Here is a 57,671-nt window from a genome sequence, read left to right as displayed (position 1 = left end):
CGTCGAGGTGGTGCCGACACTCATCTGGTACCCGCTGCTGGGAGCGAACTGGGCGGTGACGGTGAACCGGTCCCCGCGCACCAGGGTGCGCCGGTGCTCGACGGGGGTGCCGCCGGCGCAGCCGAGCCGCTGGATGGAGAAGGCCGAGGACCCGGCGGGCACGGCCAGCAGCGAGGCCTCGGCGGGGGTCACGACCACCGCCTGCAGCTGCTCTCGGCCGCCGCGGACGTGGATCCCGCACCGCTCGGCGAGCTCGCGGTACAGGGCGGTGTGGGTGAGGTCGGCGCCCAGCAGGCCCGAGGCCGCGTGGGCGGGCATCCAGACCTCGTCCAGCGCCAGCGGCTGCCCGTCGGCCAGCCGCACCCGGGACAGGTGCACCAGGTCGGCATCGACGGCCAGGCCCAGCACCGTCGCGGCGGCGGAGTCGCGCACCAGCCCGAGGTGGCGCACGAGGCTGCGCTGCTCCATCCCGGCGGCCTCGACGGAGGCGAACAGGCTGTACAGCGCCCCGAGGGGTTGCTCCAGACCGGGGGCGGTGACCTGTGGCTGGCGCCCCCGGGCGGCGCTGACGACGCCGGTCTCGCGCAGCGACCGCAGCGCCATCCGCACCGTCTGCCGGCTCACGCCGTACTGCGCGGTCAGGTCGTGCTCGCCGGGGAAGGACTGCCCGAAGGCACCGGCGTCCACCCGCCGCGTCAGGTCCTCGCGGACCTGCTGCCACAGCGGCCGCGCCAGGGCACGGTCCACCGGGTGCGGCTGCTGGTCGGGCAGGGCGGGGCCATGCTGCGCGCTCATCTGCCCACCTTCTCCGATGCCCGGGACCCCTGCGGGTGCTCTTGCCGTCACCCACAGGATGTACGTACATTGCTGACCAGTGCAAGGGCATGTCCTCGCAGCACCCGTCGAGCTCGCCGGAGGCAGTCATGACCACCACAGCCGTCCACCACCACGTCCTGGTCGTCGGGGGAGGCAGCGCCGGCATCAGCGTCGCGGCCCGGCTGCGCCGCAGGGGCGTAGCCGACGTCGGCCTGCTCGAGCCCAGCGAGGCGCACTACTACCAGCCGCTGTGGACCCTGGCCGGTGGCGGCCGCGCGCCGGTCGCGCAGTCGCGCCGCACCCAGGCCTCGGTGATGCCGCAGGGCGTGGCCTGGACCAAGGACCGCGCCGAGCACATCGACCCCGACGCCAAGGTCGTCTCCACCGCCGGTGGGACGAAGGTCAGTTACGACTACCTCGTGGTCTGCCCGGGCCTGCAGCTGGACTGGGGCACGGTGCCCGGGATGGCCGAGGCGATCCGCAGCCCGCACGCCTCGACGAACTACCTGTACGACCTGGCGCCCAAGACGTGGGAGCAGATCCGGGCGCTGCGCAAGGGCACCGCGATCTTCACGATGCCCTCGGGGCCGATCAAGTGCGCCGGCGCGCCGCAGAAGATCGCCTACCTGGCCGCGGACTACTGGCGCGAGCAGGGCGTCCTGGACGACATCCGGGTGGTGATGGTGCTGCCGACCCCGGGCATGTTCGGGGTCAAGGTCTTCTCCGACGAGCTCGAGCGGGTAGCCCGCAAGTTCGGCATCGAGGTCCGCTTCAACAGCGAGCTCGTCGAGGTCGACCCCGCCGGCCGCCAGGCCGTCATCGCCGACAACAAGGCCGGCACCAAGGAGTCGCTGACCTACGACCTGATGCACACCGTCCCGCCGCAGTCGGCCCCGGACTGGCTCAAGGCCACCGACCTGGCCGACCCGGCCAACCCCGCCGGGTACGTCCAGGTCGACAAGCACACCCTGCAGCACACCCGCTACGGCGAGGTGTTCGCCCTCGGTGACGCCGGGTCCACGCCCAACTCCAAGACCGGCGCGGCGATCCGCAAGCAGGCGCCCGTCGTGGTCGACAACCTCATGTCCGCCATGGCCGGGGAGCCGCTGGACGCCCGCTACGGCGGGTACGCCTCCTGCCCGCTGACGACCTCACGGCACACCATGCTGCTGGCGGAGTTCGACTACTCCATGACCCCCGCGCCCACGTTCCCGCTGATCGACGCCACCAAGGAGCGCCGGGACATGTGGTACCTCAAGCGCTACGGCCTGCCCGCGATGTACTGGAACCTCATGCTCAAGGGTCTGGCGTGAACCCGACCGCCACGGACCAGCCGCAACCTCTGTGGACCGAGGCCTGGCCGACCACCGCTGTGCGCCCCGACCTGCTCGCCGAGGACGACCCGGACCCGTCGCCGGCAGCCGCGCTGGGGCGCAGTCACCGGCTGGTGTGGCAGGTCGCCACCCCTGGCGCCCCGGTGCTGCGCAACCTGGACAACCTGCTCACCGACCTGGGCCACGACCACGACGTGAGGGTGGAGGTCGTCGCCCACGGCGAAGGCCTCGGCCTGGTCGGCGACGGCGTCATCGCCCCCCAGCAGGCGGCGGCCCTGCGTCGGGCCGGCGTGCGCTTGGTCGCCTGCGCGACTTCGATGCGCCGCTGGGGCCTGCACCCGCACCAGCTCGCACCCGGGACCCGCATCGTGTCCTCCGGCGTCGGGCACCTGCTGCGCCGCCAGCACCAGGGCTGGGCCTACCTGCGCGCCTGAAGCCTCCAGACGACCAGCTCCCAGACGACCAGCGCCCGTGCCACCGAGGAGAGGAGCACCCGATGAGAGCCGGCGACGCGACGGCGTGGGACGAGCGCTACCGGAAGGCTGCCGACGGCGGCACCAGCGTGTGGTCCTGGCGACCGACGACTGTGGTGGCAGACCTGCTCGAGGCCGTGCCCGCCGGCACAGGGGTGGACCTGGGAGCAGGGGAGGGCCGCAACGCCCTGTGGCTGGCCGAGCGGGGCTGGCAGGTCACCGCTGTGGACTTCTCCGACGTGGGTCTCGACGTCGGCCGCGGCGAAGCCGGCCGCCGCGGCCTGCAGGTGGCCTTCGTGACCGCCGACGCCACCACCTGGGCGGCGCCGGCGCAGGTTGACCTGGTGCTCGTGGCCTACCTGCACCTTCCCCACCGCGCCCTGGCCCCGACCCTCGCCCGGGCCGCGACCTGGGTCGCTCCCGGCGGGAACCTGCTCGTCGTCGGCCACGACCGCGACAACCCCGAGCACGGCCACGGCGGACCCCAGGACCCCGACGTGCTCTACGACACCGACCTACTCACCAAGACCACCGCGACCAGTGGCCTGCACACCGCGCGCTGCGAGCAGCTCGAGCGCCTCGTGCCCACCCCCGAGGGCACCGCCACCGCCATCGACACCCTGCTGTGGGCCAGCCGCCCCCGGTAACCCCCGCTCCGACCACCGCCCGATCCCGCGCCAGCCATGGTCTCTGCAACCGACCAAGAGGCACCGCAGACCGCCCACGCCCCCGGGACCGCGGCCGGCACGGTCACCACGCCGGACCGCAACGTGCTGGACCGGATGTACGGCAAGGCCGACCTGGCCGGGGCGCCCACCGGCAAGGACGACGGCCTGACGGAGCGATCGCCCCACTGATGCCGGCGGTGCCCCATCGCAGCGGCAGAGGGAATGACCGTACATTCAGTGGCGTTCCTGTCGAGACCGCAGGTCGAGCCGTAGAAGGAGAGCGCCATGATCGACGTGATCACGCTGGAGACCAGCAGCCTGGGCGACCGCAGCTACCTGGCCACCGACGGGCAGGTCGCCGTGGTCGTGGACCCCCAGCGCGACATCGACCGGGTCCTGGACCTGGTTGCGCGCCTGGGGGTGCGCGTGGCCCACGTGCTGGAGACCCACGTGCACAACGACTACGTCAGCGGCGGCCTCGAGCTGGCCCAGCGCACCGGCGCGACGTACGTCCTGCCCGCGGGCAGCGACGCCGACTTCGCGCACACCGCCGTCGGCGACGGCGAGGAGCTCACCGCCGGGGACATGGCGCTGCGGGCGCTGCTGACGCCCGGGCACACCCACCACCACACCAGCTACACCCTGGCCCGCGGCGGTCAGGTCGAGGCCGTCTTCACCGGCGGGTCGATGCTCTACGGCTCCACCGGGCGCACCGACCTCGTCGGCCCCGAGCACACCCTGGGCCTGACCCACGACCAGCACCGCTCCGTACGGCGCCTGGCCGCCGAGCTGCCGGCCTCGGCCGCGGTCTACCCCACGCACGGGTTCGGCAGCTTCTGCTCGGCGACCCCGACCAGCGGGGACGCCTCCACGGTCGGTGAGCAGGCCGCCACCAACCCCGCGCTGACCCAGGACGAGCAGGAGTTCGTCACCGCCCTGATCGCCGGCCTGGACGCCTACCCCGCCTACTACGCCCACATGGGCGTGGCCAACCGCCGGGGACCGGCGCCGGTGGACCTGTCGATGCCTGCCCAGGCCGACGGCGGCGAGCTGCGCCGCCGCATCGACGCGGGAGAGTGGGTCGTGGACCTGCGCGCCCGCCGCGCGTTCGCCGCCGGGCACCTGGCCGGCTCCCTGGGCTTCGAGCTCTCCGGCAGCTTCGTGACCTACCTGGGGTGGCTGCACGCCTGGGGCACCCCCCTGACCCTGCTCGGGGAGTCCGAGCAGCAGGTCCTGGACGCCCGCCGCGAGCTGGTGCGGATCGGCGTCGACGAGGTCGGTGCCTCCGTCGGAGACGTCGAGGCCCTCGCCGGCGGCCAGGACCTGCGGACCTACCCCGTCACCGACGCCGACGGTCTCGCCGGCGCCGTGCGCGCCGCCGAGGCCGGCGACACCACCGCCACCAGCGGGCAGCCGCTGGTCGTCCTGGACACGCGCCTGGGCTCCGAGCGCGCCAAGGGCGGGGTCCGCGGCTCGGTGCACGTGCCCCTGCACGAGCTGGCCGAGCGCGCCGGCGACCTGCCCGACGGGCAGCTGTGGATCCACTGCGGGTCCGGGTACCGCGCCTCGATCGCCGCGTCCCTGCTCCAGCGCGCCGGCCGCGACGTCGTCCTGGTCGACGACGCCTACGACCACATCGCCGCGACCGGCCTGACCGACGCCCAGACGGGGCAGACCCAGGACACCTGACCGGCCGCCGTCCTGTCGCCCCCGCCAGCCGTCGCCGTCTCGATCCTCGCCTTCTCGACCACCGCCCTCAGGCGTCGGTCCGCGGCGCCGTGCGCGCCCGGGACCGACGCCACCCTCTTGGAGACACCTGTGACCATCACCGCGCCCACCCAGACCCGCCCGGCCACCTCCGGTGCCCGCCGCGTCGCCGTCGCCGACGTCGCCGCCCGCCTCGAGGGCCCCACCACGCCGGCCCTGGTCGACGTCCGTACCCCGGCCGAGTTCGAGAGCGCCCACGTGCGCGGCTCCTACAACGTCCCGCTGCAGCTGCTCGGCGAGCACGCTGACGAGCTCGCCCGTCGCCTGGACGGCGCGGTCGTCCTGATGTGCCAGTCCGGGGTTAGGGCCGACCAGGCCCGCCAGCGGCTGGCCGCCGCCGGCCTGGCAGGCCAGGACCTGCAGGTCCTGGACGGCGGCGTCGACGCCCTGGAGCGCGCCGGCGCCCAGGTCGTGCGCGGCCGCCAGCGCTGGGCGATGGACCGCCAGGTCCGCCTCGCCGCCGGGTCCCTCGTTCTGGCCAGCATCCTGGCCAGCCTCACGGCACCCGCCGCCCGCTTCGTCGCCGGTGGGATCGGCCTGGGCCTGACCGCCTCGGCCCTGACCGGCACCTGCCCCATGGCCGGCGGCCTGTCCCGGCTGCCCTACAACCGCGGCGGCGCCACCCGCAGCGCACGCCAGGTGATGGAAGAGCTGCCCGCCCCGCGCTCCTGACCTGCCGCGGCGCGGGGCCGTGGGGGCGTCGTCCCCGCCGCCCCCACCCCCGACGCGACGTACCGCTGCGCGACTCACCAGCCGGGCAGTGGCGGCAGCGACGCCAGCGCCTGGGCCAGCCACGGGGCGACCACGAACGCGGTGGGTAGCACGAGCACGGCCACCGCCAGGGCCAGGACGGACGCGCGCAGAGAGCCCTCGGCCGTGGCCGGTCGCTGCAGCCGCCCGACCCGGCGCCGGCGGTCGTCCTGGGGGGTGCGGTCGTGGCGGCGGGCCGCCCGCCCGGCAGGGCCCAGGTCGTGGGTGCTCAGGTTGTGAGTGCTCAGGTCACCGTCGGTGCTCATCGCGCACAGTGCCGAGGCCAGCGGCGCCGGGCCGCAGCGGGCCCGGGCGGCGTCGTCGGCCACCATCTCCAGCAGCAGGGACACTGACTCCAGCGGGACGCGGCTGCGCAGCGGCCTCGGGACGGCCTGGTACACAGCCGTGAAGGACTCCAGCACGAGGTCGTGGCGCGCCCGCAGGTGCGCCTGCTCGTGGGTCAGCACCGCCTGGACCTGCTCGGCCGTCAGCGCCTGCAGCGCCGCGCCGCTGAGGACGACGCGCGGTGCCCGCCCGGGCAGGCAGTAGGCCAGCGGCAGGGGCCCGTCCAGGACCCGCAATGGCGCGCCGCCCGGGTGCTGCAGGGCACCCGTCTCGGCGCGGCCCAGCAGGTCCACCAGGTCCGCGTGCCGCGCCCGCCGCCGCTGGGAGCGCAGCAGCACCCCGGCGGTGGACCACACCAGCCGGGCGACGATGAGGCCGGCGACCGCCAGGGCGCCCACGAGCACCCACGCCTCGACGTCGGGCCCGGTGTCCAGGGCCCGCACGAGCTCTTCGGGGGCCACGAGCACGACCCCGACCGCCGAGAGCACCGACGCCAGGGTCACGGCCTGCCACAGCACGACGGACGGCCCGGGCGCCCGGGCCGTCCACCGGGCGCGGGCGAGCACCTCGGGGACGAGCAGGGACAGGCCCAGCCCGAGGCCACCGAGCAGCAGCGTCGTCATGGGGTGGCGGGGGAGAGGGCGACGGGCGGGGCGGCCGGCCGGCTCAGGACCGGGAGCCCGCGCGCTCCAGCGCCGCCCTCAGGGCGGCCGCGCCCTCGGGGCCGACCCGGCCGACGAAGTGCACGAGGGCCGCGTCGCGGGCGGGCCCCTCAGGGGTGGCGCCCAGCGCGTCGAGCATGAGTGCGGCCGTCATCTCCTCGCGGGTCTGCACCGGCGCGTAGCGGTAGGCACGGTCGGCGCGCTCCTGACGCACGACGCCCTTCTTGGCCAGGCGGTCCAGGACCGTCATCACGGTCGTGTAGGCCAGCGACCGCGCGCCGGACAGGTGCTCGTGCACCTGTCGGACCGTCAGGGGGACGCCGGCGTCCCACAGGTGCGCCATGACCTCGCGCTCGAGGTCGCCCAGTCCGCTGCTCGCCACGCCGCCAGCGTAACCGTCTCAGCACCTTCCTACGACGCCGCGCGTACGCCCACACCCGTACGACGGACCACGTACGACGCGGCGTAGTATTCAGGGACGGGCACCGGACCGGGGTCCGACGGGCACGGCGGAAGGGCGGGTGGACGTGGACCTCGACGTCCTGGACATCACGCGGCTGCAGTTCGCGGTCGTGACGATCTACCACTACTTCTTCGTCCCGCTGTCGATCGCGCTGGCCGCGGCCACGGCCGGCCTGCACACCACGTGGCACCGCACGGGCCGCGACCGCTACCGCCGGCTGACGCTGCTGGTCGGCAAGCTGCTGCTGGTGACCTTCGCCGTGGGTGTGGTCACCGGCCTGGTGCAGGAGCTGCAGTTCGGCCTGGGGTGGAGCTCCTTCGCCCGCGCCTACGGCGACGTCTTCGGGCCCGTCCTGGCCCTGGAGGGCATGCTCGCGTTCTTCCTCGAGGCGACGTTCCTGGGCCTGTGGTACTTCGGCTGGGGCCGGCTGCCCCGGCGGTTGCACCTGGCGACGATCTGGGTGGTCGCCGTGGGGACGCTGATCTCGGCCTTCGTCATCCTCGCCGCGAACGCGTTCATGCAGAACCCGGTCGCCTACCGCTGGGACGAGCAGCTGGGACGCGCCCGCCTGACGAGCTTCACCGAGCTCATGCTCAACCCGGTCAACCTGGCCGCCTTCCCGCACACGATCGCCGGGGCGGTGATGCTCGGCGGGGCGCTGCTGATGGCCGTGGGTGCCTGGCGCCGCTGGGTGCACGTGCCGACGGCCTCCGGGCTGGGGGAGCCGGGGGAGCCCGAGAGCCGCGACGACCACGAGCAGCGGCTGGCCTTCGGGACGCTGGCGCGCGTCGGGGCCTGGTCGACGCTCGTGGGCGGGGTGCTCGTGGCCCTGACCGGGGACGTGCTGGGCAAGGTCATGACCCAGGTCCAGCCGATGAAGATGGCCGCCGCGGAAGCCCTGTACACGACGACGGCCGGGGCGCCGTTCTCGATCTTCGCCATCGGGAGCCCCGGGGAAGGGGAGCCCTTCTTCAGCCTGGACGTGCCCTACCTGCTCTCGGTGCTGGCGGTCGGAGACCCCACCGCCACGGTGGCCGGCATCGACGACCTGCAGGCGCAGTACGCCGAGCAGTTCGGCCCGGGCAGCTACGTGCCCGTGGTGTGGATGGCGTACTGGTCCTTCCGGGCGATGATCGGCATCGGGATGCTCGCGACCGCCGTGGCTGCGGCCTACCTGTGGGCCACCCGCCGCGGCCGTGAGCTGCCGATCGGGCGCCCCGATGTGCGGCGGGCGCTGCGGCTGCTGCCGCTGCTTCCTGCCCTGCCCGCCGCGGCCGGCACCTTCGGCTGGGTCTTCACCGAGACCGCCCGCCAGCCCTGGCTGGCGTTCGGCCTGACCCGCACCGAGGACGGCCTGTCCGCGGGCCTGACCGCCGGGGAGGCGCTGGCGGCCCTGGGGGCCTTCGCCCTGGCCTACGGCGTCATCGCCGTCGTGTGGACCCGCCTGGTCCTGCACATCGTCCGCCAGGACCTGGACGCCGAGGCCCTGGCCGCCGGCGAGCGGGACGAGGAGGACCCCACCGGCCGGCCCGACGAGCGCACCGGTGGCCGCACCCCGCAGGACGCCGACCTGGTCACCACCTACTGACCCGCACCCACCACCTCAGGGGCCGCCGCCCCTGAACCATCTCCGGGGAGTCCGCCATGGACCTGATCACCATCTGGTTCGCCCTCGTCGTGCTGTGCTGGGTGCTGTTCTTCGTCCTGGAGGGCTTCGACTTCGGCGTCGGCGCGCTCTCGCCGCTGCTGGGGCGCGACGACCACGAGCGCTCCGCCGCGCTGCGCACCATCGGGCCCTTCTGGGACGGCAACGAGGTCTGGTTCGTCGCAGCCATCGGGGTCACCTTCGCCGCTTTCCCCGACTGGTACGCGGCCCTGCTGTCGGGCTTATTCCTGCCCTTCGTGGCCGTGCTGGTGCTGCTCGCGGGCCGCGGCGTCGCGCTGGAGTTCCGCGGCAAGCACTCCGGGGCGGCCTGGCGGCGCCGGTGCGACGTGTGGCTGGCAGCGACGTCCCTCGGTGTGGTCGCCCTGCTCGGGGCGCTGCTGACCGTCTTCGTCCGCGGGCTCGCCCTGGGCGCCGACGGCGAGGTGCACGCCGGCCCGGGCGTGGGCGCCGGGCTCCTGCGCACCCTGGAGCCGCTGGCGACCTGGCAGGCGCTGGCCGGTGCTGTGGCCGCGGTGAGCCTGGCGGTGCTGTTGGGCTCGACGTTCCTGGGCCTGCGCACCACCGGGCCGCTGCGACGTCGAGCGCGGCGCGTGGCCGTCGCCACGGCCTCCGCGGGCGCCGTCGCCCTCGCCGTGGCCGCCGGCATCAGCGGCCTCACCGGTCAGGGACCGGCCCCGCTGTGGGGTGGCGGTGCCCTCGTCCTGCTCCTGGTCGTCGCCGCGGCCGCGGCCCGCCGCGAGGCGCTGGCCTTCGTCGCCGGGGCCGTGGTCGTCGCCGCGGCGGTGGTCGCCGCCCTGACCGCCGGGGGCGAGGTGGTCCTGGCCAGCACCCTGGACCCGGCCTGGTCGCTGACCCGCGGGTCCGCCGCCGCCTCCAGCACGGCGCTGGAGGTCATCAGCTGGGCCGGCGTCGTGGTCCTGCCCGGCGTCGTGGCCTACCAGGCCTTCTCCTACTGGGTGCTGCGCCAGCGGGTGACCAGCGAACGGGTGCCCACGTGAGCGCCAAGGCCCGCCGTGGCCCGCTGGACCCCCGTCTGCTGCGCCGCGCGCCCTCCACCCGCCCCTGGGTCGCCGCCGTCGTGCTGGTCACCGGCGCCCAGGCGCTGGTCACCGTCCTGGTCGCCGGCGTTCTGGCCGCCCTGGTGACCGCCCTGGTCGCCCTCGAGGACCCCGCCCGTGCGGGGACGCTCCCGCTGCCCGCCGCCGGCGTCGGGACCTGGCTCGGGCTGCTCGCGGGCGCCCTGGGACTGCGGGCTGCCCTGGCCTGGGGCGAGCGGGTGCTGACCACCCGTGCGGGGTCCGCCGCCGTCGACGACGTGCGCCGCGCCGCACTGGCCGCCGCGCTGCGGCGGGGGCCCGCGTGGGTCGCCGCCCACGGGCCCGCCCGGCTCGGTGCCCTGCTCAGCAGCGGCCTCGACGCGCTGCGGCCTTGGTTCGAGGGGTACCTGCCCGCCCTCGTCGTCGCCGGCGTGATCCCGCCCCTGGTCGTGGCCACGATGCTCCTGGTCGACCCCGCCTCGGGCGTCATCGTCCTGCTCACCCTGCCGCTGGTACCGGTCTTCGCCGCGCTCGTCGGCTGGGCCACCGCCGAACGCGCCCGCCAGCGATGGCTCGCCACCCGGCGCCTGACCGGCCACTTCCTCGACGTCGTCGCAGGCCTGCCCACGCTGCGCCTGCACGGGCGGGCCCAGCGCCAGGTCGACGTCGTCGCGCAGATGACCCGGGCCCAGGCCACCGAGACCGCCCGCGTGCTGCGGCTGGCGTTCCTGTCCTCGACCGCGCTGGACCTGGTGGGCACCCTGTCGGTCGGCCTCGTCGCCGTCGAGGCCGGCCTGCGCGTGGCCGCCGGCACCCTGGACCTGCTGCCCGCGCTGCTGCTCATCCTGCTCGCCCCCGAGGCCTACCGGCCCCTGCGCGAGGTCGGTGCCCGCTTCCACGCCGCCGCCGACGCCACCGCCGTGGTCGAGGAGGTCGAAGACCTCCTCGACGTCCCCGACGCCCACGACACCGAGAAGCCCCAGCCCATCGCCCCCGCGTCGGGCCCCCCGAGGGCAAGCGCCCTAGGAGTGCGGGTCCGTCACCCCGGTACCCAGGTCGACGCCCTGCACCTGCCGCACCTGTCCGTCACCGCCGGAGAGCTCCTCGCCCTGCGGGGACCCTCCGGCGCGGGCAAGACCACGGCGCTGCGCGTCCTCGCCGGCACCCAACCGGCCGCCACCGGCGCGTTGGAGGTGGTCGGCGGAGGACCCGCCGGCAGTCGTGACGGCCTCATCTACGTGCCCCAGCGCCCGACGCTGCCGCACGCCCGCACCATCGCCGACGCACTGGACGTGCTCGCGGGCGACGACGAGCGCTGGGCCGCCCTGGCCGACGTCGGGCTCGCCGACGAGATCGCCGCCCTGCCGCTGGCCCTGGCGACCCCGCTCGGCGAAGGAGGCGCCGGGCTCTCCTCGGGCCAGCGCCAACGACTGGCGCTGACCCGCGCCCTGGCCATGGCGGCCCACCACCCTCGCCTGCTGCTCCTGGACGAGCCCACCGCCCACCTCGACGCCGCCGCCGAACAGCTCGTCATAGCCCGCCTGCGCCAGGTGGCCGCACGCGGCAGCGCTGTCCTGGTCGTCTCCCACCGGCGGGCCCTGCTCGCCGCAGCCGACCGCACCCTCGAGGTCCACCAGCCCCAGCCCGCCAAGTCCGCACCCGCTGGCCCCGCACCCGCTAGCCCCGCACCCGTCTGCCCCGGTCCGGCCGCAGCAGGCGGATCTGCCGCACCAGCCGGTCAGGGCGTGCGCTTGGCATCCGAGCAAGGCGGAGCCCACGCCCTCCCACCGGCGCAGGCGGCCTGGTCGCGACAGCTGCTGCGGCGGGCCTCCCGGTCGGCACCAGTCGCTGTGGCCCTGGGTGCCACCTCCTGGCTGGCCGGGCTGCTGCTGACCGCGGCGGCCACCTGGCTGCTCGTGCGCGCATCAGCGATCCCACCGGTGCTGACCCTCTCGACCGCCGTCGTGCTGGTCCGCGGGTCCGCCGTGGCCCGTCCCCTGCTGCGCTACCTCGAGCGGCTGGTCTCCCACGAGGTCGCCTTCGACAAGCTGGGGCGCTGGCGCTCCCAGGTGTACGCCGCGCTCGTGCCCCGCGTGCCCGGACCCGGCCCGTTGCGCCGCGGGACCCTGCTGACCCGGGTGGTCGACGACGTCGACGCCCGCGTCGACGGGCTCCTGCGGGGGCAGCTGCCCGCACTGTCCGCACTCCTCGCGCTGCTCGTGGCGACGGGCGCAGCCACAGCCGCGCTACCCCTCGCCGGCGCGGCAGTCGCCGCGGGACTGCTCGTCGCAGGAGTGCTGGCACCCCTCATCGGCGCACGCGAGGCCGCCCACCGCGAGGCCGTCGTCGCCGGCGCCCGCGCCCAGGTCCTCGACGCCCTCACCGAGACGCTCGACGGCGCCGAGGAGCTCGCCGCCCGCGGCGTCCAGGACGCCCTACGCCTGCCCGACCGCCGCAGCGCCGCCCTCGCCGCCGCCGAGGCCCGCAGTGCGTGGTGGTCCGGCGCCGCCACCGCGCTCGGCCACCTCGGCGTCGCCGTCGCCGTCCTCGGGGCCGCCGCCGCAGCCACCTCCCCCGGGGCACTGGTCCCCGAGGTGGCAGCCGTCCTCGTCCTCGTCGCCCTGGCGCTCACCGAGCCCGCGCAAGCCCTCGTCGACGCCGCCGTCGCCCGTCAGCGCGCGGCCGCAGCGCAGACCCGCCTTCACGAGCTCGCGACCGCCCCGGTCGTCGCCGTCGAGCCCGCGGCGCCACGCCCCCTGCCGGCCTCCTCCGCCCTGACGGTCCGCGGGCTGGTCGCCGGATGGGACCCCACCCGACCGCCCGCGCTCCGCGGCCTCGACCTGGACGTCGGCGAGGGGGAGAAGGTCGCCCTCCTCGGACCCTCCGGCTCAGGCAAATCCACCCTCGTGGCCGTCATCGCGCGCCTGCTCGACCCCGCCGGTGGCCACGTGCTGCTCGGCGGCGCCGACATCCGCGACCTCGCCGGCGACGACGTCCGACGCCGCGTCGCCGTCGTCGGCGACCACGGCGACCACCTGTTCAACTCCACCCTCCGGGAGAACCTCCGCCTGGCCGCCCCGGACACCGACGACGCCCACCTCGTCACCGTCCTCCAACGGGTGCGCCTCGGACCATGGCTGGCCGCCCTGCCCAACGGTCTGTCCACACAGCTCGGAGACGGCACCATCTCCGGCGGCGAACGACGCCGCCTCGCCGCCGCCCGCGCCCTGCTAGTCAACCCCACGCTGCTCGTCCTCGACGAACCCACCGAAGGCCTCGACGAGCCCACCGCCGAAGCCCTCGTCGCCGACCTGCTCGACGCGGCCTCCCACCTCGGCGTCCTCCTGCTCACCCACCGCAGCGAAGGCCTCGACAAGGTCCACGTCGTGCACCAACTTCCCACCGCCCACACCCGGACCCCACCAGGCCATCCGCTGCCTGCACGCGCGTCCCTCTAGATCGACCGACGCGGAAACGACCACCAGCGCCGATGACAGCGCCCACTGCCTCCGCAGCGTCCCGGATGAGGATCCCCAGTGACACAAGATCACGCCGGGCGGCCCGGGCCGTGCCGCGGGCGCCGCAGTGCCCCAGCAGGCGGTCGGCTACTGGGACGCGGTTCGGGGGCGACGGCTCGATGGGGAGCCCCCGTGTCCGGCGGCGCCGTCGGGGATGGGAGGTAGTGGCCGACCCGGACCGCGGGCCCCTAGGGTCCAAGTCATGACGCCGTCCCGCCCGCTGCTCTGCTGGTGGTCCCGCTCCTAGAGCGGTCGCGTCCTCACCCAGAGAACCGGCCCCGCCGGTCCTGGGCATCTGCTCGTGCGCCCGGCGTGGTCCACGACAGGAGCCTCGATGTCCCAGTTCAAGGTCTACGGCCAACGCCAGGTCCTCACCCCGCTGCGCACGGAGATGTCCGACGTCCTGCACGCCGCCGCTGTCGAGGTCCTCGGTCTACCCGCGGACAAGCGCTTCCACCGGTTCTTCCCCATGGACCCCGAGGACTTCCCCACCCCAGCCGGCCGCAGCGACCGGTACACCGTGATCGAGGTCCTCATGTTCGAAGGCCGCACCACCGCGACCAAGAAGGCGCTCTACCAGCGCCTGTACCGCGACTTCGCCGCCCACCTCAGCATCGAGCCGGTCGACCTGGAACTGACCCTCCTCGAGACGCCGCGCCACGACTGGGCGATCCGGGGCCAGGCCGGGGACGACCTCACCCTCACCTACATGGTCGAGCAGTGACCGTGGACGGTCGTCGACTGGTCTCGTCCGGAGCCGTGTGGGAGCCCGTGGTCGGGTACTCGCGGGCCGTTCGCGTCGGCGGGTGGGTCAGCGTCGCAGGGACTACGGCGGCCCTGCCGGACGGCGGGGCCGTCGGCGGCGACGACGCGGGCGAGCAGACCCGTGAGGTGATCCGGCGTATCGCGGCAGCGCTCGAGCAGGTCGGTGCGGGGCTGGAGCACGTGGTGCGCACCCGCATGTTCGTCACCGACATCAGCCGGTGGGAGAACGTCGGGCGGGCCCACGGGGAGTTCTTCGCCGACATCCGTCCCGCCAGCTCGATGGTCGAGGTCAGCGCCCTGATCGACCCGGCCCTGCTGGTCGAAGTCGAGGTCGACGCCGTCGTCTCCTAGCGCGATGGGCAGCGGGACTACGGGTGGTGGCCCCCCGGGGGGAGGAAGACGGCCGCGCCGAATGCCGGACTCGAACCGGCTCGCCCCGTGAGGGTTACTCCACCGCGATGGGTTTGAGCGCCTGCGTTCCCATAGGCCCTTGACGACGCGGCCGTCGACCCAAGGTTCGCCTGCTCCCCGTCGTCGAGCAAGGCCCTTCCGGTCTGGCCGTCCCAGTCGCCGATCGTCAGCGGCGCGGCTGATCGGCGCCTCGGTCACGCTCAGGGCCGAGGCGGCGCCGCCGATGCTGACTGAGGAGAGGTGGTGCTGCGATGCGTCGAACGGCGTTCTTCCTGCTTCTGGGCAGCGCTGTGCTGCTGCCGATCAGCTTGGCCCTGCTGGTCCTCCCGGGTCCGGGCTTCGTCGTGCTGCCGCTGGCTCTGGTGCCGGCGGCCGTCGGGGGCACGCTCCTTGTGGTGGACGCCAGCCTGCGTCGGTAGGCGATCGGATGAGGGACGGCCGCGGGGGAGCGGCGGCCAGGCGCTCCGGCTGCCGTCGGATCAAGCCTTCATCGCTTCCCGCAACCCGCCATGCTGCCACCGTGATCACGGCGCGCTGGGTCAAGCGGCACCCGCTCCTCCTCTGGCACGCCAGCGTCACGACTGCCAGCACCCTGCTGATTGGCGTGGCATGGCTCGTACGCGACCAGAGCGGGGAGGTCGACGTCACTGTGATCTTCGCCGGCATCCCGCTGCTGCTCATGGCGTTCCCGTGGTCGATCGCCTTCCTCGTCGGAGCGCCCTTCATGTCGATGGTCGCCCTTGCGTGGGCCAACGTGGGCGTTCACTACTTGCTGGCCAGGCTGCTGGATCGGCGCCTGCCCGGCTGACGATCCGATGCGGGACGGCCGCGGGGGAGTGGCGACGAGCTGCTCGAGCGGCCGTCGGCTCGCCGGCAGGCGGTCATGATCTGAGACGGGGTGCTCGACACCGTCAGCGCCTTCGGCCACGATCGGTGGGTGCCGGATCCCGCGAGGCCTGTGGCGCTGCGCTCAGTTGCGCCGGTGTTCTCGACCAGGGACGTGGGCCTGTGGTTGCAGCACTACCGCACGCTCGGTTTCACGGTCGAGGCCCATGGTGATGAGTACGGCTTCGCCCAGATGGGCAGCGTCGTGCTGCACGTCTCCCGTAATGCCGGTCACGACCCCTTGACGACCGCCGGGTGCGCCTACGTGGACGTCGAGGACGCGGCTGCTGTGTGGCGGGTCTGGTCGGCCGTTCCGGGTGGTCGTGACGTCGAGCCGGTCGAGACGGACTACGGGCTCAGCGAGGGCGCGCACGTCGACCCCGACGGCAACCTGCTGAGGTACGGCTCTCGTCGCTGACCTTCCCGACCCGGTGGGCCGGCCACTTCCTGCCGGGGGCCGGGGCTGCCGGCGAGGACTGGTCGTGCACCGGTGACCGGGTCGGGGTGAGGACAGGGTCCAGGCGTCGTCTGCGCAGGCGCTGGCCCTGGTGTGGTGGCTACAGGTCCAGGGTCTCCAGGGCGGTGAGGTAGCCCTCGGTGTAGGTGGGGAACTGGGCTACCTGGTCCAGCAGGGTCTCCAGGGGGATGCCGGCCCGGATGGCCAGGGAGGCCTGGTGGATCCACTCGCTGGCCTGGGGTGCGACGGCCCAGGCGCCGATCAGGACGCGGCGGTCGGTGTCGGCGAGTAGGCCCAGGTGGCCGCGGGGGTCGCGCTCGAAGGTCCATGGCCGGGCGATCGAGGTGGCGAGGTCGACCTCGACGGCCTTGGTGGACAGTCCTCGGGCCTCGGCCTGGGCGAGGGTGAGGCCGGCGGCGGCGATGTCGGGGTCGGCGAAGACGACCCGTGGGATGCCGTCGTAGCGGGCGGGACGGGCCCGGCCGAGGATGGCGTCGGCGGCGATGCGTCCTTGGTACTTGGCCACGTGGGTGAAGGGCATGACGGCGGTGACATCGCCGATGGCCCAGATGCCCTCGGCGGCCTGGCAGTGCTCGTCGACCAGGACCTCGCCGTGCTTCCCCAGGTTCACCCCGGCCTCTCCCAGGCCGAGGCCGTGGCTGCGTGGTGCCCGACCGGTGGCCATGACCACGACGTCGGCGCGCACCGCCGTGCCGTCGTCGAGCTCGATGACCTGGTCATCGCCGTCGCGTCGTGCCCGCGCCGGGGTAGCGCCGACGTGGACCTGCACGCCCGCTGCTTCCAGCGCGGCCCGGGTGAGGTCACCGACCTGGGGCTCTTCGCGGGCGAGCAGCCGCGGTCCGCGCTGGAGGAGGGTCACGGCGGTACCGAAGCGGGCCAGGAACAGTGCCGTCTCGACGCCGACGGCGCTGCCGCCGATGACCACCGCCCGGGCCGGCAGGTCAGGGGTGGTGTAGGTCTGCCGGTTGGTCCACACCTGGACGTCCTGGAGACCGTCGATGGCCGGGACCACGGCCGTCGAGCCGGTGGCGATGACGACGGCGTCGGCGTGCAGCTCGCGTCCGTCGACCTCGACCACGCCGGGGGCGACCAGCCGGGCGGCGCCCTTGAGGACCAGGGCGCCCTGGTCGGCGTACCCGTCGACCTGGGCGGAGTCGTCGAGGTGACGGGCCATGTCGTCGCGGTAGGCGCGGGTGGCGGGCCAGTCGAGCTCGGCTCCGCTGACCCCGGCAGCCCGCTGCACCTCGCCACCGGCCTCGGGGGGACGCAGCACCGTCTTGGACGGGATGCACGCCCAGTAGGCGCACTCCCCGCCGATCAGCTCGCGCTCGACGACGGCCACGGACCTGCCCGCGGCCAGCAGCCGGCTCGCGGTGACCTCACCGCCGGGGCCCATGCCGATCACGACGCCGTCGACGTGCTCACTCATCTGCTGCTCCTGTCCATGCAAGGGGGGTGTCGGTCACGCCAAGGGAGGGGTCTCTTAGGCGCAGCAGGACGTCGGCATCTGGTCGCGGAAGAGCCCAGCGGCGATGCGCAGGCTCTCGGCGATGGTCAGGTACGGCGCCCAGGTGTCGGCGAGGTCTCCGACGCTCATGCCGGCCTTGATGGCGTACGTGGCGGCGAGCATCAGCTCGCCAGCGCCGTCGGCCAGGACGTGCACGCCCAGGACCCTGCCGGTGACGGCATCGGCCACGACCTTGACCGCGCCTGTGGTCTGGTGCTGGACCAGGGCCCGGGGGACGTCGGACAGGTCCAGGACCCGGCACGCGCAGGCGTAGCCACGGGCGAGGGCTTGGGCCTCGCTCAGGCCCGCGCGGGCCAGCTGGGGGCGGGTGAACACCACGGCCGGCAGGCCGGTGTAGTCCACCCGTGCGGGCCGGGCACCGGGGTCGGCCAGGGCGTTCAGCGCGGCGACCCGCCCGCCGGCGGCGGCGACGTAGACGTACTGCGGGGCCCCCGTCACATCACCAGCGGCGTGCACGCGCGGGTTGGTGGTGCGCTGGGTGTCGTCGACGACCACGAAACCCCGCTGATCGACCTCCACCCCGGCCGCGGCCAGGCCCAGGCCGTCGGTGCGCGCGGTGCGTCCGGTGGCGACCAGCAACCGGGCACCGCGGACCTGGGCGCCCGAGGCGGTGGCGACCACGACCTCCTGCCCCAAGGACCCGGCAGCGATGACCGCGGTCGCATGCTCCTCGACGACGGTGATGCCGTCCTCAGCGAAGACCTCTCGCAGCCGACCGGCGAGCTCGGGCTCGGCGTCGGGGGCCAGCCGCCCGACCACCGAGACCCGGACGCCGAGGTGGGCGAACAGCTGGGCCTGCTCCAAACCGACGTAGCCGGCACCGACGACGACCAACGACTGCGGCAGCTCGGTCAGCTCCATCGCCGTGGTCGAGGTCAGCCAGTCCACCTCTCCCAGGCCCGTCACGTCCGGGACGACCGGGGCAGCGCCGGTGGCGACCAGGTAGGCCCGTGCCGGTAGCACCTGACCGTCGACGGCCAAGGTCTGCTCGTCCACGAACGTGGCCTGGCCCGGGCGGACCTCGAAGCCGTAGGCGGCGGCCACATCGGCGTACTTCGCCCCCCGCAACCGCTCCACGAGGGCGTCCTTCTGACCCACCAGGGCCCCCAGGTCCACCGGACCTGCTGATGTCGGCGCCCCACCGAAGGGGTTGGTCAGCGCGGCGTGGCGCGCCCCGGCGGCCGCCAGCAGCGTCTTGGACGGCACGCAGCCCACGTTCACGCACGTCCCCCCCAGGACGCCCCGCTCGACCAGCACGACACTGCGACCGGCCTGGCTGGCAGCGATCGCCGCGGACATGGCCGCGCCCCCGGACCCGATCACCGCCAGATCGACGACGTTGTCCTCACCCAAGCCCATGCCCTATTCCCACCCTCGCGTCGCCGCTGCTGCCTCGAGCAGACTGGACGTTCCAGTGCAGGGGAAGGTCAAGCCACGACCAGGCGCGCCACTCTCGACCAAGGAGGACCCGATGCGGATCGGGGAGCTCGCCGCCGCCAGCGGCACCACCACCAAGACCCTGCGCTTCTACGAGCACGCCGGGCTGCTGCCCCCGCCCAAGCGCACCAGTAGCGGCTACCGGGACTACACCACCGCGGCCGTGGCGCGCCTGGACTTCATCCGCCGCAGCCGCACCGCCGGGCTCACCCTCGCCCAGATCCGTGAGGTCCTCGACATCCGCGACGCCGGACGAGAGCCCTGCCAGCACGTGCACGACCTGCTCCAGACCCACCTGCACGACCTGGACCGCCAGATCGCCGACCTGCAAGAGCTGCGCCACACCGTCGCCCACCTGCACGACCGTGCCGCCACCCCCGACCCCACCGACTGCGACGCCACGACCGTCTGCCGCTACCTGTGACCCCCCACGGCCACGTTGACAGTCACCCGCACCCCGAAGCCCGACGCCAGTTCCCCACTCACGATCGACTGGCGGGACGTGTGTCGGGCGGTCAGGGATGGTGGCGCTGTCGCTGCATGACGCACTCGGAGGAGCAGTGCGCGTCGGAGTCGGGGCAGGCGGCGAGGTCGGTCTGTGCGGCGCCGAGGCGGGCGCTGAGGGCCTCGAGGTGGGTGCGCTTGGCCTCGAGCCGGTGGACCTGCTCGGCCAGCAGCGGGGCGAGGTGCTCGCGGACGTCGGTGCACGAGCGGGTCCGCAGCACAGCCAGGTGCTCACCGATCTGCTCCAGGGACAGGCCGAGCTCCTTGCTCGCCTCGATCAGGTCCAGGCGCATCAGGTCGGCCTCGTCGTAGTCGCGGTAGCCGTTGGCCAGCCGCGCCGCGGGCAGCAGTCCGGCGTCCTCGTAGAAGCGCAGGGTGCTGGCCGCGACGCCGCTGCGGCGGCTGACCTCGGAGATGCGCACCACAGCGACGGTAGCCACCCCCGCCGCCTTGACCTTCCAGCGGATCGAATCTTTACGGTCCCGACCGTGCCCACGACCACGCCACCGGCGCTGCCCCTGCCCCCGTCCCTGCCGACCCCGCAGGAGCGGGCGTGATGGCCGGCACCACCGACACCGCCGAGGACGGAGCCGGGCAGGGGCTGGTGGCCTGGGCCGACCGCCACCAGATCGCCCTGTACGTGCTGGCCATCGCCGCCGGCGTGGCCATCGGCCTCGGCGTGCCCGGCTCGCCCGGCCTCGAGGTCGCCATCAACCCGGTGCTGGCGACCCTGCTGTACGCGACCTTCCTCGGCATCCCCTTCGCCGCCCTCGGCCGCGCCGCCCGCGACGGGCGCTTCATGGCCGCCGTCCTGGTCCTGAACTTCGTCCTGGTGCCCGGGGTCGCCTACGGCCTGTCCCGGTTCGTGGCCGACGACCCCGCACTGCTGTTCGGGGTGCTGCTGGTGCTGCTGACCCCGTGCATCGACTACGTCATCGTCTTCAGCGGCCTCGCCGGCGCCGCCTCGGAGCGGCTGCTGGCCGCCTCCCCGCTGCTGATGCTGGCCCAGTTCCTGCTGCTGCCGGTCTACCTGTTCTTGTTCATCGGCCCCGAAGGGCTCGGGGTGGTCGAGCCGGCCCCGTTCGTCGAGGCCTTCCTGGTCCTGATCGTGGCGCCGCTGACCGCAGCCGCCGCCACCCAAGCCCTGGCCCGCCGACACCGGGCCGGCGCCCGCCTGCAGGAGCTGATGCACGCGCTGATGGTCCCGCTGATGATGGCCACCCTGGCCGTGGTCGTGGCCTCCCAGGCCCAGCTGGCCAGCGGCGCTGCCGGTCAGCTCGCGCGGGTGGTGCCGGTCTTCGCCGGCTTCCTGCTCGTCATGGCCCTCGTCGGGTCCCTCACCGGGCGCGTCTTCGGTCTCGACGTCCCGACCCGGCGGGCCCTGGTCTTCAGCGGCGCCACCCGTAACGGCCTGGTGATCCTGCCGCTGGCCCTGGCCGTGCCCGCCTCGCTGTCCCTGGCCCCGGCCATCGCCATCACCCAGACCCTCGTCGAGCTCATCGGCATGATCGTCTACGTCCGCCTAGTCCCTGCCCTCGTCCCGCACCCGCGGCCCACGCGCACGCCCCCCTCGTGACAAAGGCGGGGAGACCTCGAGACGGGGAAACCTCGAGACGGGGGCCACCGCGCGGGTGTCGCTGCCGCGCTTTTCCGATCGGCGATCCTGTACCGGCACCTGCCGTCCCGGCTGCGTCACCGGCGCGTCGGTCGGCGGTGAGGTCCGTCCGGTGGTCCGCACGTTCTCCTCGGCGGCTGAGGGCCGCCGACCGACCGTAGGCCTCGAGGGCACCGGTGCTCTGGGCTTGGGGCCGGTCCTCGCGGCTCTCAGAAGACTGCCAGGTCTGGTGTGGAAGGTTGGCGCCGTGGGAGCAGAGGCTGTTCGGAGCAGTCGCGGGCGCGTGAGCCTCGCAGCCGGGCAGCTGTCGTGACTGCTGCCCTTGCCGCCGTAGTTGGGGTGGCCCGGCGCGTCAGGACTGCCGTGCAGGCCACGGACGCGGCCGAGGGGCGCCGGGTCTGGACATCGAAGAGCAATCCGGCATCGGGTATCTCTCGCTGCTCGACCAGCCTGACAGGTATCCCACTGTTCGTGGTTGGCGGGCTGCTCGTGACCGGCGTGTGGGCGCAGTGGCCGGGCGCCGTGGGTGCTCGTTCCGCGGACTGGGCGCTGCGGTGAGCGCTCCTGTCCTGCCGGGGCGTGGGCGGCCCCCGGTGCAGCCGCGCCTCGGCACGGTCGGCACCGCTCGGTTCGTGTGGCGCCAACTCACGAGCATGCGGACGGCGCTGTTTTTGCTCGTGCTCCTGGCCGTCGGTGCGGTGCCCGGCTCGGTGGTCCCGCAGCTGGACGTCGACGCCGCCGCTGTCGTGACCTACCGTGAAGAGCACCCGGTTCTGGCGCCGTGGCTGGAGCGACTCGGCTTCTTCGACGTCTACGCCTCGCCGTGGTTCTCGGCGATCTATCTGCTGCTGTTCGTCTCCCTCGTCGGTTGCGTGCTGCCGCGCAGCCGACAGCAGTGGACGGCCTGGCGTTCGCGACCGCCGCGCACCCCGTCGCGCCTCGAGCGTCTGCCCGAGCACCGGGTGGTGGTGGCCGCGGGCGCGGACCCGCTGGGGCGCGCGGCCGCGGTCCTGCGCCGCCGGCGCTACCGGGTGGACCTGCGCCGGGAGGCCACCGAGGGAGCGGGAGGGTCGGACGGGGCGGCGACCCGCGGGTCGGTTGCCGCCGAGCGCGGTCACCTGCGGGAGACGGGCAACCTCGTCTTCCACCTCTCGCTGGTGGGTCTGCTGCTCGCGTTGGCGGCCTCCGGCCTGCTCAGCTACCGGGCCCAGGTCATCGTGCCCGTCGGCCAGGGGTTCTCCAACACGGTGGCCCGCTACGACAGGTTCGACCCCGGGGCGTGGGTGTCCGCCGCCGACCTGCTGCCGTTCGCGGTGACCCTGGACTCGTTGGCGGTGGAGTTCGAGGAGGTCGTCGGCGGCCAGCTGGGCGAACCCCGCGATTTCGAGGCGCGGGTGCGGGTGGATGAGCCGGGCGGACGAGCGCGCGAGGATGTCATCCGCGTCAACGAACCGTTGTCTGCGGGCGGCACGGAGGTGTACCTCGCGGGCAACGGGTACGCGCCGGTGGTTACGGTGACCGACGCCCAGGGCGTCGTCGTCTACTCCGAGCCCACGCCCTTCCTCGCCCAGGACTCGGCGTACACCTCTACCGGCGTGGTCAAGGTGCTGGGCGCGGGGCCGGGCCAGCAGCTGGGGTTCACCGGTGGTCTGCTCCCGACCGCCGTCATCGACGAGGAGGGACCGCGTTCCATCTTTCCCGACAAGCGCGACCCGCTGCTGCTGCTGACCGGTTTCCGAGGTGACCTCGGGGCCGTCAACGACGGGCTGCCGGTCAACGTCTACGAGCTCGACACGACGTCGATGGAGCAGCTCACGACGGGCGAGGGCGAGCCCTGGTCGGTGGCGCTGCGTCCGGGCGACGCCGTGGACCTGCCCGACGGCCTCGGGACGCTGCGCTTCGGGTACCCGCCGGATGTGGTCGCTGCGTCGGCGGCGGCCGGTGCGCCGGCGTCGGAGACCGAGCCGCTGCCTCGCTTCGCCGGGCTGACGGTGCAGCACGACCCGGGTCGCATTCCCGCGCTGGTCTTCTCCGTGCTGGCGATGGCCGGTCTCGTGGCGTCGTTGTTCACGCCCCGGCGGCGAGTCTTCGTGCGCGTGCTGTCCACTGAGGGCGGCGGCGCGCGGGTGGAGGTCGCCGGCCTGGCGCGTGGGGAGGACGCGGGCCTGGCGCAGGAGGTCGACGCCCTCGCCCGCGCTCTCGGCGCGGGGGTCCTCGCCGGAAGCGCTTCCGGACGCGCGGGCGCGCCCCGGGGAGGAGCTCCACCGGGTGGGCACCGGTCGCGCGGGGTCGCCGAGCGGCCGCAGCGAGGCCGCGGAGACCTCGACGCGCAGCATGAGCACCCGCACCGGCGTCGAGACCTGAACCAGGAGTTGAGGACATGAACATGAGCGAGTCACTCGCCGCGACGAGCAACGTGCTCGTCTACTCGTCGATGACGGTCTACGTCGTCGCGTTCGCCGCCTTCGCCCTTGACCTGTCGGGCCGTGGCCGCACGGTCCCCGCGGTGCGGCGGCGTGCCGAGCCGAAGGCCCTCGTCGGAGCGGGGGCGCCCAGCAGGGCCCGTGGTGGCACGTCGGAGGTGCAGGACGACGAGGCCCTCGTGCGCCGGCGCGCTGCGGCGGTCGGCGTCACGACGACGTGGCTGGCGTTGCTGCTGCACGGCGCGGCCGTCGTCACGCGCGGGGTCTCCGCGGGGCGGGTGCCGTTCGGCAACATGTACGAGTTCACGCTGATGGGGGCGGCGGTCGTGACGGCTGTCTACTGCACGGTCCTGCTCCGGCGGGACCTGCGCTACCTCGGCGTCTTCGTCGTCGGGCCCGTGCTGTTGACCCTGGGCATCGCGCTGTCGGTCCTGTACACCGAGTCCGCCCAGCTCGTGCCGGCGCTGCAGAGCTACTGGCTCGTCATCCACGTGTCCGTGGCGACCGTCAGCTCGGCGCTGTTCGTCATCGCCTTCTCGGCCAACGTGCTGCAGCTCGTGCAGGAGCGCCGGGAGCGCCTGGTGGCGGCCGGCAGGCCCCCGCGGCGCGGCCGCTTCATGGAGCGCCTGCCCGGCTCGGTGGAGCTCGAGCGGGCCGCGTACCGGCTCATCGCGGTGTCCTTCCCGCTGTGGTCCTTCACGCTCGTCGCGGGTGCGATCTGGGCCGAGCGGGCCTGGGGCCGGTACTGGGGCTGGGACCCCAAGGAGGTCTGGACTTTCGTCATTTGGGTCGTGTACGCGGCCTACCTGCACGCGCGGGCGACGCGCGGCTGGGACGGGCGCCGCTCGGCGTACCTGGCCATCGCCGGGTTCGCCTGCGTCCTGGTGAATTGGGGCATCGTGAACATCTTCTTCCCCGGCAATCACTCCTACGCCGGCATCGGCTGAGCACCCGTCCCCGAGCACCCGTCCCCGAGCACCCGTCCCCGAGCACCCAGCCTTGAGCACCCAGCCCCGCGCCCGACGTGGTCCGCTGGCTGGCGCCTGCCCGTAGCCGGACCCAACGGTGGGTCCGCGAGACCCCGCATGCGCTCTGGGCGCTAGCATCGAGCAATGACGATGATCGCGAGAGATGTCGATGCCAGTGGGCGGGCTCGGTTGGCGCCCGCTGGCGCGTTGTTCCGAGGGCTGGCCGACCCGACGCGCCTTGCGCTGGTCCGCCGCCTGGCAAGCGGTGAAGCGCGGGTGGTCGACCTGTGCACCGAGCTGGGTCTGGGCCAGTCCACCGTGTCCTCGCACCTGGCCTGTCTGCGGGAGTGCGGGCTGGTGGACTACCGCGCCCAGGGGCGCGCCTCGGTCTACCACCTGACCCGCCCCGAGCTGATGGACCTGCTCGCTGCGGCCGAGGACCTGCTGACGGCGACCGGGTACGCCGTGACCCTGTGCCCCGCGTACGCGACGACCGCCGCTGCTGACCCCACCACGACGCAGGAGAGCGCCCGATGAGCGACGCCTGCGGCTGCGGCGACGACGAGACCACCCCGGCGGGCAAGGACGTCGAGGACCATGAGGCCGAACGACTGTGGCAGGTCAGCGAGCTCCGCTTCGCGGCCGTCGCCGGCGTGCTGCTTCTCGCGTCGTTGGTCGCGGGGTCGATGGACAGGTCAGCGACCGCGACGGTGCTGAGCTGGGTGGCGCTGCTGGTCGGGGCGTGGACGTTCGTCCCGAGCACGCTGCGGCGACTGGCCGGGGGCAAGATCGGCGTCGGGACGCTGATGACGATCGCCGCGATCGGCGCGGTGCTGCTGGGCGAGGTCGCCGAGGCCGCCGCCCTGGCGTTCTTGTTCTCCGTCAGCGAGGGCCTGGAGGAGTACTCCCTGGCCCGCACCCGCCGCGGCCTGCGGGCGCTGCTCGACCTCGTCCCCGCCACGGCGACGGTTCTTCGCGGTGGTGTGGAGACGACGGTGGCTCCTGAGGAGGTGCGGCTCGGGGACCTGATGATCGTCAAGCCGGGAGAACGGGTCGCCACCGACGGGGTCATCCGCGCCGGCCGCACCGCACTGGACGTCTCGGCCATCACCGGTGAGTCGGTGCCCGTGGAGGCTGGTCCCGAGCACAGCGTCTACGCGGGCTCGATCAACGGCTCGGGCGTCCTGGAGGTCGAGGTGACCGCCACGGCCGAGGACAACTCCTTGGCGCGGATCGTGCGGATCGTGGAGGCCGAGCAGTCCCGCAAGGGCGAGGCGCAGCGCCTGGCGGACCGGATCGCCAAGCCGATGGTCCCTGGCGTGATGATCGCCGCGACCCTCATCGCGGTCGCCGGCAGCCTGCTGGGGGACCCGGGCACATGGGTCGAGCGGGCGCTGGTCGTGCTGGTCGCTGCCTCCCCGTGCGCCCTGGCCATCTCCGTCCCGGTGTCCGTGGTCGCCGCCGTCGGTGCTGCGTCCAAGCAGGGCGTGCTCATCAAGGGCGGCGCAGCGGTGGAGGCCCTCGGCGCGATCCGCGGGGTCGCCCTGGACAAGACCGGGACCCTGACCCGGAACTCCCCCGCCGTGGTGGCCGTCGTCCCCGTCCCCGGGCGCACCGAGGAGGACGTCCTGCGCGTGGCCGCCGCTCTGGAGGCCCGCAGCGAGCACCCCTTGGCCAGGGCGATCCTGGCTGCGGCGCCCGCAGCCCCCTCGGCGCAGGACGTGGAAGCCGTGCCGGGCGCCGGGCTCACCGGAACCCTCGAAGGTCGGCTCGTACGGCTGGGCCGGCCCGGCTGGGTCCAGACCGGGTCACTGGCGGGGGAGGTGGAGCGGATGCAGCAGGCCGGCGCCACCGCGGTCCTGATCGAGCAGGACGGCGCGCTGCTGGGAGCGGTCGCGGTGCGCGATGAGCTGCGGGCCGAGGCCGCCGACGTCGTCGCACAGCTGCGCCGCGAGGGGTACCACGTCGCCCTGCTCACCGGTGACAACACCCTGACCGCCACCGCCTTGGCCCGCGAGGTCGGCATCGAGGACGTGCACGCCGACCTACGTCCGCAGGACAAGGCCGCCCTGGTCGCCCGGCTGCGGAACCGGCGCCGCACCGCCATGGTCGGCGACGGCGTCAACGACGCGCCCGCCTTGGCGACTGCGGACGTGGGCATCGCGATGGGCGCGATGGGCACCGACGTCGCGATCGAGACGGCCGACGTCGCGCTCATGGGCGAAGACCTGCGTCACCTGCCCCAGGCGTTCACCCACGCCCGCAGGGCCCGACGCATCATGCTGCAGAACGTCGGACTGTCACTGGCGATCGTCGTCGTGCTCATGCCTTTGGCCCTGCTCGGTGTCCTGGGCCTGGCCGCGGTCGTCCTCGTGCACGAGGTCGCCGAGGTCCTCGTGATCGCCAACGGCGTCCGCGCCGGCCAGGCCCGCCCCCTCCTGACGGCCGAGGACCCAGCCGTGACCCCGGCGCTGGAACGCGCAGCGATGGCCGACCGGTGATCTCCACGTCCGCACCACGGCGCAGGCCCACGCCGGTGTCCCCGGCACGGCGACGCCTGGCAGCAGGCGTGGGCGTCGTCCTGGTCACGGCCACCGACCTCGGCGCCAAGGCGTGGGCCGTTGACGTGCTGCAGGACACGGTGATCGGTCTGGGCGTGGTGGACCTGCGGTTGGCGTACAACTCCGGGGTCGCCTTCTCGGTGGGCGCCGGTGCACCGGCGTGGCTGGTGCTGGCCGTGACGGCGACCGTCACCGCTGTGGTGAGCGTGCTGGTCTGGCGCACCGCCGTCACCGGCTCCGGCGTGAGGCTGGCTGCCCTGACCCTGGTCCTTGGTGGTGCTCTTGCGAACCTCGTCGACCGTGCGGCTGACGGCGTCGTCACCGACTACCTGCACAGCGGGTGGTTCCCGACGTTCAACCTCGCCGACGCCGCGATCGTCACCGGCGCCGCCCTGCTGGTGCTCACCGAGCTGCGCCAGCCGCGCCGCCCGACGGGGGAGGGGGCCAGGACGGGAGACGGCTGAGGCCAGCGGGCAGGTCCGGCTCGCTGGGAACGCACTGCCCGGCTCAGACCCTGCCCGGCTCAGACCTTGCCCGGCTCAGACCTTGCCCGGCTCAGACCTTGCCCGGCTCAGGCCCTGCCCGGCTCAGGCCTGGGCAGCCGCGCTGTGGGACGGTCTGAGTCGTGCCGCATCCCGCTCCTGCGTCGAGGGTGGCGCCGGAGCTTCCGCGCCAGTCGCTGGTGGGGATGCTCGGTCCGGCGTTCGTGGCTGCGGTCGCTTACGTCGATCCGGGCAACGTCGCGGCCAACCTCACCGCGGGCGCCCGGTACGGCTACCTGCTGCTGTGGGTGCTGGTCCTGGCCAACGCCATGGCCGTGCTGGTGCAGTTCCTGTCGGCCAAGCTCGGTGTCGTCACGGGGCGGACGCTGCCTGAGCTGCTCGGGCAGCGGCTGGGCCGGCGTGCGCGGTACGCCTACTGGGCGCAGGCCGAGCTTGTCGCCGCGGCGACCGACCTCGCCGAGGTGATCGGGGGCGCTGTCGCGCTCCAGCTGCTCTTCGGCACGCCGTTGCTGGTCGGTGCGCTCATCACCGGTGCTGCGTCGTTGCTGCTGCTGGCCCTGCACAGCCGGCGCGGGATCCGCCGGTTCGAGGCGGCGGTGATCTTCCTGCTCGTGGTCATCGCAGCCGGCTTCCTGTCCGGCTTGGTCGTGGCCCCACCCGACCCGGCCGCTGCGGCCGCCGGCCTCGTTCCTCGCTTCGCCGGAGCCGAGACGGTGCTGCTGGCCGCCTCGATGCTCGGGGCGACGGTGATGCCGCATGCGATCTACCTGCACTCGGCCCTGGCGCGCGATCACCACGGCGTCGTGGACCCGAGCCGCCGCCATGCCGTCCTGGCAGCGACCCGCCTGGACGTGGTCACAGCGCTCGTGCTGGCCGGTGTGGTCAACATCGCGATGCTGCTGCTGGCCGCCTCGTCCCTGCGCGGCGCCGCGGGTACCGACACGCTCGCGGGGGCGCACGCCGCGGTCGTGAGCGAGCTGGGGCTAGGGGTCGGGCTGCTGTTCGCCGTCGGGCTGCTGGCCTCTGGTCTGGCCTCGACGTCGGTCGGCGCCTACGCGGGTGCTGCGATCATGGCCGGGCTGCTGCACGTACGGGTGCCGATGCTGCTGCGCCGGCTCCTGACCCTGGTCCCCGCGCTCGTCGTGGTGGGCGCCGGGGTCGACCCGACCTGGGCGCTGGTCCTGAGCCAGGTGGTGCTGAGCTTCGGGATCCCTTTCGCGCTGGTACCGCTCGTGCGCCTGACCGGGGACCGGTCGCTGATGGGTGAGCACACCAGCGGGCCGGTGACCCGGTGGACCGCCCGGCTCGCTGTCGCCCTCGTCATCGCCCTCAACGTGGTGCTGGTGGTGCTGGTGGTGACCGGGGCGGCCTGAGCCTGAGCCGTGCCGCCGGGGCCCGGCAGGCAGCACGGCGGGTGGGCCGCCGCCCCGGTGGGTGTGCCCGCCCTCAGGTGTCGAGGTAGACGGAGATGAGCGCGAACAGGGCGAACCCGGCGGTCAGGGCGATGGGGCCCAGGCGGCTGGTCTGTCCCTGGTGGGCTTCTTCGATCATCTCTTCGACGACCACGCTGGTCAGTGCGCCACCGGTGAGGGCGAGCACGGACAGGGTGAGGACCTCCGGTGCCTGGCGTAGTGCGAAGTAGCCGAGGGCGGCGCCGAGGAGCACGGGGGCGGTGAAGCTGAGCGCCATCAGGACCCGGGTGCGGCGGGCGATGCCGGCGCGGCGCAGGGTCGCGATGGCGGCGAAGCCTTCGGGGATGTCGGCGGGGACTTGTCCCAGCGCGAGCAGCAGACCCAGGGAAGGGTTGAGCAGGGTCGCGGTGCCGATCATGACGCCGTCGCTGAACAGGTCCAGGGAGACCCCGGTGAAGATCGCGAGGGGGCCGGTGGCTCCCTGTCCGCCGCCCATGCGGTTCTTGACGTAGTCGAGAAGGCGTTCGACGCCCAGGAAGAAGGCTCCGCCGCCGACGAACGCGAGGATCGGCACCCATGGCGGGGTGGCTTGCAGCGCCTGGGGCATCAGCTCCAGGCCGACGACGGCCAGGACGATGCCGGCGGCCAGATGCAGGGCCAGGCTCAGGACGCGTTCGGAGACCTCGGTGACCTCCGAGGCCAGGGCGCCGAGGAAGTTGCCGGCCGCCGGTAGCGCTGCCAGGGCCAGGACGAGGGTGAAGCCCTCCATCACGCCTGCTCGCCGCTGGGTCGGGTAGGACCGGCCACCTCGGCCGGGGCCCGCAGGCCGACCCAGCGCGGGGTCGCGTCGCGGTACCGGACGTAGGGCCGCCCGAAGTGCCGGGCGAGGTGGGCCTCTTCGGCCGGCACCCACGCCGCGTAGACGACGGCGAGCCCACCGACCAGGGCCAGGGCAGTAGGGGAGCGGCGGGTGATGGCTGCGCCGGCCAGCGCGGCGAGCAGGCCGGTGTACTGGGGGTTGCGGCTGCAGCGGTAGGCCCCGCCGGTGACCAGGGTCCCGGCCGCGGTACCGCTCAGCTGCGCCGGCCCGGCGAAGCGCCGGGCGCCGGCCAGGACCAGCAGGCTCCCGGCGCCGGTCAACGCCACGGCCGCCGCGCGCACCGGCAGCGGCAAGGGCGCGCCGAAAGGTCGGGTGGTCAGGGTGATGGCGACCAGGGCGGTGTAGGCGCCGTAGTCGGCCCACATCCACGCGGCGGTGCCGGTGCGCAGGCGCCCCTCGCGCTGGAGGTCCCGGCGCATCCGGGACAGCAGGACCGGGACGCTGGCCAGCACGGGAGCTGCGCCCAGGGCCACGGGGGTGACCGGCCGGGGACGGGACCGGGAGCCCCTCGCCGGCTCAGAGCCGAGAGGGGAAGGCGAACTCAAGGAGTGGTGGTGGAGCGCCGAGGAGGTCCTCGAGGTCCGTCCCGTCCTGAGGAGCACGCGCATGCGTCGAGCCACCACGATCCTTGCCCTGTCGGCGTTAAGCTCGACGCTCCTGGTGCTGCCGATGGTAGGCGCCGACGCTGCGACTGCGCAGCCGCAGCCGGTCACGCCCAGCGTGCGGGCCCTGCCGCTGACCGGGGTCGACACGGCCGCCCTCGCGCAGTCCTCGGCACCGGCGCTGGAGGAGATGGCGGCACCGGGCGGTGGGCGGGTGACGGCGACCGCGGCCCTGCGCCCGGTGGCGGCGACCGGCCGGCTCAGCACGTCCCCGTTCTCCGCGGTGGGGGTGACGTGGGCGCCCGACCCGGCCCTCGAGACCGTCGCGGTGCAGGTGCGCACCCGCAGCGGCGGCCGCTGGGGCGGGTGGGCCGAGGTCGAGGTCCAGGCGAACTCCTCCCCCGACGGCGACGCGACCGGCAGCGGCGCCCGGCGCGCCGGGTCTGACCCGCTGTACGTGGGACCCAGCGACGGGGTGCAGGTACGGGTCGACGCGACCAGCGCGCGGCCCCGGCAGCTGAAGGTCGAGCTCATCGACCCGGGGACCTCACCGGCGGACGCCTCGAGCGCCGGGCGGGCGTCGACCGGCACGGTGCGCACGGCCGCAGCTGCTGCGCCGATCGCGGCGGCGCCCGCGTACGTCACGCGGGCCGGGTGGGGCGCCGACGAGCGGCTGCGCTCGTGCACGCCCACCGTCGCCTCGACGATCAAGGGCGGCATCCTGCACACCACCGCCACCGGCAACAGCTACACCGCAGCGCAGAGCCCGGCGATCATGCGCTCGATGTACGCCTACCACACCCAGTCCCTGGGGTGGTGCGACCTCGGCTACAACTTCGTCGTCGACAAGTACGGGACCCTGTTCGAGGGCCGTTTCGGCGGCGTCGACAAGGCCGTCGTCGGCGCGCACACCGGCGGGTTCAACACCGCCACCTTCGGTGTCTCCATGATGGGCAACCAGGACCTGGTCGCCCCGACCGCGGCGATGCTCACCACCGTGGAGAAGGTCTTCGCGTGGAAGCTCAGCCTCTACGGCCTCAGCCCCCGTGCCAGCACGACGTACACCTCGGCCGGCGGGTCGGCGACCACCTACCCCCGCGGTGCCCTCGTGACCAAGTCGGTGATCTCCGGGCACCGCGACTACTCGACCAAGAGCTGCCCAGGCAACTACGCCTACCCGCTGCTGCCCACGCTGCGCGAGGCGGTCGCGGCGCGGATGGCCGCTGCCACCACCCCGCCCCCGGCGCCGGTGGTCAAGACCGCGACGACGCTCACGCTGGCCGCCAGCCCGTCCACCCTGTCCTACGGCGCGGCGACCACCCTCAGCGGCAAGCTCACCACCGCCACGGGCGCGCCCGTGGCCGGCAAGCCGGTGCAGGTCTACGTGCGCAAGCGCGGCGCCAGCACCTACGCCCTGCTCAGCACCCGCACCACCGCCGCCGACGGCACCTACTCCGGCACCCACACCCCAACCACGAGCGTCGACTACGCCGTGCGCTTCCGCGAGGACGGGACGCACACCGCCTCGGGGCGTGAGGCCCGGGTGGACGTGGCGCCCACGGTGACGGCCGCCTTCTCGGGCGCCAGCGTCCGCCTCGGCGGCAGCGTCACCCTCACCGGCGCGGTCACCCCCGCCCACCCCGGCCAGCAGGTCACGCGCCAGCAGCTGGTCAACGGTACGTGGACGCCGCTGGCGACCACCACCCTCAGCTCCCGCGGCGGCTACACCTTCACCGTCAAGCCCACCTCCCGCGGCACCAAGACCTACCGCGTGGTCAGCTCCGCCGACAGCGACCACCTCACCGCCACCAGCCCCACCAGGACCGTGGTCGCCCGCTGAGCACCTCCTCGCAGGTACAGCAGTCCCAGCCCTCCCAGCACCTGCTCCCCACCGTCACCGAGACCGGGCCGGCCGGTGCGGCCGAACGTGGGGGCGCCGGGTCTTCGGCGGGCGACGTCAGCAGCCGGCTGGCCGCGAAGCAGCCGCAACAGACCCACCATCGTTAGAGTGTCTTGGTGACCAATGATCCGGATAGGTGTGACCTGTTGAGCCTGGACCTGCCGCACGCGGAGGCCGTGCGCGCGGTGCTGCCGGGTGCGCAGGACCTGACGGCCGCGGCGGCGGTCGCCAAGGCGCTGGGGGACCCGACCCGGCTGCGGGTGGCGGCGGCCCTGTCGGGCGGCGGGGCGATGTGCGGGTGCGACCTGGCCTGGATCACCCAGCTGGCGCCCAACCTGGTCTCCCACCACCTGCGCCAGCTGCGCACCGCTGGCCTGGCGACCTCCACGCGGCGCGGCAAGCTGGTGATGTACGACCTCACCGACCACGCCCATGCGCTGCTCGAGGCCGTCGTCGGCCTTCACCGCCCAGCCGCCCAGACGTCGCTGGAGGCCCGGGCCGGTCGCGCCGACGCGGCGGTCTCCGACGACGCGGCGGTGGCCTACCAGGTGCCGGCGCCCTACGAGGTGTCCTCGGGTGAGGGGATGTCGGTGACGGGCACGACGGCGGGCCAGGCGCGGTGAGCGCGGGGCACTCCCACGGCGCGGGTCTTGGGCACGGCGCCGACGCGGGAGGCGACCAGCGGCGGCGTCTGCTGATGGTGCTGGCCCTGACGGCCACCGTGATGGTCGTCGAGGTCGTCGGCGGGATCGTCACCGGCAGCCTGGCGCTGCTGGCGGACGCCGCGCACATGCTCACCGACGTCGTCGGGCTGACGATCGCGCTGGCGGCCGCGACGCTGGCGCTGCGCCCCCCGACGCCCCGGCGCAGCTGGGGCTACCGGCGCGCGGAGGTCCTGGGCGCCAGCCTGCAGGCCGGGCTGCTGCTGGCGGTGGGAGTCCTGATCGCCGTGGAGGGGGTGCGGCGCCTGGCCGCGCCGCCCGAGATCACTCCCGGCCTGGTGCTGGTCTTCGGGGCCGTCGGCCTGGCCGCCAACGTGGTCGGTCTGGTGCTGCTCTCGCGCGGACGCGCCCACAGCATCAACACCCGCGCAGCGTTCCTGGAGGTCGCCGCCGACGGGCTGGGGTCGGTGGCCGTGCTGGTCTCGGCGCTGGTGGTCCTGCTGACCGGGTGGCAACGCGCCGACGTGGTGGCCTCCTTCGTCGTCGTCGCGCTGATCGTCCCGCGGACGCTGAGCATCCTGGCCGAGGTCACCCGGGTGCTGCTGGAGGCAGCCCCCCGTGACCTGGACCTGGACCAGGTCCGCGCGCACCTGCTCGAGCAGGCACACGTGCGCGCCGTGCACGACCTGCACGTGACCGAGATCGTCGCCGGCCTGCCCGTGCTGACCGCCCACGTGGTCGTGGAGGACTCCTGCTTCCGCGACGGGCACGCCCCTCAGGTCCTGGACGCCCTGCAGGCCTGCGCCGCCGAGCACTTCCCGGTCGGGATCGAGCACTCCACCTTCCAGCTCGAGCCCGCCTCCCACCACCAGCACGAGAGCCCTGCCCACCCCTGAGAGAATCACCGCCCCTGGAGACCACCGCCCCTGAGGTCACCTCCTGTGAGGGTCACCACCACGCCGGGCCCACAGGTGCGGTCCTCGAGGGGGTGCGGGCTTACAGCAGTGCCCAGTCGGCGAAGCGGGCGCCCAGGGCGCTGGTCCACTGCCCCCACACCCCGGTGACCAGCAGCAGGCCCACCAGGACCAGCAGCCCTCCTCCTGCCCGGGCCAGGGCCAGGCGATGGCGGCGCAGCAGCTCCAGGCCGCGGGCACCGCGCGCGGCGGCCAGGGCCACCAGCACGAAGGGGACGCCGAGGCCGGCGGAGTAGGCCACGGCCAGGGCGATCGCGCGGGTACCGGACTCGGAGACGAAGGCCAGGGACATGATCGCCGCCAGGGTCGGGCCCATGCACGGGGTCCATCCCAGCCCGAAGGTCACCCCGAGCAGCGGGGCGCCGGCCAGACCGGGGCGGGGGCGCCGCTGCATCGCCGCAGCGCCTCGCAGGCCCGGCAGCCCGCGCAGGACACCGGCGAAGGACAGCCCCAGCACGATGACCAGGAACCCCAGGACGCGGGCGATCTCGGCGGCCCACCGCGCCAGCAGGGTGCCGGCCACCCCGACGCTGAAGCCGATGACGACGAAGACGGCGCTGAAGCCCAGCACGAACAGCACCGCCCCGGTCAGCAGCTTGCCGCGCCCGCGGATCTCGAGCCCGGTGCTGCTCAGCCCGGTCACGTAGCCCAGGTAGCCGGGCACCAGCGGCAGTACGCACGGGGAGACGAAGGAGACCAGCCCGGCCAGCGCCGCCACCGGCAGCGCCACCAGCATCGGCCCACCGAAGGTGATCGCCCCCAGGGTGTCCGGTGCGCTCAGCAGCGCCGGGCTCACACCGGCTCTCCGAGCACCTGGGCGATGACCTCGCGCAGAAGGCCCGGGTCGATCTGGCCCAGGAACCGGGCACTGACCCGGCCCTGGCGGTCCAGGACCAGGGTGGTCGGGGTGGCCGTCGGCGGCAGTGCGCCGCGCAGCCCCAGGACGGCCTGCCCGTCGCGGTCCATCACCGAGGGGTAGGGCACCTCGTACTGCTCCTCGAAGGCGATGGCCTGCGCCGTGCCGTCGCGGGTGTTGATCCCCAGGAACTGGACCCCCTCGGGTGCGGTCTCGGCCGAGATCGCTGCCAGGTCCGGCGCTTCCTGCCGGCAGGGCCCGCAGGCGGCGAACCAGGTGTTCAGCACGACCACCTCACCACGCCAGTCGGTGACGTCGACCGCCTGCCCGGTCAGCAGCTGCCCGGCCAACTCCACCGGCTGCCCCCGGTCGGCGGGCGCCAGCTGCACCAGGCTGCCGTCGCCGGCGACGTAGCCCTGGTCGACCTCCTGGGTGCCCTCGGTCGCGGTGGTGGACGTGGCGCACCCGCCGCCGGCAACCAGCGCAGCGACCACCATCACCACCGCTGCCGCGGCCCACCGGCCCGCGGCCATCAACGCCTCGCCCGACCAGTGACGGCCTTAGTCCACCCGTCCTCACCCATGGGGACACCCTAAAGACCGTTGCACCGAGAGTCCGGGCCCTAGGGGCCGCCCCCCGGAAGACGGGGCACGCTCTCACCACGATTAGTGTGAGGGGGTCCTGCCCGTGTCGGTCCGTGTTGTGCGCTCATCCCTCCAGGAGTCCAGTGATGGCCAAGACGGCCAGCCCGCGTCCTCGCCCTGCGGCTGCTGCGGGGCGATCGCCCGCGGCTGCCCGGCGTCGCCCGAGCGGGACCCCCCGGTTCCTGACCTACGTCTCCGGGGGGTTCCTGGCCGTCTTGGCCGTCCTGGTGGTGGTGACCCTGGTGGCCGCAGGCAGGAGCTCTGAGGGGCCGGGGCAGGAGGTCGACCCGTCGGTGCCGGTGGTCGCCGCTGACAGCCACTACCTGTCCGACGCCGGGCCCGACGCTCCGGTGCTGGTGGAGTTCCTGGACTTCGAGTGCGAGGCGTGCGCGGCGGCCTACCCGGTCGTGGAGCAGATCCGGGAGGAGTACGAGGGCCGCCTGAGCGTGGTCGCCCGGTACTTCCCGCTGCCCGGGCACGCCAACGCCGAGAACGCCGCGGTGGCCGTGGAGGCCGCCGCCGGCCAGGGCGCCTTCGAGGGCATGTACCAGCGCATGTACGCCACCCAGGCGCAGTGGGGTGAGCAGCAGGAGTCCCAGGCCGACCTGTTCCGCACCTTCGCCGTAGACCTCGGGCTGGACATGGCCGCCTACGACGCCGCGGTCGCCGACCCGGCGACCCTGGCGCGGGTGGGCCGCGACCTCACCGACGGCCAGACGCTGGGGGTGCAGTCCACCCCGACGTTCTTCCTGGACGGCCAGCGCATCGAGCTGACCAGCGTCGAGGACCTCACCGCGGCCATCGAGGCCGCCCTCGCAGAGCGGGAGTGAGACCGATCGGGGCGGGCCGTCTCCTGTCCTGGGCCCGGAGCCCGGCGGCCGGGCGCAGGGCCAGTGCGGTGGCGCCCGACCAGCCAGGGGCGGTGGCGCCCCCGCGAGCGGGCGATGGCACTGGAGGGTCCTCACCGGCGTCCTCGCGCCCAGCCGCCGCTGCGGCGGTGGTGCTCGCCGCGGCCGGCGGCGCGGCGACGTGGGCTGCCTTCCCCGGCGCGGTCGGGGTGGACGGGGTGTGGCCGGCGGCGGTGGTGGGGGTGTGCGCCCTGGTGCTGGCCACCCGTGGGCGGCGGGCGCGGTCGGGGTTCGGGCTCGGGCTGGTGTTCGGGCTGGCGTTCCTGGTGCCGCACCTGGCCTGGTCCGGGACCTACGTGGGGGTGCTGCCGTGGGTGGCGTTGGCCACCGCCTGCGCGGGGTTCTACGCCCTGCTGGGGGCGCTGATGCCGTCCCTGCAGCGGTTGCCGGCCGGGTGGTCGGTGCTGGCGGTGACCGGTGGCTGGGTCGCCACCGAGGCCGCCCGAGCGCGGGTGCCCTTCGGGGGGTTCCCGTGGGGGCGGTTGGCGTTCTCCCAGGTGGACTCACCGGCCGCGGGGTGGGCCGCGGTGGGAGGCGCGCCGCTGGTCAGCGCGGTCGTGGCGGCCGCGGGGACGCTGCTGGCCCTGGCGGTGCTGAGGGCTGGTGCGGTGGTGCGGGCCGGTCGCCGGGGCGCCCTGAGGACGCCGGTCGCGCCGGCCCTGAGCGCTGTGGTGCCGGCCCTGGTAGCGGTGCTGGTCCTGGCGGCGGGGACGCTGGTGCCCCGCCCGGCCGCGCCGGAGGCCGGGACGGCGCAGGTCGCTGCCGTCCAGGGAAACGTGCCGCGCCCCGGGCTGGACTTCAACGCCGAACGCCGCGCCGTCCTGGACAACCACGTGCAGGCGACGCTGGAGTACGCCGGCCAGGTCCAGGCCGGCACGGAGCCGGCCTCGGACCTGGTGCTGTGGCCGGAGAACGCCAGCGACATCGACCCCTACCTCGATGACCAGGCCCGCCAGGACATCGAGGCGACCGCACGGGCCGTGGGCGCGCCGCTGCTGGTCGGGGCGGTCCTGGAGGGGCCGGGGGAGTACCTGTCCAACGCCGGCCTGGTGGTCACCCCCGCCCAGGGACTGGGCGGGGCCGCCACCGAGCCCGGCCGCAGCTACGTCAAGCGCCGGCCGGCGCCCTTCGGGGAGTACATCCCCTACCGGGACTTCTTCCGCCTCTTCAGCGACAAGGTCGACCTGGTCGCCCGGGACTTCCTGCCCGGCACCAAGGGTGGTGTCGTCGTCATGGACGGGATCCGGGTCGGTGACGTCATCTGCTTCGAGGTCGCCTTCGACGACCTCGTGCGCGACTCGGTGCGCTCCGGCGCGCAGATGCTCGTCGTGCAGACCAACAACGCCACCTTCGGCTACTCCGACGAAGCCGTCCAGCAGCTGGCGATGTCCCGGCTGCGGGCCATCGAGACCGGCCGCGCCGTCGTGCAGATCTCCACCGTCGGCGTCAGCAGCATCATCGCCCCGGACGGCGCCGCCCCGGTACGCACCGAGCTGTTCACCCAGGACGTCCTGAGCGGCCAGGTCCCGCTGCGGACCTCCCAGACCCTGGCCACCCGCCTGGGCCCGGTCCCCGAAGCGCTGCTGGCAGCCGGGGTGCTGACGCCGCTGGTGGCCGCCGCACGCCGCCGCGCCCGCCGCCGCTGACCACCCGCTGGCGCCTGGCACCGCCGGTCAGGGTGAGCCAACCCGGGCGGGAACTACTGGGTGACGAACTCGGTGTAGTAGACGTCCATGACTTCCCCCGGGTAGGTGCTGATGACCTGGTCGGTGAGCTCCTGCTGCAGTGCGTCACGGGCGGCGGGGTCGCTGAGCTGGTCCACCTCGCGGCCCGAGAACGTGGTGATGGCCAGGTCGATCGCCTCGGAGGTGTCGGGGTCCTCGGTGGTCTCCTCGGTCAGCTGCAGAGCGATGGCCAGCCGCAGGTAGCTGCCGTTGGCCAGGTTGATGCTGACCGGTTCCACGGCCACGACAGTGCCCTCGACCGGCTCCGGCTCGGCGGCGGGCTCCTTGAGCAGGAAGAACCAGGCCGCGCCGGCGGCCAGGGCAAGCACGACCAGGGCCGCCAGGATCAGCGGGAGCTTGCGGCGCGCGGCCTTCACCGGCGCCTGCGGCGGTGGTGTCGTCGTCGAGGTGGCCATGTCGAGTGGTCCTTCGGGGTTGGGCCTGCCAGGACCGGCGAGGCCTCGTCTGGTGCCCGGCAGCGGACTGCGGGAGGTCACCGGCTCGGGCACGCGCACGTCCTTGCTGGTCGATGTCAGGTGCAGGGGTCGTCAACCCATCGGCGCACGTGGCCGGTGGTTGAGGTCGCCTCGGCATCTGGGTGGTGGCCCGCACCGCCGCCCCCTGGCGCCCAGTCCGACTCACCTGCGCGCCGAGGGGTGAACCCGCCCGCCCCTGAAGCGGGGGAGGAAGGCGACGATGTGCGGGGCGGGAGCGCGCGCGTCAGCGGCGGGGCTGCCCGGACCCGCGCTCGGCGAGCATCGCGTTGTAGGCGGCGAGCTCGGCCTCGCCCGTGCGGTCCGCGGTGCGGTCGCTGCGGCGCTGCTCCCGAGCGTCGCTGCGGGCCCACTGGACCGCGACGGCCACCAGGAGCAGCAGGGTCGGGAACTCGCCGATGCCCCACGCGATGGCGCCGCCGGTGCGCTGGTCGGCCAGGGCGTCGATGCCCCAGCCCGTCGAGGAGAACCAGCTGCCCGCCAGCAGGGTCTCGCTGGAGAGGATCGCGATGCCGAAGAACGCGTGGAACGCCATCGTCGCGAACAGCAGCACGACGCGCAGCGGGTAGCTGGGCCGGTTCGGGCCCGGGTCGATGCCGACGAGGGCGTTGGCGAAGAGGTACCCCACCCCGATGAAGTGCACCATCATCAGCTCGTGGCCCACGTGGGTCGACAGCGCCAGCTCGAACAGCGGCGTGTAGTAGAAGACGATCAGGCTCCCCGCGAAGAGCACCGCCGCCACCACCGGGTGGGAGACCAGGCGCAGCCACCGCGACTCCGTGAGCACGACGAGCCACTCCCGCACGCCCCGGGAGCCGTCCCGCCGGCGGGCGATCGCCCGCAGCGCCAGGGTCATCGGCGCCCCGAAGACGAGCAGCACCGGGATCATCATGCTCAGCACCATGTGCTGGACCATGTGCGCGCTGAAGACCGTGCGGCCGTAGGCGGCCGGGGCCCCGCTGGTCATGTAGGCGAGCACCAGCAGACCCAGCGCGAAGGCGATGGTCCGCCCGGCCGGCCACCGGTCGCCGCGCCGGTGCAGCCGGACGACCCCGCGGCCGTAGGCGATCGCCAGGGCCGCGGCGATGGCGATCCACAAGATGTCGGGCTGCCACTGCGTCAGCAGGCTCGCAGGCGCGAAGGGCTCGGGCAGCGCCTCCCCGGTGAGGACCTCAGCGGGCGTGGGGGCCGGCGGCAGCTCCTGGGGCACCGGGGGCGGGGTCAGCGACAGCGCCGCGGCGACGCCGGAGACCGCGCCCAGCAGCACCACCTCGCCGCCGACCAGGCGCCAGAAGGGCCCGCGGGCGCTCGTGCCCGAGGCGGTCCGCGCCTCGAGGCCCGCCAGCAGGCGGCGCCGGTGGACGTACCCGGCGAAGCCGAGCAGGACGCTCGCCACGGCCTTGGCCAGGACCAGCAGGCCGTACCCCGTGCCGAGCAGGTCCCCGAGGCCGGCGACGCGTAGCGCGGCGTTCGCGACGCCAGAGACCACCACGAGCACGAAGCCGACGAGCGCCAGCGTCGAGTACCGCGACGCGACCACCGGCAGCTCGGGCCCCGTGCGCCGTGCGATCGCGACCAGCGCCATCAGGCCGCCGAACCACAGGGCTACGCCCAGCACGTGCAGCCCCCAGGAGCTGACGGCCGTCTCGTGGCCGCTCGCGCCGGTCGAGTGGGCGTTCAACGCCAGCGGCACGATCGCCAGGCAGGCCAGCAGCGCCGCCCAGCCGGCCCCGGCCGGGGTGCGCACGCCCACGGCGGCCGTGGCGACCAGCGCCACCACGACCGTCGAGACGAGGATCGCCTGCCCCTGCGCGAGCTGCGTCGCGACGATGGCGAGCTGGGACCCGAAGGCAGGGTCGGCCAGCGGCGTCCCGGACAGGTTGGCCGCGGTGAGCACGAGCACGGCCAGGCTCGCGACGGTCCAAGCGCCCGAGCCCACGGCGCCCACCCGCGCGGCCGCCGCCCAGGACGGCGCCCGCGCCGGCACCACGCCGGCGGCCAGCACGAGCGCCCCGAGGGTCAGGGCCAGGGCGAGGTCACGCAGCAGGGTGGCCGCCGGCAGCCCGTAGCGCACCAGGGCACCCGGGTCGCTGACGAGGTCGGGGGCGGCGGCCCCGCCGGTGGCCAGCGCCCAGGCCAGGCCGAGGGCGGCGACCAGCGGCGTCAGCACGACGACCGCGAGCCACCACCGAGGGAACCTGCCGGGCCCTGCAGGTGCGTGCCCGGGATGCGGCGGACGGGAGCCGTCCCTGCCTCGCCGCGCCGTCGGCGCCGTCCTCGCGCTCATCCCCCGAGGCTAGGCGCGACCGCCGACTGAAGTAGTCGTCGACTGCATCGACGCCCACAAGGAACGCTTCGGGGTCGAGGTTGGGAGGAGCTCCGCGACGGCGTCCACGCGGTGCTGCAGGTTGCCCCGAGCACCTACTACGCCGCCAAGGCCAGGCCGTCGTCGGCCCGGTCGGTCACGGACACGGCTACCACCGAGGTGATCAAGGCCGGGCACGAGGACGACTATCGGTTCTACGGGTCCCGCAAGGCTCACGCCGATGGCCCGTCGCGGCCACCCAGTGGCCACCCAGTGGCCAGGTCCACGGTGGCGAGGTTGACGGCCACCGCTGAGGGCCTAAGGGGCTGGTCGCGGCGGGCAAGGGACCTGGCGTGCGGGTGCATCGAACTGATCAGGCAATGACCGGCGAGGGCGTGCGTGCGGAGCGACGACGTGGTTCGGGGCCGCGCTGACACCTCGACGTCAGTTGCTTCGTTACAGTGGGGTCACGGTCGCCGGTGCTGGAGCGGGCCGTGCCCGCAGCAGCCGCCCTACGACCGAGGAGAGATGCCGTGTCGAGAACGTCCACGCCGGTGCCAGCGACGAGCAGGTCCTCGGGCCGAAAGCCGATGCCTGTGTTCAGCCGGTGTGGGGGACTCCGCGCCCGGATCGACGCCGCCCTGGCGAGCCGGCAGCGACCGCCGCAGGCACCACCGCGGTGAGCACGCCCAGCCCGAAGGCCGCACCGGCCCCGCCCACACCCTCAAGGACCAGCCAGCTGTGAGCTCCACCTTTCGCCCCGCCACCCGCCGTTCCGCCACGACGGGCGCTGCTACCACGGGATCTGGTGCTCCCCGCCCCGCCGGCGGCCCTCGTCCGTGCACCCGGGCGCGGGCCCGCCGGTCGCTGGCCGTGGTCAGCGCCGCTGTCGTGGTGTCCCTGGCCACCGGCGCCCCGCCGGTGGCCGCAGCCCCGGACGCTGCGGGTCAAGCGCCGCAGGCGCAGAAGGAGGCCGTGGACACGGCCCTGGACGCCCTGCAGGACGACCTCGTGGGGACCTCGCAGGAGCTGACCTCGGCCTACGCCGAGTACGCCGCCGTGCAGGAGCAGCTGCCCGGTGCCCAGCAGGCCGCCGACCTGGCCGCCCAGGTCCAGGCCAAGGCCCAGGCCGCGGCTGATGACCTCGCCAACCGGCTGAGCGCCTCGCGCACCGCGCAGGAGGCGGCCGCGGCGAGCGTGGCCGACAGCGAGGAGTCGATGAGCGACTCGAGCGCCGCGATCGGGCGCCTGGCCGCGGAGTCCTACCGCAGCAGTGGCACACCCAAGACCCTGTCGATGGCGATGGGCTCCGAGGACAGCGCCGACTTCGCCTCCAAGACGGCCGCGATCTCGGGGGTCTCGGCCGCCGAGGGCGACCTGCTGGCCAGCGCCGAGTCCGACCGGGCCGTGCGCTCCAGCGCGACCTCGCGCCTGGGCGCAGTCAGCGAGCAGGTCGCCGACCTGGAGGCCCAGGCCCGCGCCCAGCTCGACATCGCCGAACAGGCCGCCGCCGACGCTCAGGCCCGCCAGGCCGAGATCGAGGCGCTCATGAGCCGCCAGCAGGCCGCGGTCGCCACCATCGAGAGCCGCCAGGCCGAGGAGCAGGCCCGCCTGGACCAGCTGCAGGCCGAGTCCGACGACCTCGGGGACCAGCTGCGCGCGATCGCCGAGGCCGACCAGGCCCGAGCCGCCGCGCAGGCCGCCGAGGCCGCCGAGGCCGCCGCGCAGTCGAGCGCGCCGGCCCAGTCAGGTGCTTCGGCTCAGCAGGGCGGGTCCTCTCGGGCGCCGTCGGCGGTCAACCGTTCCTCCGGGCGGGACAGCGGCACCACCCTGCGGCGCCCCGAGGGGCGGGTGAGCTCTCCGTACGGGATGCGGATGCACCCGATCCGCGGGTACATGCGCATGCACTCGGGCGTGGACCTGGCCTCCGGGTGCGGCACCCCCATCCGCGCCGCCGAGGACGGCGAGATCGTCTCGGCCGGCTACAACGGCAGCTACGGCAACATCACCGTGGTCAACCACGGCCTGATCAACGGCGAGTCCGTCGCGACGGCCTACCCCCACATGAGCGGGTTCACCAAGACCTCCGGGTCGGTCACCCGCGGGGAGATCCTCGGCTACGAGGGCGAGACCGGCGCCGTGACCGGCTGCCACCTGCACTTCGAGGTCCGCGTCAACGGCGAGGCCGTCGACCCCATGGGCTGGATCTGAGCGCTGTGGCTGGCTAGAGCTTCGCAGCGCGCGGCTGGCCGCGGGGGGCCTTGGCAGCCCAGCGGGTGCGACCACGCAAGGTTGGCCTGTGCTGAGGCAACCCCGCAGGTCGACCCAGACTGCCTCCCGATGGCGGCGGGCCTGCTGCAGCTGACCCTCAATGAGCATCCTGACCCGGTTGGGCTGTCGATAGAGCCTGACCCGTCAACGAGTCGACATCGAGGGATGGCATGCTGGAAGTCCTGGCCGCGTTGGCCCCGAGCCTGTTCGTCGCGTTGCTGTTCTGGTGGGTGATCCGGTCGATGCTGAACGGTGACCGCCGAGAACGCGAGGCCCTGGCCAAGCTCGATGCGCAAGAGACTCAGCGCCCAGGCCCCGGCCAGCACCGGGCCCCCGAGCCCGAGCCCGAGCCCGAGCCCGAGACGGAGCCGGAGCCGGGGCCGGGGCCGGGGCCGGAGGCCTCGGACGACGATGTGCCGGGTCCAGACCGCGAGCCCTCCCGAGGCGAGCAGGACCTCAGTGGTCCGGGTCCGGGTTCAGGTCTGGGTGCGGACGGGACCGGAGGGGTCCGCTGATGGGCACCTGGGTGCCGGTGTGGGTACCGACGGCGCCGCCGACGCTGGCGACGCTGTTCGCCCCCACCCTGCAGCCGCTGCCCGTCCTGCCGGCGCTGGCGGTAGTGATGGCAGCGGCCTACCTAGCCGGGGCGGTGCGGATGTGGAGCACCGGGCGACGCTGGTCACCGTGGGCGACGCTGTCGTTCCTGACCGGCTGCGCGGTCCTGGTGGTGGTGATGGGCTTCGGCATCGAGGGCTACGGGCTGCGCCTGTTCTCGGCGTTCATGTTCCAGCAGCTGACCCTGATGATGGCTGTGCCGCCGCTGCTGGTGCTCGGCCGCCCCGGGACCCTCCTGCTGCGGGCGACCCCGCACCGCGGCGCCGGGCGCCTGGTGCTGCGCGGCGCGTACTGGGGGCTGAGGTCCCGCGGCGGACGGGTGCTGCTGCACCCGGCGTTCATGGTGCCCCTGTTCCTGGTCTGCTTCTACGGCCTGTACCTGACCGACCTGGCCAGCACGGTGCTGTCCACCTGGATCGGGCACACCACCCTGGAGGTCGCCTTCCTCGCAGCGGGGGTGCTGTTCACCGCCGCGGTCCTGTCCCGTGACCCGCTGCCGGTGCGCCAGAACCACCTCGGGCGAGCCGCCGACATGTTCCTCGAGATGCCCCTGCACGCCTTCTTCGGCGTCATCGTGATGCTCTCGGTCACGCCCCTGGTCACCGTCTTCGCCGCCCCACCACCGGGCTGGGACGTCGACGTCATCGCCGACCAGGAGCTGGCCGGTGCCCTGGCCTGGTCCTACGGCGAGATCCCCTCCGTGCTGCTGCTGCTGATCATCTTCGTGCGCTGGCACCGCGAGGAGGACCGCGGCGCCCGCGCCCGTGACCGCCACGTCGACCAGCACGGCGACGCCGACCTGGACGCCTACAACGCCTACCTCCACCAGCTCCAGCACCGTGGGCACTGACCCACCACGCCCCCTGTCGCCCACCCACCCCGCAGGGCCAAGCGAGATCGACCCCCCAGTGCAAGGAGAAGACGTGAAAGCCCCCCACCACGCCACCCAGTCGCCCGCCAGGCGTCGCCGCCGCGCCGGCGTAGCAGCCGGCGGCATCGTGGCCGGCGCCGTCGCCGCACTGATCGCCGGTGCACCCGCCGCGTACGCCCACGACCGTCTCCTGAGCTCAGACCCCGCCGAGGGCGCCGTCCTGGACCAGGCGCCCACCCAGGCCGTGCTGACCTTCTCCGCCGACGTCGAAGAGGTCGGCACCGTCGTCGAGGTCCAGGACGACACCAGGCAAGCCGTCGCGGTCCCGGCCAGCACCGTCCAGGGCGCCGACGTCACCACCGCCCTCCCGAACGACCTCCAAGGCGGGGACTACACGATCGCCTACCGGGTGACCTCCTCCGACGGCCACCCCATCAGCGGTCAGGTCACCTTCACCCTCCCGGCGGCCACCCCGACACCCCCGGCCACCCCCACACCCCCGAGCACCCCGGCGCAGCCGAGCACCGCCCCTGCGCCGACGGCGCCCTCGGGACCGCCCACGACCGGCCCGGCGCCCACCCCCTCCAGCGAAGCCCCGGCGTCAGCAGCCACCGCGGCCAGCGACGAGGAGCTGTCCTTGACGCCCGTCCTGATCGCCCTCGCTGTCCTGGCCATCGGTGGCGCGGCTGCCGTCGTGGCTGTCCGTCGGCAGGGCACCTCGGACGCGTCGCGCTGACTCACGCTGCGCTGGGTGCAGCCGTGGGCCCCGTGTGGCCCCGAGATGACGCGGTGCGGACCCGACCTGCCGGTCCAAGCGACGGCGAAGGGGGCGTGGGACCTGACTGGCGAGGGGTCGCCGGCACGTAGGACGAGGACTCTGAGCGGACCTCAGTCGTCGACGAGGTGGCCATAGACGACCGTGTTGTCCAGGTAGTGGCCCACCTCGCGGTCGAAGGCCCCGCCGCAGGTGATGAGGCGGATCTGCGGGTCGTCGGTGCCGCCGTAGACCCGCTGGGTGGGGAACTCGTCCTTGGGGTAGCGCTCGGTGGTGTCGACGACGAAGGTCGCCGTCGACCCGTCGGCGCGGTCGACGAGGACCTCGTCGCCCGGCTCGAGCTCGCCCAGCCGGTAGAAGACCGACGGGCCTTCCTTGGAGTCGATGTGCCCGGCGATCACCGTGGGGCCGACCTCGCCGGCGCGGGGCGAGCCGTCGTACCAGGACGCCTTGAGGTTGTCCGGCCCGGTGCGGGGCGGGACGGCGAGGGTGCCGTCCTCGTTGAGGCCCAGGTGCAGCAGGTCGGTCTCGACGCCGATGGCCGGCACCCGCAGGCGGACGGGCTCGGCGACGGCGGAGGCCTCCGGCTCGACCTCGGCCGACGGCGACGGTGAGGGTTCCGGGGCGGGGATGCGCACCAGACCGGGGATGTCGCCCTCAGGCGCCAAAGCCTCGGTCGGCAGGACGTCGCCCTTGGTCGCCGACGTCACCCGGGTCGGCTCGTCACCGGGCTCCTCGGTGCCGCTCGGGGTGGGCAGCGACGTCGCGTCATCGCCCGCCGGCGAGGAGCCCGTCCCGTCCTGCGACGCCTGGCTCCCGGCGTCGTAGGGGGCTGCCGCGATGTCGGCGGACGTGCGCGGCGGCTCCCCGGGGGGGCTCGTCTGGTCGGCCAGTGCAGACCCGACGAGCCCCAGGCCCGCGGCGACGCAGGCGACCGAGACGACGGTGGCCACCCCGGCACGTCGTGCGCCGGTAGCAGCAAAGCCAGACGTGCGGGTGCCGGTCATGGGGTCCTCTCATGGTTCCTCGGCGCCGGGCCGGTCGTCTCGATTTCGGCGCAGTCTGCCCTGTCGAGGTGGGCTGCCGGTGTGGTCCTGCACTCGAGGTTCGGTGCCAGGCAAGGCGTGGGTGGGTCCGTCGCCCGGCTGACCGCAACAGCCAACGGGCGTGAGCGGACACCCCTGTTACGCCCGTCCGGGTCGTGCGGCGTCGGACCCCACATCTGGGGCGCGGCGGGTACCGAAGAAGAGAGGTGAGCACCGCCACGTCAGCCCGGCCCGGCGCCCGCCCGCCCGGTTCCCGCAGGTCCCGCGGCGACATCGCCCTGGCCGGGCTCGCGGGTGTCCTGGCCGCCGCGCTGACCCTGGGCGTGGCGCAGGTCGTCGCCGCCCTCCTGGCGCCGTCGGCGGCCCCGGTCATCGCCGTCGGTGACGCCTTCGTCGACCTCACCCCGGCGTGGCTGAAGGACTTCGCCATCGACACGTTCGGCACGAACGACAAGACGGCGCTGCTGGTCGGCACCGGCCTCGTGCTGGCCGTGCTCGCGGCCGTCGCCGGGGTTCTGGGGCGCTCCCGGCGCGTGCTGGGGGACGCGGTCGTCATCGCCCTGGGCGTCGTCGGCGCGGTCGCCGCCGCCACCCGCCCGACGGCCACCGCGCTGGCCCCGCTGCCGAGCCTGGTCGGGGCGGTCGCCGGCCTGCTCGCCCTGCACCTGCTGCTCGCCCGGCTCACCCCGCCCGCCCCAGAGGGCGGGGAGCAGGCGCCGTCGCGACGGTCCTTCCTGACCGCTGCGGGCGTCACCGGCGCCCTGGCTGCCCTGTCCTTCGCCGGCGGGCGGGCGCTGGAGGCCGCCAGCCGCGGGGTCTCCTCGGCACGCTCAGCGCTGCGCATCCCTGCGCCGGCCACGACCGCGGATCCCGTGCCCGACGCGGTCAGCACCGGCGTCGAGGGCGCCGTCCCGTGGCAGACGCCCAACGCCGACTTCTACCGGATCGACACCGCCCTGACCGTCCCGCAGGTCGACCCCGCCACCTGGACGCTGCGGGTGCACGGGATGGTCGAGGAGGAGGTCGAGATCGACTTCGCCGAGCTGACCTCCGGAGAGCTGCTCGAGACGTGGGTGACCCTGACGTGCGTGTCCAACCAGGTCGGCGGCCGCCTCGCCGGCAACGCCCGCTGGGTCGGCCTGCCCATCCGTGAGCTGCTCGCCCGGGCCCGACCCACCGCCGGCGCCGACATGGTCCTGTCCACCAGCGCCGACGGGTGGACCGCCTCCACCCCGCTGGAGGCCCTGACCGACGACGGCCTCGACGCCATCCTCGCCGTCCAGATGAACGGCGAGCCGCTGCCCACCGAGCACGGCTTCCCCGTGCGGATGGTCGTCCCCGGCCTCTACGGGTTCGTCTCGGCGACCAAGTGGGTCGTCGACCTGGAGGTCACGACCTACGCCGCCAAGACCGCGTACTGGACCGACCGGAACTGGGCCGAGCGGGCCCCCATCAAGACGGCCAGCCGCATCGAGGTGCCCACACCGCTGGCGCGCCAGCCCGTCGGGCCTGCCGTCGCCGCCGGCACCGCCTGGGCCCAGACCCGCGGCGTCGCCCGCGTCGAGGTGCGCCTGGACGACGGCGAATGGCAGGAGGCCGACCTCGCCGCCGCCTACAACGACCAGACCTGGGTCCAGTGGCGCTTGGACTACGAGCTGACCGAGGGCAACCACACCCTGGCGGTGCGGGCCACGGACTCCACCGGCATCACCCAGCAGCAGGAGCGCGTCGACCCGATCCCCGACGGCGCCGAGGGCTGGCACTCCATCACCGTGACCGGCACCACCGACACCTGAGCCGCCCCTCCCAGGTCCTCCAGTCCTGCGGGGCGCCAGAACCCCGATGCGCTGGACCTCTAGGGCGCTGGGGCGCTGAGGCTCTGGGCGCTGCTGCCTGCCTCACCCGTCCGGCCCAGCCCAGCGCTGCCCGGGTGCGCCGTTCCGGCCGTCGTGTCCCACAGTCTGCTGAGCCACCGGCCACCCGCAGACGGGTGCATCTGCGCCGGAGAGCAATCCACGACGACTCCGCGGGCCGAATCACGCCCGACAGCACGACCCGAACAAGCACACGACGAGGACCGGCCCCGGTCCCGGTCCCGACCGCACTGCTCCTGGAGGAGTCCCCCATGAAGCGCAGCAGGATCCTCGTCACGGCCGGCGCCGCGGCCTTCGCCCTGTCCCTGTCCGCCTGCGGTGGCGGCGACGAGCCCGCCGGCGGCGCCGCCGAGCAGGCCCCGGACTCCTCGATGAGCACGCCGATGCAGACCCCCTCGCAGACCGAGGGCATGGACGAGGACATGGCCACGCCCAGCGAGAGCGCCGACGGCGCCATGATGGACCCGGCCGCCAACCTCGTCGGGCCCGGCTGCGAGGGCTACGCCGAGCAGGTCCCCGACGGCGCCGGCTCGGTCTCGGGCATGGCCCAGGACCCCGTCGCCACCGCGGCCAGCAACAACCCGCTGCTCACCCAGCTCACCGCCGCCGTCTCCGGCGGGGTCAACCCCGACGTCAACCTCGTCGACGACCTCAACGGCGCCCAGGACATCACCGTCTTCGCCCCCGTCGACGAGGCCTTCGCCGCCCTCGACCAGGCCACCCTGGACACCCTGGCCAGCCCCGAGGGCGCCGAGACGCTCACGAGCATCCTGACCTACCACGTCGTCACCGAGCCCGTGGACCCCACCGCCCCCGAGGGCGACTACGCGACCCTGCAGGGCGGTGACCTCACCGTGTCCGGCTCCGGCGACGAGATCACCGTCAACACCGACTCCGACGCCCCCGCCTCGGTCATCTGCGGCGGCGTGCAGACCGCCAACGCCACCGTCTACCTCATCGACTCCCTGCTGATGCCCGCCGAGGACTGACCAACCCCCGGGCCTGCCCACGGCAGGCCGTAGGCACGACCGCAGGGCGCCACCGCAGATCCGGTGGCGCCCTGCGGTCGTCGCTGGGCAGCACCAGACGGCGAGCAGCCACCGCCAGGCCGTGGCGCCCTGGTGACAGGCCCGTGGTGTCGGTGCCGGCGGCCACTGGGTGGACCTGCACGCCTGGCAGGTCGTCTGCGACCTCCCCGGTGCGTCACCGCCCACGTCGTCCCCGACGACAGCTGCTTCTTCGAGGAGCACGCACCAAAAGTGTGGCTCGGACGACGGCCACCGCCCCGTGGCCTTAAGCGCCAAGGATGATCTGATCGCCGTCGAGGACGAGCTGCCGCCCTTACCCAGCAGGGCAGGCAGAGGCCGGCGTCCTCATGCCCCGGTCAGTCCGCCGGTGCAGGCGGCGCCCGGCTCGGGCGTCTGCTCGCCCTGGACGAACTGGTGCAGGAACGACGCGATGCGCTCGTCGCCCGCGTCCTCCAGCGCCAGCTGGGAGCCCCAGGCGTTCAGCGTGATGGGACTGTCCATGCCCTCGTAGGGGCTCAGGAGGGTGTAGTCGTAGGGGTCGGTGGCGGCCAGGAGCTGGTCGAGCTGCTCGGGGGGCAGCGACGGGTCGTAGGTGACCCAGACCGCGCCGTGCTCGAGGGAGTGGACCGCGTTCTCCTCGACGACCGGCTCGGTGTAGACCCCGCAGTTGAGCCAGACGGCGTTGTGGTCGCCCCCGGCGGCCGGCGTCGTGGGGTACTCCACGGCACCGGGCACGTGGTTCTGCGTGAGCTCGTCCTCGGGCAGCGCGAGGAGCCCCTCGATGGGTGCCTGCAGCGCCTCCTGCTCGGCGGCGGTCTCCTCGCGGGTGGTCACCAGGACGGTGGCCACGGCGGCGACCAGGAGGACGACGACACCGCTGCTCACACCGACGACCACGTTGCGCTGACGACGCTCCCTGCGCTGCTGCTGCTTGCGCAACGCCGCGGCGCGGGCGGCGCGCTCCTGGCGGGCGTGGGGGTCCTGAACCACGGGGCTCCTCGGGGTCTGCTCGCCAGACAACGCCGGCCGAACGGGACATCAGGCTACGGCCTCAAGAAGAGCAGACCCCTCGTTCGACCTCGTGGTCGGTTCCATGAAGGGGGACTGCTGCAGGAGCCGGGTCTGGACCGGGCTCAGGGCTCAGTGCTCGGGCAGGTCAGGCAGTGGTGGTGCGCAACCTCAGGGCGTTGGTGATGACGCTGACTGAGGACAGGGCCATCGCGGCGGCGGCGATGACGGGGGAGAGCAGCAGCCCGGTCGTGGGGTAGAGGACGCCGGCGGCGATCGGGATGCCGGCGCCGTTGTAGACGAACGCGAAGACCAGGTTCTGGCGGATGTTGCGCATGGTTGCCCGCGACAGCCGGCGGGCGCGGACCAGGGCGGTCAGGTCGGCCTGCAGCAGGGTGATGCCTGCGCTTTCCAGGGCGACGTCGGTGCCGGTGCCCATCGCCACGCCGACGTCGGCCGCGGCCAGGGCGGGGGCGTCGTTGACGCCGTCGCCGACCATCGCCACGACGTGGCCTTGTTCGCGGAGCTCGCGGATGACCTCGTGCTTGCGTTCGGGGGTGACCTCGGCCTCGAAGCGGTCGACGCCGACCTGAGCGGCGACCGCGGCGGCGGTGGCCTGGGCGTCGCCGGTGAGCATCACGACCTCGACTCCTTCGGCGCGCAGCGCGTCCAGTGCCTCCTGCGTCGTGGCGCGGACCGGGTCGGCTACGGCCAGCACCGCAGCCGGGGTGCCGTCGACGGCGACCAGGACGGCGGTGGCGCCGGCGACGCGGACCTGCTCGGCGTGCGCCTGCAAGGGGGCAGGGTCGATGTCGTGCTCGCGCAGGTGCGCAGCGTTACCGACCAGAACGTGGTGCCCTTCGACCCGCCCGGCTACGCCGCGCCCGGCGGGGGCGGTGAAGTCCTCGACCACCGGCACCGGCTGCCCGGAGTGGGCCTCCTCGGCAGCGGTCACGACGGCGTGGGCCAGGGGGTGCTCGGAGGAACGCTCGAGCGCCGCGGCCAGGCGCAGCACGTGGGCGCGGTCGACGCCTGGTCGCACCTGGACGCCGGTCAGCTGGGGGCGTCCCTGGGTGAGGGTGCCGGTCTTGTCGACCACGACGACGTCCACGCGCTGCAGCTGCTCCATCGCCTGGGCGTCCTTGACCAGCACCCCGGCGCCGGCGGCACGGCCGACGCCGACCATCACCGACATCGGCGTCGCCAGCCCCAGCGCGCAGGGGCAGGCGATGATCAGCACGCTGACCGCCACGACCAGGGCGTACGCCAGGGCCGGGTCGGGGCCAACCAGCGCCCACACCACGAAGGCGGCCACCGCGACAGCGATGACGACGGGCACGAACACCGCGGCGACCTTGTCGACGGTCGCCTGGATCGGGGCGCGGGAACGCTGCGCGGCCGAGACGAGGTCGACCACCCGGGCCAGCACGGTGTCACCGCCGACAGCGCCGGCGCGCACCAGCAGCCCACCGCCGGCGGCCAACGTCCCCCCGATCACGGCGTCACCCTCGGACTTGGTCACCGGCATGGACTCACCGGTGACCATCGACTCGTCCACGCTCGCGCGGCCGTGGACGACGGTCCCGTCGACCGGCACCTTCTCGCCCGGGCGCACCCGCACCAGATCACCCACAGCGACGTCGGCGAGGTCGACGTCGTGCTCGGACCCGTCGGCCTCGACCCGCCGTGCGGTCGGCGGCGTCAGGTCCAGCAGGGCACGCACCGCCCCCGAGGTCTGCTCCCGGGCGCGCAGCTCGAGGACCTGCCCCAGCAGCACCAGGGCGGTGATGACCGCGGCGGCCTCGAAGTAGACGTCGACCGTCCCACCCATGCCGCGGAAGGCCGCCGGGAAGATGCCCGGCGCCAGGACCGCCACGGCGCTGAAGGCCCACGCCACCCCGGTCCCGAGGGCCACCAGCGTGAACATGTTCAGGTTCCGGCTGCGGACCGAGGCCCACCCGCGCACGAAGAACGGCCACCCGGCCCACAGGACCACCGGGGTGGCCAGCAGCAGCTGCACCCACACCGACACCGCCGGCGGCACGAGGTCGCGCACCGCCGGGACCAGGTGCGAGCCCATCTCCAGGACCACCACCGGCGCCGTCAGGGCCACCGCGACCCACAGCCGACGGGTCATGTCCGCCAGCTCCGGGCTCGGGCCGTCGTCGGCGCTCACCGTCACCGGCTCCAACGCCATCCCGCAGATCGGGCACGAACCAGGTCCCTGCTGCCGGACCTCGGGGTGCATCGGGCAGGTGTGCTCTACCGCGGCGCCGGCATCAGGCGCCGCACCGCGGTGGCGCCGACCGTTCGGCCGCCCCGCGCCAGGGGCCAGCTGGATGGATGACATGCCCACCACAATACCCCTGGGGGGTATACTTGTTCCCGGCTCCTCGGTCGCCGGGTATGCCCCTGTCCCCGGGGTGCCGAGGGGCCATCGAGGGCTTCCGGCGGATGTGGCTGGTCCGCGACGACACCACCGTCCTCGTCGACGGCCTGCATCAGCACCTGAGGGGTTGACCGACGCAACGCAGCCTGGCTCGGTGGCCTGTCGGGCGGGGCCCTGGCGCAGGCTGGCCGCTGGCGTGGTGCCATCGTGCTGGTCCACGGGTGTCGTGCACCGGCAGCCCGGGGAACCCGAGACCAGGAGGACAGGAGGAGATGGCGGTGAAGCGCGGTAGTGCCCCGGCCCTGACCGCGCGGGGCACCTGGGCCACGTGGGGCCTGCTCCTGCTGGTCCTCAGCGGTCTCCTGGCCATGCATGGCCTGTCGGCCACGCACGGTCTGAGCGCTGCGGCGGCACCCTCGAGTGGTGCTTCGTCCTCTCCGGCGGCACCCCATGCCGCGACCATCTCTGCGGGGCACCCGGCAGCTCGTCCAGCCCAGGGCCATCCGCTGCTCGTCGGCCGGGCAGACGACGCGGCCGCCGCCGCGGTCGACAGCCGACGCGGCTTCTCCGACCCGCGCACCGCGGGCCCCCGCACCGATGTGCCGGGTCACCATGCCGTCCCTGTCGACCCGACCTCCGCGCAGGTCCTGGCCGCGGAGGAAGACCACGGGGACGGCCACCTGATGGTGGTCGGGTGCCTGCTGGCCCTGGTCGGGGCCGGCGTGGGCCTGGGTGCCCACGCGGCGGCACGTCTGCTGCGCACGCCGTGGTCGACCATGCCGGCGCGGTGGCTGGCCCAGAGCCGCACCCTGCCCGGAGGCGCAGGCACCCGGGGTGCCCCGTGGCGGCGCCCGCGGATCTCCTTGTGCGTGGTGCGGGTGTAGGAGCCGGTGCGGTCCTGACCAGGGACCCCGAGCTGCTGCATGTCGTCCCCCACCCGCACTACCCGCTTCGCCGTGGCATCCACCCGGAGCGGCTACAGGAGACCCCTCATGAAGAAGACCCACCGACTGACCGTTGCCGTCGCCGCTTCAGCCGCCCTGTCCCTGGGACTGGCCGCCTGCAGCACCGACGACCCCACCGTCACGGCAGGCCCCACCAGCACCCCCGGCTCGAGCACCCCGAGCAGTTCGGGCTCGAGCAGTGCTGGCAGCACGGGCACGGCGACGGTCGCCGCGGAGCACAACGACGCCGACATCGCCTTCGCCCAGCAGATGATCGTCCACCACCGCGGCGCGCTGGCGATGGCGCAGATGGCTGACAGGCGGGCACGGAGCCCGCAGGTCCAGGCCCTGGCCGAGCGCATCACCGCGGCGCAGGGCCCCGAGATCGACGCCATGAGCTCGTGGTTGCGCACCTGGGGGCAGGAGGTCCCCCAGGGCATGTCCATGGACGGCATGTCCACGAACGGCATGGGGGGCATGGGGGGCATGGACCACGGCACCGAGATGCGCGGGATGATGTCCTCGGAGCAGATGGACGATCTCGAGGGCTCCTCGGGTGCAGGGTTCGACCGGATGTGGCTGTCCGGCATGGTCGCCCACCACGAAGGCGCGGTGCAGATGTCCCGCACCGAGCAGGACCAGGGACTCAACCCGCAGGCGCTGGCCTTGGCGGAGGTCATCGCAGCCGACCAGGCCGCCGAGATCGACGAGATGAACCAGCTGCTGGAGGAGCTGTGAGTGCCTCGGCGGCTCGGGGCGCCTGGCGGGGCCGCCGGAGCGCGGTCGGCGGGGTGGTGCTGGTGGCCGTCCTGGTGGCCGGGTGCAGCGCGGACGACCCGCAGGGCGAAGCCGTGCCCGACGCACCGGGCGCCGATGCTGGGGCCACGAGTGCTGGAGGCGAGGTGCAGGGCGAGGAGACTGCGGCGGCGCCACTGCCCAGCGACCACGTGCACGGCGTGGGCATCAACCCCGCCGACGGCGTGGTGCAGCTGGCCACCCACGACGGGCTGTTTTCCTACCAGGACGGCACCCCGGTGCGGGTCGGCCCGGTCATCGACCTGATGGGGTTCACCGTCGCCGGGCCGGACCACTTCTACGCCTCCGGCCACCCCGGCCCGGGCGTCGACCTGCCACAACCCGTCGGCCTGATCGAGTCCACCGACGCAGGACGGTCGTGGTCGGCCCTCTCCCGGCAGGGCCAGTCCGACTTCCACGCCCTCAGCGCGCTGCAGGGTGCCGTGATCGGCTTCGACGGGCAGCTGCGGGCGAGTGCCGACGCCCAGACCTGGGCCACGACCGAGGCGCCGGTGCAGCCCTTTGCGCTGGCGTCCTCACCGCAAGGGACGACGGTGCTGGCGACCAGCCAGGACGGTCCGGCGCTCTCGCGCGACGCCGGCAGTTCGTGGTCGGTGCTGGAGCAGGCACCCCTGCTGCAGGTCGCGGCGATGGCCGACGCCACCACGATCGTGGGCATCACCCCGGACGGCACGGTCGCCGTGAGCCAGGACACCGGCGCCACATGGACCACGCCCGGCGCCGTTTCCGGCCCACCCCAGGCCGTGGCCGCCTCGCGCCAGGACGGTGGAGCGTTGCAGGTGGTGGCCGTGACATCAGCGGCCGTGCTGTCCTCCACCGACGGGGGAGCCAGCTTCGCTCCCCTCCAGGCAGCCGAGGACTCCTAACCCCACCCGCCAGGCGGAACCAGCCTCAACCGACGAGTCCTACGGGGGCCTCGCTCGCGGTCCGAGATCCGCCGGGACCACCCGGATCGTCTCGGTGACCGGCAGCTGCACCGTCCTTCATGGCTCATGGACGGTGCAGCTGCCGGACCACCGGGGCCGGGGCGACTGGTGCCGGTTCACCAGCCGGCGTCGCGGCGGGCAGGATGCTCTGCCAGGGCGGTGGGCCGCAGGGCTACGGCGCGCGATGCTCAGGTCAGTCGTCGTCCTCGTCGCGGTCTTCGACGAGCTCGCCTTCCCACGCTTCGCGGCCTTCGTGGATGGCGAAGGCGGCGATGACGAAACCGGCGACAGGGTCCAGCCACGCGGCGCCGGTCCAGGCGTAGAGGGCCAGCCCTGCCAGGGTCGAGATGGACAGCAGCACGCAGACCTTGGTCTCTGCGGCGTCGGCGAGGATGAGCTGGTCACCACCGAGCTGCTGGCCGACCCGGCGCTTGGCTCGGGCCAGCAGCGGCATGATCACCACTGAGGCCAGCAGCAGCACGGTCCCGACCCGGGAGGTGTCTGGTGCCTCTCCACCGAGCAGCCCGCGGATGCCCTCGACGGTGACGTAGGTCGCCAGGACGAAGAAGGTCAGGGCCACCAGTCGCAGCGCCCGGCGTTCTTTGGCCTCGTCGGTGGCGCCGTTGCGCAGCCGGGCGGCCAGGCGCAGACCCACCAGCACTGAGGCCACGGACTCGATGCCGGAGTCGAGGCCGAAGCCGACCAGGGACACCAGCCCGGCCATCAGGCCGGCGGTGATCGCGATCGCGCCCTCGGCGATGTTGTAGACGACGGTGAACTGCGCCAGGCGCAGCCCGCGTCGGGTCAGCCGCTCGACCTGGACCTCGTCCGCTCCGGCGGGCGGGGTGACCGGTCCTCCCGCAGCGGGAGTGTGCTCGCTCACCGCGCGCCCCTGACCGTGCCGGAGGTCGTCGCCTCGGCCGGCGGGCCCGGGGCCGGAAGGCTCGAGGCAGGGGTGTCAGTGGTGCTGCCGCCGGCGTCGGCGGTGCTGTCGGCGCCGTAGGTCGGGCACAGGGTCACCGCGTCACCGGTGGCAGCCAGCACCCGCTCCGCGGCCACCAGCAGCTCGAGCAGCTCGGGGCCGACGGCCAGGGAGAACAGCGAGGCGCGCCCCTGCGGGCGGGAGGTGACCAGGCCGCAGTCCCGCAGGCAGGCCAGGTGACCGGAGACCGTCGCCTGCGCGAGCCCCAGGTGAGCCATCAGGTCCACCACCCGGTGCTCGCCCAGGGCCAGGTGCCGCAGGATCGACAGCCGCGACGGGTCCGCCAGGGACCGAAACAGGCACGCCGCCGCCGACAGCGCCGTGCCCTCCTCGGACCCTCGCGCCGTCTCTTGCGCGACCATGTCGGACCCAGTTGTCATCGTCACCCGCCGATGTTAGCGCGACGGCGCTGAGTAAGAACAGCAGACCTACTCCCGCTTCACGCTGCAACGACTGCGCTACGCGTGTCTCGGCGTCCAGGCGGGAGTGACCGGATGAAGATGGCGGTCTCAGGGGGTCGTCGCAACGGTGGGCGACTGCGGGTCCGACAGTAGGCGGTTCATCCGCTCGGCGGGGGTGTCCCAGCCGAGGGTCATCCGGGGTCGGCCGTTGAGCTCGGCGGCGACGGCGGCCAGGTGCTCCGGGGAGTGCATCGACAGGTCGGTGCCCTTGGGGAAGTACTGGCGCAGCAGCCCGTTGGTGTTCTCGTTCGACCCGCGCTGCCAGGGCGAGTGCGGGTCGCAGAAGTAGATCGGCATGTCGGTGGCCAGGGTGACCTCGGCGTGGCGGGCCAGCTCGACGCCGCGGTCCCAGGCCAGCGACCGGCGCAGGTGCTCGGGCAGCGTGCGGATCGTCTGGGTCAGGGCGGCGGCGACGGACACGGCGTCGTGGGCGCCGGGCAGGTGGACCAGCAGCACGTACCGGGTGGCCCGCTCGACCAGCGTCCCGATCGCCGACCGGCAGTTCGACCCCAGGATCAGGTCGCCTTCCTTACGGTCGTAGCGGGTGATGCCGGGGCCATCCGTAGGGTCCCGGTCGCCTCCTTGGGACGGCGGGTATGGCTCAGATCTCCCCGCCGCGTCGACGGCTCACTGGGAATGGCCGCCCGCCGTCCTTACGGTCGTAGCGGGTGATGCCGGGGCCATCCGTAGGGTCCCGGTCGCCTCCTTGGGACGGCGGGTATGGCTC

51 protein-coding genes and 2 pseudogenes (1 of these 53 running past the window's edge) are annotated in these 57,671 nt (G+C 73.9%); 35 read left to right on the top strand and 18 right to left on the bottom strand.

Annotation, left to right across the window (positions count from 1 at the left end):
• Positions 1-795: the 5' portion of a GntR family transcriptional regulator gene (locus Q0848_RS16985; protein ID WP_299039666.1), read on the bottom strand. 36 nt of this gene lie to the left of the window's left edge; 795 of the gene's 831 nt are visible here — the first part of the coding sequence; the start codon lies at positions 793-795; its stop codon lies off the left edge, out of view.
• Between the two features lie 128 nt (positions 796-923).
• Between Q0848_RS16985 and Q0848_RS16980 the strand changes: the two genes are divergently transcribed.
• The 6 genes from Q0848_RS16980 (at position 924) to Q0848_RS16955 (ending at position 5,730) form a co-directional block, all read left to right on the top strand.
• A complete protein-coding gene (locus tag Q0848_RS16980) occupies positions 924-2,129 on the top strand; it encodes an FAD/NAD(P)-binding oxidoreductase (protein WP_299039664.1) in 1,206 nt (401 codons plus the stop codon).
• Positions 2,126-2,584, top strand: coding sequence for a DsrE family protein (locus Q0848_RS16975; RefSeq protein WP_299039662.1), 459 nt, complete (start codon positions 2,126-2,128; stop codon positions 2,582-2,584). Before Q0848_RS16980 ends, Q0848_RS16975 begins: the two co-directional genes overlap by 4 nt.
• Positions 2,585-2,646: 62 nt before the next feature.
• Positions 2,647-3,270, top strand: coding sequence for a class I SAM-dependent methyltransferase (locus tag Q0848_RS16970; RefSeq protein WP_299039661.1), 624 nt, complete (start codon positions 2,647-2,649; stop codon positions 3,268-3,270).
• Positions 3,271-3,306: 36 nt separating this feature from the next.
• Entirely contained in the window at positions 3,307-3,480 is a 174-nt protein-coding gene (locus tag Q0848_RS16965) for a hypothetical protein (protein ID WP_299039659.1), read from the top strand.
• Positions 3,481-3,576: 96 nt separating this feature from the next.
• A complete protein-coding gene (locus Q0848_RS16960; protein ID WP_299039658.1) occupies positions 3,577-4,980 on the top strand; it encodes a rhodanese-like domain-containing protein in 1,404 nt (467 codons plus the stop codon).
• Between the two features lie 129 nt (positions 4,981-5,109).
• A complete protein-coding gene (locus Q0848_RS16955; RefSeq protein WP_299039657.1) occupies positions 5,110-5,730 on the top strand; it encodes a rhodanese-like domain-containing protein in 621 nt (206 codons plus the stop codon).
• Positions 5,731-5,804: 74 nt separating this feature from the next.
• On the opposite strand, the gene Q0848_RS16950 is transcribed toward Q0848_RS16955, so the two are convergent.
• Positions 5,805-6,776 (bottom strand): M56 family metallopeptidase, encoded by a 972-nt coding sequence (locus Q0848_RS16950; protein WP_299039656.1) that lies wholly within the window; start codon positions 6,774-6,776, stop codon positions 5,805-5,807.
• Positions 6,777-6,819: 43 nt separating this feature from the next.
• On the bottom strand, positions 6,820-7,197 hold the full coding sequence (locus tag Q0848_RS16945) for a BlaI/MecI/CopY family transcriptional regulator (protein ID WP_299039654.1): 378 nt from the start codon (positions 7,195-7,197) through the stop codon (positions 6,820-6,822).
• 139 nt (positions 7,198-7,336) lie between these two features.
• Here Q0848_RS16945 and Q0848_RS16940 point away from each other — a divergent pair, with 139 nt between their 5' ends.
• From Q0848_RS16940 to Q0848_RS16905, 8 genes are all read left to right on the top strand, one after another.
• A complete protein-coding gene (locus Q0848_RS16940; protein ID WP_299039652.1) occupies positions 7,337-8,866 on the top strand; it encodes a cytochrome ubiquinol oxidase subunit I in 1,530 nt (509 codons plus the stop codon).
• Positions 8,867-8,922: 56 nt separating this feature from the next.
• Complete coding sequence (gene cydB, locus Q0848_RS16935) at positions 8,923-9,942, top strand: cytochrome d ubiquinol oxidase subunit II (RefSeq protein ID WP_299039650.1); 1,020 nt, start codon at positions 8,923-8,925, stop codon at positions 9,940-9,942.
• Positions 9,939-13,439 carry a thiol reductant ABC exporter subunit CydD gene (gene cydD, locus Q0848_RS16930; protein WP_299039648.1) on the top strand — a complete coding sequence of 1,167 codons (3,501 nt, stop codon included), beginning with the start codon at positions 9,939-9,941 and terminating at the stop codon, positions 13,437-13,439. Before cydB ends, cydD begins: the two co-directional genes overlap by 4 nt.
• Positions 13,440-13,833: 394 nt before the next feature.
• The gene (locus Q0848_RS16925; RefSeq protein ID WP_299039646.1) at positions 13,834-14,223 is read left to right on the top strand and encodes a tautomerase family protein; all 390 of its coding nucleotides are present in this window, start codon (positions 13,834-13,836) and stop codon (positions 14,221-14,223) included.
• A 2-nt stretch (positions 14,224-14,225) separates the two neighbouring features.
• Positions 14,226-14,615, top strand: a complete 390-nt coding sequence (locus tag Q0848_RS16920; RefSeq protein ID WP_299039644.1) for a RidA family protein — start codon at positions 14,226-14,228, stop codon at positions 14,613-14,615.
• A 311-nt stretch (positions 14,616-14,926) separates the two neighbouring features.
• The gene (locus Q0848_RS16915) at positions 14,927-15,094 is read left to right on the top strand and encodes a hypothetical protein (RefSeq protein WP_299039643.1); all 168 of its coding nucleotides are present in this window, start codon (positions 14,927-14,929) and stop codon (positions 15,092-15,094) included.
• A gap of 185 nt (positions 15,095-15,279) precedes the next feature.
• Positions 15,280-15,483 (top strand): hypothetical protein, encoded by a 204-nt coding sequence (locus tag Q0848_RS16910; RefSeq protein WP_299039641.1) that lies wholly within the window; start codon positions 15,280-15,282, stop codon positions 15,481-15,483.
• 90 nt (positions 15,484-15,573) lie between these two features.
• Positions 15,574-15,978, top strand: coding sequence for a hypothetical protein (locus Q0848_RS16905; RefSeq protein WP_299039639.1), 405 nt, complete (start codon positions 15,574-15,576; stop codon positions 15,976-15,978).
• Between the two features lie 139 nt (positions 15,979-16,117).
• Here Q0848_RS16905 and Q0848_RS16900 read toward each other — a convergent pair whose 3' ends face one another.
• Entirely contained in the window at positions 16,118-17,467 is a 1,350-nt protein-coding gene (locus Q0848_RS16900; protein ID WP_299039638.1) for an NAD(P)/FAD-dependent oxidoreductase, read from the bottom strand.
• A gap of 54 nt (positions 17,468-17,521) precedes the next feature.
• Complete coding sequence (merA, locus tag Q0848_RS16895) at positions 17,522-18,919, bottom strand: mercury(II) reductase (RefSeq protein WP_366146658.1); 1,398 nt, start codon at positions 18,917-18,919, stop codon at positions 17,522-17,524.
• Between the two features lie 118 nt (positions 18,920-19,037).
• Here merA and Q0848_RS16890 point away from each other — a divergent pair, with 118 nt between their 5' ends.
• Positions 19,038-19,427 (top strand): heavy metal-responsive transcriptional regulator, encoded by a 390-nt coding sequence (locus Q0848_RS16890; protein WP_299039634.1) that lies wholly within the window; start codon positions 19,038-19,040, stop codon positions 19,425-19,427.
• A gap of 91 nt (positions 19,428-19,518) precedes the next feature.
• On the opposite strand, the gene Q0848_RS16885 is transcribed toward Q0848_RS16890, so the two are convergent.
• Positions 19,519-19,929 carry a MerR family transcriptional regulator gene (locus tag Q0848_RS16885; protein WP_299039632.1) on the bottom strand — a complete coding sequence of 137 codons (411 nt, stop codon included), beginning with the start codon at positions 19,927-19,929 and terminating at the stop codon, positions 19,519-19,521.
• Positions 19,930-20,063: 134 nt separating this feature from the next.
• Between Q0848_RS16885 and Q0848_RS16880 the strand changes: the two genes are divergently transcribed.
• From Q0848_RS16880 to Q0848_RS16850, 7 genes are all read left to right on the top strand, one after another.
• Positions 20,064-21,083, top strand: a complete 1,020-nt coding sequence (locus Q0848_RS16880) for an arsenic resistance protein (protein WP_299039630.1) — start codon at positions 20,064-20,066, stop codon at positions 21,081-21,083.
• A gap of 593 nt (positions 21,084-21,676) precedes the next feature.
• Entirely contained in the window at positions 21,677-23,506 is a 1,830-nt protein-coding gene (locus tag Q0848_RS16875; protein ID WP_299039628.1) for a cytochrome c biogenesis protein ResB, read from the top strand.
• A gap of 2 nt (positions 23,507-23,508) precedes the next feature.
• A complete protein-coding gene (gene ccsB / locus Q0848_RS16870) occupies positions 23,509-24,492 on the top strand; it encodes a c-type cytochrome biogenesis protein CcsB (RefSeq protein ID WP_299039627.1) in 984 nt (327 codons plus the stop codon).
• Positions 24,493-24,663: 171 nt separating this feature from the next.
• Positions 24,664-25,050: a metalloregulator ArsR/SmtB family transcription factor gene (locus Q0848_RS16865; protein WP_366146661.1), complete on the top strand. Its 387-nt coding sequence runs from the start codon at positions 24,664-24,666 to the stop codon at positions 25,048-25,050.
• Entirely contained in the window at positions 25,047-27,014 is a 1,968-nt protein-coding gene (locus tag Q0848_RS16860; protein WP_299039623.1) for a cation-translocating P-type ATPase, read from the top strand. The genes Q0848_RS16865 and Q0848_RS16860 overlap by 4 nt, the downstream gene beginning before the upstream one ends.
• 68 nt (positions 27,015-27,082) lie before the next feature.
• Positions 27,083-27,538, top strand: a complete 456-nt coding sequence (gene lspA / locus Q0848_RS16855) for a signal peptidase II (RefSeq protein ID WP_299039621.1) — start codon at positions 27,083-27,085, stop codon at positions 27,536-27,538.
• A 188-nt stretch (positions 27,539-27,726) separates the two neighbouring features.
• The gene (locus tag Q0848_RS16850; protein ID WP_299039696.1) at positions 27,727-28,950 is read left to right on the top strand and encodes an Nramp family divalent metal transporter; all 1,224 of its coding nucleotides are present in this window, start codon (positions 27,727-27,729) and stop codon (positions 28,948-28,950) included.
• 73 nt (positions 28,951-29,023) lie between these two features.
• On the opposite strand, the gene Q0848_RS16845 is transcribed toward Q0848_RS16850, so the two are convergent.
• Entirely contained in the window at positions 29,024-29,758 is a 735-nt protein-coding gene (locus tag Q0848_RS16845; protein WP_299039619.1) for a ZIP family metal transporter, read from the bottom strand.
• On the bottom strand, positions 29,758-30,342 hold the full coding sequence (locus Q0848_RS16840) for an isoprenylcysteine carboxylmethyltransferase family protein (RefSeq protein WP_299039617.1): 585 nt from the start codon (positions 30,340-30,342) through the stop codon (positions 29,758-29,760). Before Q0848_RS16840 ends, Q0848_RS16845 begins: the two co-directional genes overlap by 1 nt.
• Before the next feature lie 133 nt (positions 30,343-30,475).
• Between Q0848_RS16840 and Q0848_RS16835 the strand changes: the two genes are divergently transcribed.
• The 3 genes from Q0848_RS16835 to Q0848_RS16825 all read left to right on the top strand — a co-directional run bounded on the left by Q0848_RS16835 (position 30,476) and on the right by Q0848_RS16825 (position 33,929).
• Positions 30,476-32,311: an N-acetylmuramoyl-L-alanine amidase gene (locus tag Q0848_RS16835; protein WP_299039615.1), complete on the top strand. Its 1,836-nt coding sequence runs from the start codon at positions 30,476-30,478 to the stop codon at positions 32,309-32,311.
• Between the two features lie 176 nt (positions 32,312-32,487).
• The gene (locus Q0848_RS16830; RefSeq protein ID WP_299039613.1) at positions 32,488-32,994 is read left to right on the top strand and encodes a helix-turn-helix transcriptional regulator; all 507 of its coding nucleotides are present in this window, start codon (positions 32,488-32,490) and stop codon (positions 32,992-32,994) included.
• Positions 32,991-33,929, top strand: a complete 939-nt coding sequence (locus tag Q0848_RS16825) for a cation diffusion facilitator family transporter (protein WP_299039611.1) — start codon at positions 32,991-32,993, stop codon at positions 33,927-33,929. The genes Q0848_RS16830 and Q0848_RS16825 overlap by 4 nt, the downstream gene beginning before the upstream one ends.
• A gap of 100 nt (positions 33,930-34,029) precedes the next feature.
• On the opposite strand, the gene Q0848_RS16820 is transcribed toward Q0848_RS16825, so the two are convergent.
• Positions 34,030-34,803 (bottom strand): cytochrome c biogenesis CcdA family protein, encoded by a 774-nt coding sequence (locus Q0848_RS16820; RefSeq protein ID WP_299039609.1) that lies wholly within the window; start codon positions 34,801-34,803, stop codon positions 34,030-34,032.
• A complete protein-coding gene (locus tag Q0848_RS16815; protein ID WP_299039607.1) occupies positions 34,800-35,396 on the bottom strand; it encodes a TlpA disulfide reductase family protein in 597 nt (198 codons plus the stop codon). Before Q0848_RS16815 ends, Q0848_RS16820 begins: the two co-directional genes overlap by 4 nt.
• A gap of 353 nt (positions 35,397-35,749) precedes the next feature.
• Here Q0848_RS16815 and Q0848_RS16810 point away from each other — a divergent pair, with 353 nt between their 5' ends.
• Both Q0848_RS16810 and lnt read left to right on the top strand, forming a co-directional pair.
• On the top strand, positions 35,750-36,337 hold the full coding sequence (locus Q0848_RS16810) for a thioredoxin domain-containing protein (protein WP_299039605.1): 588 nt from the start codon (positions 35,750-35,752) through the stop codon (positions 36,335-36,337).
• A 167-nt stretch (positions 36,338-36,504) separates the two neighbouring features.
• Positions 36,505-38,061, top strand: coding sequence for an apolipoprotein N-acyltransferase (gene lnt, locus Q0848_RS16805; protein WP_299039602.1), 1,557 nt, complete (start codon positions 36,505-36,507; stop codon positions 38,059-38,061).
• A 53-nt stretch (positions 38,062-38,114) separates the two neighbouring features.
• Here the strand turns inward: lnt and Q0848_RS16800 are convergent, their stop codons facing one another.
• A complete protein-coding gene (locus Q0848_RS16800) occupies positions 38,115-38,555 on the bottom strand; it encodes a flagellar basal body-associated protein FliL (RefSeq protein ID WP_299039601.1) in 441 nt (146 codons plus the stop codon).
• Positions 38,556-38,859: 304 nt separating this feature from the next.
• Entirely contained in the window at positions 38,860-40,803 is a 1,944-nt protein-coding gene (locus Q0848_RS16795; RefSeq protein WP_299039599.1) for a cytochrome c oxidase assembly protein, read from the bottom strand.
• Positions 40,804-41,811: 1,008 nt separating this feature from the next.
• On the opposite strand from Q0848_RS16795, the gene Q0848_RS16790 reads away from it, so the two are divergent.
• From Q0848_RS16790 to Q0848_RS16775, 4 genes are all read left to right on the top strand, one after another.
• Positions 41,812-43,149 (top strand): M23 family metallopeptidase, encoded by a 1,338-nt coding sequence (locus Q0848_RS16790; protein WP_299039596.1) that lies wholly within the window; start codon positions 41,812-41,814, stop codon positions 43,147-43,149.
• A gap of 230 nt (positions 43,150-43,379) precedes the next feature.
• The gene (locus Q0848_RS16785; protein ID WP_299039594.1) at positions 43,380-43,724 is read left to right on the top strand and encodes a hypothetical protein; all 345 of its coding nucleotides are present in this window, start codon (positions 43,380-43,382) and stop codon (positions 43,722-43,724) included.
• Positions 43,724-44,674 (top strand): cytochrome c oxidase assembly protein, encoded by a 951-nt coding sequence (locus Q0848_RS16780; RefSeq protein ID WP_299039592.1) that lies wholly within the window; start codon positions 43,724-43,726, stop codon positions 44,672-44,674. Before Q0848_RS16785 ends, Q0848_RS16780 begins: the two co-directional genes overlap by 1 nt.
• Positions 44,675-44,747: 73 nt before the next feature.
• Entirely contained in the window at positions 44,748-45,431 is a 684-nt protein-coding gene (locus Q0848_RS16775) for a copper resistance CopC family protein (protein WP_299039590.1), read from the top strand.
• A 152-nt stretch (positions 45,432-45,583) separates the two neighbouring features.
• Here the strand turns inward: Q0848_RS16775 and Q0848_RS16770 are convergent, their stop codons facing one another.
• Positions 45,584-46,423 carry a class F sortase gene (locus Q0848_RS16770; protein WP_299039588.1) on the bottom strand — a complete coding sequence of 280 codons (840 nt, stop codon included), beginning with the start codon at positions 46,421-46,423 and terminating at the stop codon, positions 45,584-45,586.
• Between the two features lie 299 nt (positions 46,424-46,722).
• Between Q0848_RS16770 and Q0848_RS16765 the strand changes: the two genes are divergently transcribed.
• Together Q0848_RS16765 and Q0848_RS16760 are read left to right on the top strand one after the other, a co-directional pair.
• Positions 46,723-48,312: a molybdopterin-dependent oxidoreductase gene (locus Q0848_RS16765; protein ID WP_299039586.1), complete on the top strand. Its 1,590-nt coding sequence runs from the start codon at positions 46,723-46,725 to the stop codon at positions 48,310-48,312.
• 329 nt (positions 48,313-48,641) lie between these two features.
• The gene (locus Q0848_RS16760) at positions 48,642-49,379 is read left to right on the top strand and encodes a fasciclin domain-containing protein (protein ID WP_299039583.1); all 738 of its coding nucleotides are present in this window, start codon (positions 48,642-48,644) and stop codon (positions 49,377-49,379) included.
• Between the two features lie 384 nt (positions 49,380-49,763).
• Here the strand turns inward: Q0848_RS16760 and Q0848_RS16755 are convergent, their stop codons facing one another.
• Positions 49,764-50,408 (bottom strand): DUF3105 domain-containing protein, encoded by a 645-nt coding sequence (locus Q0848_RS16755; protein WP_299039580.1) that lies wholly within the window; start codon positions 50,406-50,408, stop codon positions 49,764-49,766.
• A gap of 166 nt (positions 50,409-50,574) precedes the next feature.
• Positions 50,575-52,683: pseudogene (locus tag Q0848_RS16750) on the bottom strand (copper-translocating P-type ATPase); the annotation flags it as partial.
• Positions 52,684-53,807: 1,124 nt separating this feature from the next.
• Here Q0848_RS16750 and Q0848_RS16745 point away from each other — a divergent pair.
• Entirely contained in the window at positions 53,808-54,497 is a 690-nt protein-coding gene (locus Q0848_RS16745) for a DUF305 domain-containing protein (RefSeq protein ID WP_299039578.1), read from the top strand.
• Positions 54,494-55,441, top strand: coding sequence for a F510_1955 family glycosylhydrolase (locus tag Q0848_RS16740; protein WP_299039576.1), 948 nt, complete (start codon positions 54,494-54,496; stop codon positions 55,439-55,441). The genes Q0848_RS16745 and Q0848_RS16740 overlap by 4 nt, the downstream gene beginning before the upstream one ends.
• 253 nt (positions 55,442-55,694) lie before the next feature.
• Here the strand turns inward: Q0848_RS16740 and Q0848_RS16735 are convergent, their stop codons facing one another.
• From Q0848_RS16735 to Q0848_RS16725, 3 genes and pseudogenes are all read right to left on the bottom strand, one after another.
• On the bottom strand, positions 55,695-56,309 hold the full coding sequence (locus Q0848_RS16735; RefSeq protein WP_366146660.1) for a cation transporter: 615 nt from the start codon (positions 56,307-56,309) through the stop codon (positions 55,695-55,697).
• 71 nt (positions 56,310-56,380) lie between these two features.
• A complete protein-coding gene (locus Q0848_RS16730; RefSeq protein WP_366146659.1) occupies positions 56,381-56,845 on the bottom strand; it encodes a metalloregulator ArsR/SmtB family transcription factor in 465 nt (154 codons plus the stop codon).
• A gap of 147 nt (positions 56,846-56,992) precedes the next feature.
• A pseudogene (locus Q0848_RS16725) lies at positions 56,993-57,472 on the bottom strand (IS30 family transposase); the annotation flags it as partial.
• Positions 57,473-57,671: the final 199 nt, after the last annotated feature.

Origin of the sequence: uncultured Pseudokineococcus sp., from assembly GCF_947495735.1 — a bacterium.
In the GTDB taxonomy this organism is placed as follows: Bacteria; Actinomycetota; Actinomycetes; order Actinomycetales; family Quadrisphaeraceae; genus Pseudokineococcus.
The sequence above is the reverse complement of the archived record's forward strand: the minus strand, read 5'-3'. Positions and strand labels throughout refer to the sequence as shown.

Bases quoted from the DNA above. Each gene is read 5' to 3' on its own strand.
- Q0848_RS16890 (WP_299039634.1), top strand. From the start codon at position 19,038: ATGCGGATCGGGGAGCTCGCCGCCGCCAGCGGCACCACCACCAAGACC.
- Q0848_RS16950 (WP_299039656.1), bottom strand. From the start codon at position 6,776: ATGACGACGCTGCTGCTCGGTGGCCTCGGGCTGGGCCTGTCCCTGCTC.
- Q0848_RS16915 (WP_299039643.1), top strand. From the start codon at position 14,927: ATGCGTCGAACGGCGTTCTTCCTGCTTCTGGGCAGCGCTGTGCTGCTG.
- Q0848_RS16960 (WP_299039658.1), top strand. From the start codon at position 3,577: ATGATCGACGTGATCACGCTGGAGACCAGCAGCCTGGGCGACCGCAGC.
- Q0848_RS16865 (WP_366146661.1), top strand. From the start codon at position 24,664: ATGATCGCGAGAGATGTCGATGCCAGTGGGCGGGCTCGGTTGGCGCCC.
- Q0848_RS16845 (WP_299039619.1), bottom strand. From the start codon at position 29,758: ATGGAGGGCTTCACCCTCGTCCTGGCCCTGGCAGCGCTACCGGCGGCC.
- cydB (WP_299039650.1), top strand. From the start codon at position 8,923: ATGGACCTGATCACCATCTGGTTCGCCCTCGTCGTGCTGTGCTGGGTG.
- Q0848_RS16780 (WP_299039592.1), top strand. From the start codon at position 43,724: ATGGGCACCTGGGTGCCGGTGTGGGTACCGACGGCGCCGCCGACGCTG.
- Q0848_RS16745 (WP_299039578.1), top strand. From the start codon at position 53,808: ATGAAGAAGACCCACCGACTGACCGTTGCCGTCGCCGCTTCAGCCGCC.
- Q0848_RS16760 (WP_299039583.1), top strand. From the start codon at position 48,642: ATGAAGCGCAGCAGGATCCTCGTCACGGCCGGCGCCGCGGCCTTCGCC.
- Q0848_RS16880 (WP_299039630.1), top strand. From the start codon at position 20,064: ATGGCCGGCACCACCGACACCGCCGAGGACGGAGCCGGGCAGGGGCTG.
- Q0848_RS16860 (WP_299039623.1), top strand. From the start codon at position 25,047: ATGAGCGACGCCTGCGGCTGCGGCGACGACGAGACCACCCCGGCGGGC.
- Q0848_RS16925 (WP_299039646.1), top strand. From the start codon at position 13,834: ATGTCCCAGTTCAAGGTCTACGGCCAACGCCAGGTCCTCACCCCGCTG.
- Q0848_RS16785 (WP_299039594.1), top strand. From the start codon at position 43,380: ATGCTGGAAGTCCTGGCCGCGTTGGCCCCGAGCCTGTTCGTCGCGTTG.
- ccsB (WP_299039627.1), top strand. From the start codon at position 23,509: ATGAGCGAGTCACTCGCCGCGACGAGCAACGTGCTCGTCTACTCGTCG.
- Q0848_RS16965 (WP_299039659.1), top strand. From the start codon at position 3,307: ATGGTCTCTGCAACCGACCAAGAGGCACCGCAGACCGCCCACGCCCCC.
- Q0848_RS16980 (WP_299039664.1), top strand. From the start codon at position 924: ATGACCACCACAGCCGTCCACCACCACGTCCTGGTCGTCGGGGGAGGC.
- Q0848_RS16900 (WP_299039638.1), bottom strand. From the start codon at position 17,467: ATGAGTGAGCACGTCGACGGCGTCGTGATCGGCATGGGCCCCGGCGGT.
- Q0848_RS16730 (WP_366146659.1), bottom strand. From the start codon at position 56,845: ATGGTCGCGCAAGAGACGGCGCGAGGGTCCGAGGAGGGCACGGCGCTG.
- Q0848_RS16835 (WP_299039615.1), top strand. From the start codon at position 30,476: ATGCGTCGAGCCACCACGATCCTTGCCCTGTCGGCGTTAAGCTCGACG.
- Q0848_RS16815 (WP_299039607.1), bottom strand. From the start codon at position 35,396: ATGGCCGCGGGCCGGTGGGCCGCGGCAGCGGTGGTGATGGTGGTCGCT.
- Q0848_RS16800 (WP_299039601.1), bottom strand. From the start codon at position 38,555: ATGGCCACCTCGACGACGACACCACCGCCGCAGGCGCCGGTGAAGGCC.
- Q0848_RS16970 (WP_299039661.1), top strand. From the start codon at position 2,647: ATGAGAGCCGGCGACGCGACGGCGTGGGACGAGCGCTACCGGAAGGCT.